We start from the raw sequence: 57671 nt of genomic DNA on the forward strand, positions 1-57671 counted from the left end.
AGGATTTTGAAGGGTCGAGCCACGAGGTTCGCGCCGGGGCCGACATCCTGGCCGACCTGGGTGTGGCCGAAAAAACGGCCGGGTGACTGGAGTCACCCGGCCGCAATCAATGCTGGCCGACGCCTACTCCGCCGGCGCGGCATGCATCTCCGGATGCGCGGCATAGTGCTCGCTGGTGCCGAGCTTGCTCGCTGCGAACAGGCCGGCGGCCATCACGGCATAGGCGAACGCCACCGCGGGCGTGACACCAAAGCCACCGCCGATGCCGACGGCTTCGCCGTGCATGAAGCCAAAGTAAGTCAGCACAGCGCCGACCAGCGCGAAGGCGGACGCCTTTTCAAAATCACGTTCAATGATGAATACGCCGATGGCACCGAGGATCAGGCCAGCTAGAATGGAGCCGCCACCCATCACCTCGAGCCCGTGATAGATCACGCCCTGCTGCGGCAGCGCCGCGATGGCAGCCGCCTTGACCGCGTCGGCCTTGTCGGCACCCATGCCGCCGACCGTTGCCGCCGCATTCATCGTCGAGCCCAGCATGGTATCGATCTGGAGCTTGGCCCAGGCAGCGAGATGCGGCGTGAAGGCCAACGCCACGGCGGGAGCGTGCTTCGCCGGCGTGGTCTGGAAGGCCTGAGCCGTCATCAGCATGCCGATGTAGAGCAGGATCGGCGAGATCGCGACGACGGGCACCAGCGCCAGCAGGACCGAGATAACGCCGAACCACGAGAGGACCACCACCATGATGCCGGTCGCGGCCGAGTAGCCGATGCGGCCGCCCATCGCCTTCCAGCCGGGATGACCGATGTAGACTGCGTTGATGAACGGATTGCCCATCAGGCAGCCGATCAGGCTGACGACACCGTCGGCGGTCAGCACCCCCGTGGTCGGATATTCGTCGCCGGCGGCTTCCGCGCTCTCGACGTTGTCCATGGCCTCGACCAGGTCATAGATGCCGAACGGAATGGCGGTGACCAGAATGACGCCGAGATATTCGAAGCCCGAGAAAACATAGTTCGCCGCCGGGATCGGCACCGAGAAGCCGAAATTGGCGAAGGCATCACCGACGCCCTTGATGCTCAATCCGCCGAGGCTGAGACCGAACAGGTTTGAGCCCCATGCGATGACCATGCCGGCCACGATCGCAACCAGACCGGCCGGAATGCTCTTCGGATATTTCACGCCGCCGAACCAGCTCACCAGGATGATGGCGAAGCAGACCAGACCGATCTGCGGCGTCACATACATCTCGAGCGCGGGACGCATCGCGATAAAGGTGAGCGAGACGCCTGCGAGCGTGCCAAGCAGCGCAGCGCGCGGGGTGATTTTTCGGATGAAGGGCGCGATGAAGCCGCCGATCATCAGGATGAAGCTCTGGAAGAACACCCAGACCAGGCCCGCCGACCAGCCCTTCAGGGGATCGCCGGTCTTGAGCGTCACCGGCAGCATGATCACGAAGGTGACGATGAACATGTGCGGCACGCTGACGCCAGACGGCAGCGCGCAGACATCGCTGCGGCCGGTCTTCTGCGCGAGCTTGTAGGCGAGGAAAGCATAGTAGAAAGTGGAGAGGCACATCATCAGCCCCAGCGCGGGCAGGATGCGGCCGAACACGAGACTGTCCGGCATCTTCAAAACGAAGCGCAGGAGGCCCGTGAGCACCAGCATGTTGACGAGGATGTTGGTGCCGAAGCCGAAAAACGCGTTCCAGTCGCCCGATGTCCAAAGTGCCGGCTTGAACTCGGACTTGCCGGCCGTCCCCGTCAATGTGCTCATGATCATACCCCTATGTGGTCGAAGTCTCCATCGCCTCCAGTACTGCGGCTGAGCTAGCGACCCAGCCGAAGATGCCGCCCTGGGCCTTGATCATCTTCAGGCCCATCTCGTGAAACTCGGGGAAGTAGGATGCGCAGCCGTCCGAAATGACGACGCAGCGATAGCCGCGATCATTGGCCTCGCGCACGGTGGTGTTGACGCACACTTCCGTCGTGACACCGCACACCAGGAGATTCTCGATGCCGTATTTCTCCAGCACGTCGGAGAGCTCGGTGGCGTAGAACGCGCCCTTGCCCGGCTTGTCGATCACGACCTCGCTATCAAGCGGGTAAAGCTCGGGGATGATGTCGTGGCCGGCTTCACCACGAATGAGGATGCGTCCCATCGGACCGGGATCGCCAATGCGCAGAGACGGCGCACCGCGCTCGACTTTTGCCGGCGGCGCGTCGGACAAATCGGGCAGATGCCCCTCGCGGGTGTGGACGACGAGCATGCCGGTGTCGCGCGCGGCCTTCAGCACCGCGCCGATCGGCTTCACCGCGCGGGCAAGCTGGCTGACGTCATTGCCGAGCGTCTCGCCGAAGCCCCCGGGCTCCATGAAGTCGCGCTGCATGTCGATGATGACGAGCGCGGTCGACGATAAGTCTAGCTTGATCGGCTCTGGCTCGGCGCTAATGACGCCCAGTGTCGGCTTGGTTGAGTTCAACATGACGCAGGCCCCCGCGAGAACTCTCTTTGCGAGGAGTTCTGCAAGCGCCGTGCCATTGTGTACAATAGCGGGGACGGACGGGGCGCGAAGGAATTCGCTGTGCAGTCAGAAGCTTACATCAGAAGCCGAGCGTTGCTTATTCCCTGTGCGACGGCTTTGCGACGTGCATTTGCTCAAAGGATGAGCGGCCTCCATCGTCATTCCGGAGCGACGCGCAAGCGTCGAACCCGGAATCCATCGAGCAGCAAAACATGAGGCGAAATGGATTCCGGGCTCGCGCTACGCGCGCCCCGGAATGACGAGGGTGATGTTACCGGCCCGCCCCGTACAGCTGCCGATACTCCCCCTCATACGACGCGTAAGAGTCCTTCAGCGTCGCCATGTTGAGCAGCATGGTCGCGACAATCGCACCCGCCTTGTCGAACACGCGCGTCTTCACCCAAGCGCTCTCGGTGCGGCGGCTGCCTGAGAGCATGACGACCTCGCGCTCGACTTCGTATTCCTCGTCAACGAAGAGCGGGCCCTTCACCAGACGGATCTCCTGATCGGCGAACAGGCCGACAGCGGGTCCCTTCGCCGGCAACGGATCGTCCTTGGCGCGGTACTGAAACAGCACGCTCAGCATCTCCATCGGGATGATCGGCTTGCCCCAAGGATTCTCGCCGCTCGAATAATAGGGCGAGTTCTCGGTGATGACTGCGAGCTTCTGCCGCAGAGAGAATGGATAGAGGTCACCCATATTCTGGTCGAACGCCATCCGGACTGTTTGCCGCTTGCTGGTCTGGGCAACCTTCACGTCGCGCAGGATCACAGGGTCAGTGAGCGGCTTGAGCTCGGTCAGGCGGGTCTCGAGCGCGGTCGCGACCCGCGCGTCGCCGACCGAGGCGGTGCCACGCAGCACCTCGGTGCCGTCACGCTTCACCATCTGGATCTGGCATTGGCTCGTGCCGGGCAACGGCTTCGACAGGATCGCCTGCACGTCTTCGCCTTCGAAACAGGCGTTGCGATAATGCGCGGAGAGACAGCCGCTCTCGAACCACGCCTGTCCCCACAGCCGGGCACCGAGCGGCGCGAACTGGCTGAAATGCGTGGGACCCTCGATGGTGCCGCCCTTGAAGCCGAGCTTCTGCGCGGTCGCATCGTCGTGGATGGACGCATGCGCATCGTAAACCTGCGCGTGCAGCATCTGGCGTGGCTGACGCCACGGGCCAATCAATGCCTCGGCGGTCTCGGCGATCTCGGTCTTGAACGCGCTTGCAGTCATGCTCGCAGTCATGGGCTCCTCCACAGGCAGCCATGACTAGCAGGCCCGCCACGGATGCGGCCAGCGATATTGACTTCGGTGCTCCATGCTTTTGACTGCCGACACCCGCTTCGCAAGTCGCCTCTCTTTCCGCGGCGCAAAATTCCCACCCAATGCGACGACAAGGACTTCTGAAATGACGCTGATGCAGGTCGAGCTGGACGACAAATACCGGCTCGAATCGAAGCGGATCTTCCTGTCCGGCACCCAGGCCCTGGTTCGCTTGCCCATGTTGCAGCGCGAACGCGACCGGCTGCAGGGGCTCAACACCGGCGGCTTCATCTCGGGCTATCGCGGTTCCCCGCTCGGCATGTACGACCACGCGTTGTGGCGCGCGAAGTCGCACCTCCAGCAGCACGACATCGCCTTCGTCCCCGGCCTGAACGAGGATCTCGCCGCAACCGCCGTCTGGGGCAGCCAGCAGGTCGGCCTGTTTCCGGGTGCCAAGGTCGATGGCGTGTTCGGCATCTGGTACGGCAAGGGCCCCGGCGTCGATCGTTCGGTCGATGCGCTCAAACATGCAAACGCAGCCGGCACCTCGCGCAATGGCGGCGTGCTGGCGCTCGCCGGCGACGACCATGGCTGCCAGTCCTCGACGCTGGCGCATCAGAGCGAGCAGGTGTTCGCGGCGGCGCTGATCCCGGTGATCAACCCCGCCACGCTGCAGGATTATCTGGACCTCGGCCTCTACGGTCTTGCGCTGTCGCGCTTCTCCGGCTGCTGGGTCGGCTTCAAGGCGATCAGCGAGACTGTGGAAAGCTCGGCCTCGATCTTCAGCGATCCTGAGCGAATCCAGATCAAGCTGCCCGATGATTTCGAGATGCCGCCCGGCGGCCTCAGCATCCGCTGGCCCGACCCACCGCTGGATGCCGAGCGGCGCTTGTTCGGCCCGAAGATGGCCGCGGTGCAGGCCTTCGCCCGCGCCAACCAGCTCGACCGCATCGTGCTCGATTCCAAGCCGGCCCGGCTCGGCATCGTCGCGACGGGCAAGGCCTATCTCGATTTGCGCCAGGCGCTCGCCGACTTGGGCATCACCGACAAGGACGCGCGGGATCTGGGCCTACGCATCTACAAGGTCGCGCTGACCTGGCCTCTCGAGGAAAGCGGCGCGAAGCGTTTTGCCGAAGGTCTTCAGGACGTGCTTGTCGTCGAGGAGAAGCGCGGCTTCATCGAAGACCAGCTGATGCGCATCCTCTACAATATCGATGCGTCCCGGCGCCCGACCGTCACCGGCAAGCGCGACGAAAGCGGCGCGCCGCTGCTGCCGAGCGAGGGTGAGCTGACGCCGACCATCGTCGCAGGCGCGCTGGTGGCGCGCCTGCGCAAGCTCGGGCATCACAGCCCGGTGCTGGAGCAGCGCCTCGCCCGCCTCGAGGCTTTCGACAATCCCGTCACCACAACGACGCAGATCAAGCTCGCGCGCACGCCGTTCTTTTGTTCAGGCTGCCCGCACAATTCCTCGACGCGCGTGCCGGAGGGAAGCCGCGCGATGGCCGGCATCGGCTGCCACGGCATGGCCCTGAGCATGCCGACCCGGCGCACCGACCTGATCTCGCATATGGGCGCCGAGGGCGTGAACTGGATCGGCCAGTCGCCCTTCACCACCGAGAAGCATATCTTCCAGAATCTCGGCGACGGCACCTATACACATTCGGGCTTGCTGGCGTTGCGCGCGGCCTCGGCCGCCGGTATCAACATCACCTACAAGATCCTCTACAACGACGCCGTGGCGATGACCGGTGGCCAGCCGGCCGAAGGCGCCTTCAACGTCGCGCAGATCGCGCACCAGGTCTGGGCCGAGGGCGTCAAGCGGCTCGCGATCGTCTCGGACGATCCGACCAAATATCCGCAAGGAAATTATTTCCCGCAGGGCGCGACCATCCATCACCGTCGCGAACTGGACGCCGTGCAGCGCGAGCTGCGCGACATCAACGGCCTGACGGTCGTGATCTACGACCAGACTTGCGCTGCCGAAAAGCGCCGCCGTCGCAAGCGCGGGCTCTATCCCGATCCCGCCAAGCGCGCCTTCATCAACGAGCTCGTCTGCGAAGGTTGCGGCGATTGCTCGCAGGCCTCCAACTGCGTCTCGGTGCAGCCGCTGGAGACCGAGTTCGGCCGCAAGCGCCAGATCGATCAGTCCAACTGCAACAAGGACTATTCCTGCGTCGAGGGATTCTGCCCGAGTTTTGTGACCGTGCATGGCGGTTCGCTGAAGCGGATGAAGACCTCGGCGGTGGATTCCGGCCAGCTTTTCGCCGATCTGCCGCTGCCGCCGGCGCGTGAGCTCGATAGCCCCTACAACATCCTCGTCACCGGCATCGGCGGCACCGGCGTCATCACCATCGGCGCGTTGCTCGGCATGGCCGCCCATGTCGACGGCCGCGGCTGCTCGGCGCTCGATTTCACCGGCCTGTCGCAGAAGAACGGCGCTGTGATGAGCCATGTCCGCATCGCACCGAAGCCGGAAGACATTTCGGCCGTTCGCATCACCACCGGCGGCGCAGACGTCATCCTCGGCTGCGACATGATCGTCTCGGCCGGCCCCACTGCGCTCAGCCGCGCCGAACGCGGCGTTACCAAGGCCTACATCAACGCCGACCTGCAGCCGACCGCGAGCTTCGTGCAAAATCCCGACATCGATTTCGAGATGGGTACGATGCAGACCGTGCTGCGCGACGCCATCGGCGAAAAGAATCTCGATATCATCGACGCCACAGGCATTGCCTCGGCGCTGATGGGCGACAGCATCGCGACCAATCCCTTCATGCTCGGCTTCGCCTTTCAGAAGGGTGCGATCCCGCTGTCGCTGGAGGCACTGCTCCGCGCCATCGAGATCAACGGCGCCGCGATCGAGATGAACAAGCTCGCCTTCACCTGGGGACGGCTGGCCGCGCACGATATGTCGCGGGTGCGCAGCGTGCTCCAGTTCAAGAGCCGCACATCCGCGCCGACCAAGTCGCTCGACGACATCATCGCGACGCGCGCGGAGTTTTTGACTGCATATCAGGACAAGGCCTATGCCGATCGCTACCTCACGGCGGTTGCCAAGGTGCGCAAAGCGGAAAGCGCTGCCTCGCCCGCGTCCACAGAGCTGACCGAGGCGATCGCCAAAAACCTGTTCAAGCTGATGTCCTACAAGGACGAGTACGAGGTCGCCCGTCTCTATACCGACGGCAGCTTTGCCAAGAAGGTGTCGGAGAAGTTCGACGGCGACTTCACGCTGAAATACCATCTGGCCCCGCCGATCTTTGCAAAGCGCGACAGGACGACGGGACGGCTCCAGAAGCAGGAGTTCGGCGGCTGGATGATCCACGCCTTCCGCGTGCTGGCCAAGCTGAAGTTTTTGCGCGGCGGCGCGTTCGATCTTTTCGGCCGCACCGAGGAGCGGCGGATGGAGCGAAAGCTGGTTGCGGATTATCTTGACATGATCGATCAGCGGATGACGGGGCTGAAGGCGGAGCAGATCCCGCTGCTGACGCGTCTGGCCCGTGTGCCGGAGAGCATCCGTGGCTTCGGACATGTGAAGGAAGCCAACATCAAGCTCGCGGCGGCCGAGAGGGCTCGGCTGGAGGCTGAGTTGGAGAACAGCCGATTTGCAGCGGCCGCGGAGTAAGTGGATGCGCCTTTCAGACGGCCGCCTTCGCGGCACTCGGAGCAACTGCCGCCCCCTCCGCCAGATGCCGCCCCGCGATATACCCGAACGTCAGCGCCGGCCCGAGCGCGATCCCCGGCCCCGGACAATTCCCGTTCATGATCGCGCCCATGTCGTTGCCGCAGGCATAAAGCCCCGCAATCGGTGTACCGTCCTGGCGGAGCACGCGCGCCTGCGCATCGACCTTCAAGCCGATCGCGGTGCCAAGGTCCGCCGCATAGATCCGCATCGCGAAGAACGGTGCTTCGACAATCGGTGCGACGCAAGGATTGGGCTTATGAGCTGCATCGCCGAGGTGGCGCTGGTAGATGGTGCTGCCGCGGCCGAATTCGGAATCGCGGCCCTCCTTCGCATCTGAATTATAGCCTGCGATCGTCGCCGTGAGCACGGACGGCTTGATACCGATCTTCGCCGCGAGCTGCACGATGTCGGACGCCTCGATCAGCTCGCCACTCGCCACGTAGCGGCGCACGTTGCGCGTGAACGGCTTGATCCGGCCCAACCCATAGCTCCACAGGAACGGGCGATCACAGACCAGATAAAACGGCCGGTCCGGCTCGTCCTTGCCGTCGCGCAGCATAGCCAGCACGAACTCATGGTACGACAGCGCCTCGTTGACGAAGCGGCGGCCCGTGGCGTTGACGGCGATGACACCGGGCTTGGCTCGGTCGGTCACAGTGTGCGCAAACACGCCGCGGCTACCATCGGCGCGGTGGAACAGCGAGGCCGGCACCCAGTAGGCAGGGCTCGTCGCGTCCGCATTGAGAGCAGCGCCGCCCGCGATCGCAAGGCGAAGCCCATCGCCCGTGCCGGCCGTGTTGGTCGCCGAGACCAATCCGGCCGCAGCCGGAAAGAAACGCTTGCGCAAGGTCGCATCGTGAGAAAAGCCACCGGTCGCGAGCACCACTCCGCGTCGCGCCGTAATCGAACGGTCGCGTGCGCCATGGCGAATGACCACGCCGGTGACGCGGTCCCCTTGCATCAATAAATCCTCGACATCGGCGCTGAGGAGGATCTCGACCTGCCGTACCAGAAGCGAAGCGTAGAGCCGTGCGGCGAGCGCATTGCCGAGATGCAGCGTCGTGCCGCGCGGGCTGCGCAACCGCTGCAGCGCATATTCGGAAACGAGCCGCGTCGCGCGTATTGTCGAACGCAGCGATTTTCCGATCCGGCGCAGATGCGGGATGTCGAGACGATTGACCATCATCCCGCCGAACAGCGTGAACTCCGGCAGCGGCGCGCGCAATCGCGCGAAATGCGCGCCCAGCCGGGTGCCGTCGAACGCAACCGGCTCCAGCACGCGCCCGCCTGATGTCGCACCGAGCCGCTCCGGATAATGATCTGGACAGGCTTTCACCGGCTGGAGACGAACTTCGGTGTTGGCTTCGAGATAGGCAACCGCTTCTGGCCCGCGCGTGAGAAAGGCCGCACGCAAGCCCGCATTGGCAGGCTCAGGCACCGTGCTCGACAGATATCGGACAGCATCCGTGATGCTGTCCGAAAGCCCCGCCTCTTTCATCTTGGCATTCGCGGGAATCCAGACCAGGCCGCCGGACCACGCCGTGGTGCCGCCGACAAAGGCGGTCTTCTCGATCACCAGCACGCGCAGGCCTTCGGCGGCGGCCACAGCGGCCGCCGCCATGCCGCCGGCACCGGCGCCGATGACAATGACGTCGTAGGTCTCATGCGCCGGCATCATGCGGCAGGGGTCCCGAGGCGAGGCATGACACCGTCATACCCCGCCTGCCGTCCCGCAGCTAGCGCTGCGGCTTCCGCTCGATCGGATCGATATCGAAGGCTCTCAGCTGGCCACGCCGCAGCACGTCCATGGCTAGCCTGCGGCCGATCCGGTCGCGGTCGAGCACGCGGATGAGATCATCGACGCCGTTGATGTCGACGCCGTCCAGCCTGATCACGACGTCGCCGGGCAGCAAGCCTGCCTTAGCCGCCGGACTGTCCTGCTCGATCTGCATCAGCAGCGCGCCCATCTTGTTCTCGACGCCGGCCAGCACCGCATGCCGCCGCGGGACCGGCGCGGTCTGTCCGGCGACGCCGATGAAGGCGCGGCGGACGTAGCCGTGGCGAATAATCTCCGACAGCACGAACTGCGCGGTGTTGCTGGCGACCGCGAAACATATCCCTTGCGCGCCGTTGATGATGGCGGTGTTGATGCCGATCACCTCCGCATTCGACGACAACAGCGGCCCACCGGAATTGCCGGGATTGAGCGCCGCATCGGTCTGGATCACGTCCTCGATGGTGCGGCCGCTGACCGAGCGGATCGAACGGCCAAGCGCCGAGACCACGCCGGCGGTCACCGTCGATTCAAAGCCGAGCGGATTGCCGATCGCGATCACGAGCTGGCCGCGCCGCAGCGTCTTGGAATTGCCGAGCGCGGCATAGGGCAGATCGCGCACACCATTTGCGCGCAACAACGCGAGGTCGGTGTCGGGATCGACACCGAGCACACGGGCATCGCCGACATGGCCTTCGACGTCCCGCAACCGGATCTCCTTGGAGGAGCCGACCACGTGGCTGTTGGTGAGGACGAGCCCATCCGGCGAGATCACGATGCCGGAGCCAAGCCCGCCGCGCTCGCGGCCGTTCGGCGCTTTCGGCCCAGTCTCGACGCGCACGACGGCAGGACCGACACGGTCCGTCACGTCGATCACGGCATTGGAATAGGCGTCCAGCAGAGCCCGGTCATCGACCGGGGCACATTCTGTCGTTCGCGATGACGAGGCGTCATCGACGACGTCCGAAGTGAAATCCAGCATGGTAAGAGTCCTTGAGGCTCACACAGATGGTGGCCTGTTTCGCAAGGCGCAAGGTGTCTGCCCGGGGCGCAAGGGCTGGACTGCCCAGATGGCTAGGGCGCGACTAGGGCGCCCGCCGCAGCCTGCCGCCCCTTGCCTTGACCGGGTCGAGCAGCGACCAGTCGCCGTCCGGGAGCATATAGCCCTTGGGGAATGGCGCGCGCAGCTCCAGTCCGAGCGAGCGCAGCACGCGGTCATCGCGGTAGTAGCATTGCAGCACGACCCGAACGAGCGTTGCCGCCGCCGCGCCGCCGTTCTTGCGAAACTCCTGCGCCACCGCATCGCGCCTGTCGGCATCGAGCTCAGCGAGCGGTGCTCCTGCCAGGTCTGCGAGATGGTCCAGCGCCGCCGCCACCAATTTGGCGTCGCGGCCGAGCGTCGCAAGGATATCGGCCTGGATCGCGGGATCGTCGGCGCCGGGAACTTTGTATTCGTCGCTGGCGGGTACGATCATCGCCGCAATGGTGCGGAGGTTGTTGCTTTGAGAGCGCGTGAGCGAATTGTCAGCGGACATGACGGCCTCAGTCGAACAAATTGGCGAGGCGCTGCTTCATCTGATCGGCGATGTAGAGCGCGAGGGCCTGGATGGTAGAGGTCGGATTCACACCGCCCGAGGTGACGAAGACGCTACCATCGACGATGAAGAGGTTCTTCACATCGTGCGTGCGGCCCCATTCATTGACGACGGAGCGCTTGGGATCAGTGCCCATGCGCGCGGTGCCGAGCAGATGCCAGCCGCCCCAGGGGATCGGCGAGTTGACACAGATGTCGGTCGCGCCCGCCATTTCCAGAACCTCGCGGCCGCGGGCGAGTGCATGGTCCATCATCTTCCGGCTGTTCTCGGAGATCGTGTAGTCGATCTTCGGCGCGGGAATGCCGTGGCTGTCCTTCAGCACGGGATCAAGCGTGACCTGGTTGTGCTCCTCCGGCAGATCCTCGCAGATCGCGGAGAAACCGAGCCGATGCCCGTTGAGCTTGCGGAACACGCGGTGATGATCGGCGCCCCATGGCAGAATACCCTTCTGCTCGCTGACCACAGCCTCGAACACCGGCCCTGCCCCGCGCACGAATTGAACGCCATAGCCGCGCACGAAGCCGCGTGAGAGGTCAGTATCGTACCACTCCTTGCTCCACAGGCAGGTCGGCGGCGCGCGGTTCGAGTCAGTTGGCTCTTTCACATAGCCGTAGATCTGCGCATAGGGATGGAACATCAAATTCTTGCCGACGAGGCCCGATGAGTTGGCAAGGCCGTTCGGGAAGCGGTCGGATTTCGAATTGAGCAGCAACCGCGGTGTGCCAACGCCGTTGCAGGCGATGATGACGACATGCGCGGGCTGGAACTGCTCGACGCCGTCCTTGTCGTAATAGACTACGCCCGAGGCCATGCCGTTATCGTCGGTGGTGATCTCGCGCACCCGGCAATGCGTCCGCAGCTCGACGCCGGCGCGGACCGCATGCGGCCAATAGGTGATATCGGTCGAGGACTTCGCGCCTTGGGCGCAGGCCGGCGTGCAATGGCCGAGATTGATGCAGCGTGCACGGCCCTCATAGTCCAAGGTCGCAACCGTCGTGTCCGACGGCCACCAGTGCCAGCCGAGCTTGTTCATGGCCTTGCCGATGATGGCGCCGGACAATCCCATCGGCTGTTGCGGCATCGGCGGATGCGTCAGCGGCGAGAGCGGATCGCCTGACAGGCCGGACGTGCCCATCATACGGTCATTCTCTTCGAAGAATGGCGTCAGTGCGTCATAGTCGATCGGCCAGTCATCGGCGACGCCGTCGAGCGTCTTCACCTTGAAATCGGAGGGATGCAGCCGCGGCCAATGCGCGGTGTACATCACCGTCGAGCCGCCGACCGCATTATAGTTCACGACCTTGATCGGCGAATTGTCGTCGTTAACAGGATAGTCCTCGGGCCGGCCGCGAACGTTGGGTCTCGATGACCACTCGCCGAAGAACTTGGCCTCCCAGTCGCGGCCCGTGCTCGGGTATTCCGCCGGGTTCATCCAGCCGCCCTGCTCGAGGCAGAGGATGTGCATCTTGGTCTCGGCCAGCGACCACGCCACCGCCGCGCCAGATGCGCCGGCGCCGATGATCAGGACGTCCACGGGGTCTTTCGTCAAAACGTTGTCCTCCTGCCCTCGCCGCTTCCCGGGCGATTCGGCCTTGCTGGCTCGATCTACATCCGGAACGATAGGGGCAGACCGACCGGCGAGTAAAGGCTGGCGGGCGAATGTCGCACTTCGCACAGCGCAGACCATTGGTCTCGCGACGTCCGGATGCTAGGAACGAGGGGCAAGAGCAATCGATAGCGAGACGTGATGTCCTCCAGGAATTTATTTGCCGCCGCCCGCGCTGTCGCGCTTGTTTTGTTTCTCGCTCTGTCCGGATTTGGGGGGACCTGCAGCCCCGCCGCCGCGCTGACCGCGGCTGCGACGGTCCGGGATGCCAATTCGATCCAGCTTGGCGACGTCACCTACCGGCTCGACGGCGTCGACGCGCCTGAGCTCGACCAGGTCTGCATCGACGACCACGCCGATCCCTGGACTTGCGGCATCGACGCCCGCGACCAGCTCACCAAGCTGATCGGCGGCAAGCAGGTGCGCTGCGAAGATGTCGGTCCCGAGAAGAACTTCGGCAAGCGGCATCGCGCGATCTGCACCGTCGAGGGCGATAAGGTCACGCTGAACGAGCAACTGGTGAGGCTCGGCTTTGCCATCGCGCGCGAGCCCCTCAAGGCCAACGTCAAGCCGGCGGCCGCCGAGGCCAAGACGGCGTCATCAGGCATCTGGAAGGGCTGCTTTGTTGCACCGCAAGAATTCCGTACCGGCAAGAAGGACGGCCAGCTTCTTGGCGCAGCCTGCCGCGCCGACCGCGACAAGGAGATTCGCGCCGTGCTGTTTCCGGAGGAGCTGACCGCGCCGCCGAGCTGCGCCATCAAGGGCAAGCTCGCGGTGCGCGCGCGCGTCACCGGCAATATCGGCATCTATCATCTGCGAGGCTGTCCGAGCTATGCCGCCACCACCAAGCCGGATCGGTGGTTCTGCTCGGAGGACGACGCGCAGGCCTCGGGCTTCCGCAAGGCCTATAATTGCCGTCGGCCAAAGTGAACATTTGGTTCACGCAGCCGTGAGTGGTAGCCCGAGACAGTAATGATCCGGAATTGAACTGAAACGGGAGTTGCTGCACCTATATGTGTACGCAAGCGCTTTGCGCGGGCGTTTCCGTGGCAGACGATCCTCATCGGATTGTCCCTGCTCGGGCGTTTCCTCCCTAGACTTGGGCCGCTTGTCACACACAAGCGGCTCTTCTTTTTTGTGCCGCGCTAGCTGTGCATGCGAATGAACTGATCCATCGGCGGCATGTTCTGGTTGAGATGCGCCATGATCCAGACGGTGCCACCGACCACCAGGAAAACCACCAGCAGGCCGAAGGCCAGCGCCAGCACATTGTTGGTGTTGTCAGGCCCCGTGGTGATGTGCAGGAAGAACACCAGATGCACGCCCATCTGCGCGATCGCCAGCACGATCAGCGCGACGGGGATCGACGGCTGCCAGACCAGATTGGTGCCGGCGATGAAGAACGAGGTGGCCGTAAGCAGCAGCGCGAGGCCAAGGCCGACCACGTAGCCGAGGATCCGTTCACCGACGGTATGTTGCTCTTCCTCACCCGGCGCGAGGTCGTGCGGGGTCGACACGTGCGTCTCGTCGCTCATACGCCACCTCCAAGCAGATAAACGACGGAAAAGACTCCAACCCAGATGATGTCGAGCGCGTGCCAGAACAGCGCAAAGCAGTACATCCGCCGCATGATGTCGGCGCGAAAGCCCTTGGCGAAGACCTGGGCCATCATGGTGAGGAGCCACAAGACGCCGGCCGAGACATGCAGGCCGTGGCATCCGACCAGCGAGAAGAACGACGTCAGGAACGCGCTGCGCGAGGGGCCGTAGCCGCGCGCAACGAGATCGGCGAATTCGCGGAACTCGATGGCGAGGAAGATCAGACCGAGCGCGCAGGTCACGGCCATGCCGAGGTAGAACCAGAACCGGTTGCGCTCGTCGGCCGCAATGCTCGCCATGCCGCAGGTGAAGCTGGACAGCAGCAGGCAGACCGTCTCGATCGCGACATTCCGCTGCTCGAAAATCTCGGAGCCCTTGGGGCCGCCTGCGGTCTGGTCGACCAGCACCGCATAGGCCGCGAAGAAGCAGGAGAACATCACGATGTCGGAGATCAGGAAAATCCAGAAACCGTAAGCGGTCACGATGCGTTTCGACGCGGGCCCGGTGTGCTCGACGACGAGCCCGATCTGATGAGGATCGGCATGGGCGCGGCCGGCTGTCGCGGTCATCGACATCAGGCCACCCCCGCCATGCTGACGAGGCTGCGCCGTTCCTCAAGATTGACACGGTCGATCGCCGCGACCTCCGCGGCCGGGATGACGTATTCGTCGTGGTCACGCCAGGCGAACACGACGAAGGTCGCGAACGCGCCAATGGCGCCCAGGATCACCATCCACCAGATATGCCAGATCAGCGCAAAGCCCATGACGGCGGCAAAGAAGGCACAGACAAAGCCGGTCGGCGAATTCCGGGGCATCTCGATGTCATGATATTCGGGCACCGCATGCTCGAGCGCCTGCTTCCGGGCATGGACCTTCATGTCCCAATAGGCATCCTCGCCACTTACGTCGGGATGGAAAGCAAAGTTGAACACCGGCGGCGGCGACGACGTCGCCCATTCCAGCGAACGGCCGTCCCAAGGATCGCCGGTGCGGTCTCGCAGAGCCTCGCGATTACGGATGCTCACCACGAGCTGCATGATCTGGCAGATGACGCCGATCGACAGCACGGCCATCCCGATCGCCGCCACGATCATCCACGGCCGCCACTCGGCAACATCATAGTGCTGCAGACGCCGCGTCATGCCGAGCATGCCGGCGACGTAGAGTGGCACGAAAGTGATGTAGAAGCCCGTGAAGGTGAACCAGAAGGCGAGCTTGCCCCAGCGCTCGTCGAGGCGGAAACCGAACGCCTTTGGGAACCAGTATTCGAAGCCGGCGAAAGCGCCGAACAGCACGCCGCCGATGATCACATTGTGGAAGTGCGCCACCAGGAACATGCTGTTGTGGAGCATGAAATCCGCGGGCGGCACCGCGACCAGCACGCCGGTCAAGCCGCCGATGATGAAGGTGACCATGAACCCGACCGCCCACAGCATCGGCGTCGCGAAGCGGATCCGGCCGCCATACATCGTGAACAGCCAATTGTAGATCTTCACCCCCGTCGGCACCGCGATGATCATGCTGGCGATGCCGAAGATGGCGTTGACATCGGGCCCCGCGCCCATCGTGAAGAAATGGTGCAGCCAGACCATGAAGGAGATGACGCAAATCGCCATGGTGGCCAGCACCATGGAACGGTAGCCGAACAACGCCTTGCCGGAGAAGGTCGAGACCACCTCCGAGAAGATGCCGAATGCCGGCAGCACCAGAATATAGACCTCGGGATGCCCCCAGGCCCAGATCAGGTTCATGAACATCATGACGTTGCCGCCGGCTTCATTGGTGAAGAAGTGGAAGCCGAGATAGCGATCGAGCAACAGCATCGCGAGGGTCGCGGTGAGGATCGGAAAGGCCGCGACGATCAGCAGGTTCGACGCCAGCGTGGTCCAGCAGAACATCGGCATGCGCAGATAGTTCATGCCCTTGGTGCGCAGCTTCAGCACGGTCGTAACAAGGTTGATGCCGGCGACCAGCGTGCCGACACCGGAGATTTGCAGGGACCACGCATAATAATCGACGCCGACCCCAGGCGAATAAGACAGCTCCGACAGCGGTGGAAAGGCGAGCCAGCCGGTGCGGGCGAACTCGCCGACCACCAGCGAGAGATTGACCAGCAGCGCGCCGGTCGCGGTGAGCCAGAAGCCGACCGAATTCAGCGTCGGAAAGGCGACGTCGCGCACGCCGAGCTGCAACGGCACGACCAAATTCATCAGCCCGATCACGAACGGCATCGCCACGAAGAAGATCATGATGGTGCCGTGGGCCGAAAAGATCTGGTTGTAATGTTCCGGCGGCAGATAGCCCTGCGACTGATAGGCGATCGCCTGCTGGATCCGCATCATGATGGCGTCGCTACCGCCGCGCAGCAGCATCACCGAGGCCAGCAGGATGTACATCACGCCAATGCGCTTGTGGTCGACGCTGGTGATCCATTCGTGCCAAAGATAGGGCAGATGCCCCTTCACGACGACCCAGGTCAGCACAGCGAGAATTCCGACCAGCACTACGCCGCCGGCGATCAAGGGAATCGGCTGGCCGAACGGGATCGCCGACCAATCGAGCTTACCGAGCATCATGGCCTCCACTGTGCGGCCGGCTGGCGTCGGACATCAGATCTGGGCCGGGACCCGGCGGAATGTGCCGGGTCGCGATCAGATCGAACAGGCGGGGATCATCGAGGCGGAAGGTCAATCTGCCCTTCTCGATGCCCTGTTGCATCAGCTTCTTGTAGCTCTCTTCGTTGAGCACGGCGCCAGTCTTCGCCGTGCTCGCCACCCAATCCGGAAATGAGAGCGGTGAGATCACAACGACGTCGAACAGCATGTCGGGAAATCCGTCGCCGGAGAAATGCGCCGACATGCCCTGAAGCTTGCCTTCGTTGTCGGCGCGCAGGTTCAGCTTCGTGACCATGCCGTTCATGGTGTAGATCATGCTGCCGAGTTGCGGGATGAAGAACGTGTTCATCACGCTCGACGATGTCAGCTGGAAGTTCAGCTCGGCTCCGGCCGGCACGGTCAGCGTGTTGACGGTCGCGATGCGCTGGTCCGGATAGATAAACAGCCATTTCCAGTCGAGCGACACGGCCTGAATCCTCACCGGGCTTCCGGTACCCGGCACGGGCGCTGCGGGATCGAGCTGGTGCGCGCCGATCCAGGCTACGCCGCCAAGCAGGATCACCGTCAGCGCGGGGATCGACCACACCACGATCTCGATCCGCCCGGAATGGACGAAGGTGGGCTGGAAGTGCGCCCTCGGATTGGAGGCGCGAAACCAGTAGGCAAACGCCAGGATCGCGACAATGGTCGGGACCACGATCGCGAGCATGATGAAGACGGAATCGACCAGGATGGTGCTGTTGGCAGCAGCCACCGGCCCTTGTGGATCGAGCAGGTTCATCGGCAAGCCACTAGCGATTGGGAGACCCCGCCGGAAAGCGTAACGCGAAAGATGCTCCTGCCGCAAACGCGGTTGCGTGAAGACGGTTCCGAACACTCGCCGCTCAACCGGCACCCCATCCCGCCCGGCGGCATGCAATTCCATGCGATGTCAATGACATCCACGCGCAACGGCCGGCCTTCTCACCTCCGCGCTCCATTGCTAGTTTGCACGAAAATATCGGGATGAAACGACATGCAGGGCCCTGAGGACGATGCCGGCCTCGCCGGCAAGGTTGCGCTGATCAGCGGCGGCGGCGCCGCGGGCGATGGCATCGGCAACGGCCGCGCTGCAGCAATTTTGCTCGCCCGCGCGGGAGCCAAAGTGCTGGTCGCCGATCGCGACCTCAAGCTCGCCGAACGCACCGTCGAGATGATCGCGGCCGAAGGCGGCACGGCTGCGGCACATGGCGGCGATGTCACCAGCGAGACCGATTGCAAGACGCTGGTCGAAGCCGCACTCGATCGCTGGGGCCGGCTCGACTTCCTCGACAACAATGTCGGCATCGGCAGCCGTGGTAGCGTGGTCGACGAGGCGCCCGAGCAATATCGCCGCGTCATGCAGGTCAATGTCGAGACCATGTTCCTGCTGTCGAAGCACGCGATCCCCGCCATGATCAAGACCGCGAGGGGCGGCGCGATCGTCAACATCTCCTCGATCTCGGCGCTGCGGCCGCGTGGGCTCACGAGCTACACGACCTCGAAGGCCGCGATCATCGGCCTGACGCGCGCGATGGCGGTCGATCACGGCCGCGACAATATCCGCGTCAACTGCATCTGCCCGGGACCGATGTACACGCCGATGGTCTATGCCCGCGGCATGAGCGAGCAGGCACGCGCCCAGCGCGCCAACGCGTCCGTGCTGAAGACCGAAGGCACCGGCTGGGACGTCGGCCATGCCGTCAAATTCCTGCTCAGCAACTTTGCCCGCTACATCACCGGCCAGGTGCTGGTGGTCGACGGCGGCGTGACACTGCAAGCTCCCGAACGCGAGTCGCAAGAACATTAGAGGAAACACGAAAAATGGCCCGCCTGCCCTATCTCGAGGCCGACCAGGTCGCGCCCGAATATCGCGACATGCTCAAGCGCAACACCAATCTGCACAAGCTGCTGGTCAACTCGCCCGAGATGGCGCGCGCCTTCAACGGCATCGGCAGCTATATCCGCTTCAAGAGCAAGCTCGATCCGCGCCTCCGCGAGCTCGCCATCCTCCAGGTCGGCTGGATGGAGCGGTCGGAATACGAATTCACCCATCACGTGAAGATCGGCAAGGAATTCGGCGTCACCGACGAAGACATTGCCGGCCTGATGGCGGAGACCGAGGGAAAACCGTCGAAGCTGGAGCCGCTCGCCAAGGCCATCCTGAAGGGCGCCCGTGAGATGGTGCGCGAGCTCGCGATGTCGGAGGTGACCTTCGCCGAGATCAAGACACATCTCTCCGACGAGCACATGGTCGACCTTGTGCTGACCATCGCCTTCTATTGCGGTGTCGTGCGTGTACTCGCCACCATGAAGATCGACAATGAGCCCACTTACAAAGAGGTACTCCAGCAGTACCCTATCCCGGGAGTGAAGTGACATGCGCCTCAAGGACAAGGTTGCGATCGTCGTCGGCGCCGGCCAGAGCCCCGGCGAAGGCATGGGTAATGGCCGCGCCACCGCGCTCACCTTTGCGCGGGAGGGCGCCAAGGTGCTCTGCGTCGATCATCATCTGGAATCGGCGCAGGAGACCGTCGATCTGATCACAGCGGCGCACGGCACGGCCGCAGCCTTCAAGGCCGATGTGACCAAATCCACCGACATCAAGGCGATGGTCGCAGACGGGATATCGCGCTGGGGTCGCATCGACGTGCTGCACAACAATGTCGGCGTCAGCCTCGCCGGCGGCGATGCCGAGCTGCTGGCGATCACCGAGGAAGCCTTCGATCGCGTTGTCGCCATCAACCTGAAGAGCTGCATCTTGGCGGCCAAGGAAGTGATCCCGATCATGCGCGCGCAGAAGAGCGGCGCCATCATCAACATCTCCTCGATGGCGGCGATCACGACCTATCCTTACGTCGCCTACAAGGCGACGAAGTCGGCCATGATCGCCTTCACCGAGCAGCTCGCCTACCAGAACGCCGAATACGGCATCCGCGCCAACGTCATCCTGCCCGGCCTGATGAACACGCCGATGGCCGTCGACACCCGCGCCCGCGAGTGGCACAAGACCCGCGCCGAAGTCGAGGCCGAACGCGACAGCAAGGTGCCGCTGCGCAAGAAGATGGGAACGGGATGGGACGTCGCCAACGCCGCGCTGTTCCTGGCATCGGACGAGGCGAATTTCATCACGGGTGTGACGCTGCCGGTGGATGGCGGGGCGAGCGTGCGGCGGGGGTAAGGTCTTTCCGCCTCTCCCCGCACGCGGGAAGAGACAAAGCTGCATCAGTGCGTCACCCGCCAGATCGTGCCGCCCGTATCCTCCGAGATCAGCAGCGCGCCATCCTTGGCGACCGCTATTCCCACCGGCCGCCCCCACACCTGAGAGTCGTTGACGACAAAGCCCGTGGCGAAATCCTCGTACTCGCCAGTCGGCTTGCCGTCTTTCATCCTGATACGGATCACCTTGTAGCCGGTGCGCTTCGAGCGGTTCCATGAGCCGTGCTCGGCGGCGAAGGCGTCGCCCTGATATTCCGATGGAAACAGCGCACCCTGATAGAAGGTCATGCCGAGCGAGGCAGAATGCGGCTGCAACAGCACATCGGGCACCGTGATCTTGTCCTTGAGGTCCGGACGCGCATCGGCGTGACGCGGATCTTCGTTTGCGCCGATGTAGAACCACGGCCAGCCATAGAAGCCACCCTCCTTCACGCTGGTCACATAGTCGGGCACGAGATCGTCGCCAAGGCCGTCGCGCTCATTGGTCGAGCACCAGGGCAGGCCGGTCTGCGGCTGGATCGCGAGGCCAACACAGTTGCGGATGCCGGTGGCATAGAGCTTGCGATCCTTGCCTTCAGGAGTGAAGGACAGCACCACGGCGCGCTCGGCCTCGTAGCCCCAGGACGCACCGAGCGCCTGCGTACGCGACCACGCCTCGAGCCCGCCCGGTGGGTTCCCCATGCCTTCGGCGACATTGCTGGCCGAGCCGACCGACACCAGCATGCGCTTGCCATCAGGCGTGAACACGACGTCGCGAGTGGAATGGCCCGATCCCTGCGCCAGGTTCGCCACCACGACATCGGGCTTGGCCGACGCCTTCAGGTCCCCAACGCGATACGGGAAACGAACGACGTTGTTGATGTTGGCGACATAGACCCATTGCGGATTGTCACCGTTCGGGAAGAACGCGATGCCGAAGGGCCGGTTGAGCCCGCTGGCAAACACCTCGTTTGAGACGACCTTGGCGTCCTCCCCAAGCCGCAGCACGCGGATGCGCCCGGGCCCGGTCTCGGCAACGAAAATATCGCCATTCGGCGCGACGCGCAGCACGCGTGGATCGGACAGGCCGTCGGCCAGCAGCTCGATCTTGAATCCCTGAGGCACGAGCGGCGTGGCGCTGCCGCGCGATGTGACGCGCGTGGGATTGGAGACCGACGGCGAGGCGCCAGGTTTGGCCAGATCCTGCGGGCGGATCAGCCTGACGGTGCCGGGCCTGTCGGCCTGCCAGCTGCCATAGGCATCCTTGCCCTGCAGCACAGATTCGGCCTGCACGCCGGCGCAGGCGACCATCAGCCACGCTGGCACCACCATCAGCGAAACATGGATCTTCACGTCGCCTTCCTCCCGGACTTTACCTGCCGCATCCCACGTCAGCTCATGCCCGCACGATGTGCATTTGATCTAACCCATCGTACTGGAAAATGGCGCGGATCGGTGCAACAGATTATGAGGGCACGGCCGCAGGTTGCGGTCATCAAAGCTGCGGCATCGGCGGCGCGATTGATGGGGTGATCATGTGGGGATCGATCATATCGGAATGGGCGAGCCTGCTGTTGCGCTGGCTGCACGTGGTCGCGGCGGTCGCCTGGATCGGGAGTTCGTTCTATTTCATCGCCCTCGACCTCGGCCTCAAGCCCAAGGGCGACCTGCCAGATGGCGTGCTAGGCGAAGCCTGGCAGGTGCATGGCGGCGGCTTCTACCGGATCATGAAGTATCTGGTGGCACCTGCCCAAATGCCGGACGAGCTGACCTGGTTCAAATGGGAGGCCTACACCACCTGGCTGTCCGGCTTCGCGCTGATGGTGGTGGTGTATTATCTCGATGCCGATCTGTTCCTGGTCGACAAGTCGATCCTCGACCTCACGCCATTCCAGGCCGGACTGTTCAGCTTCGGCAGCCTTGCGCTGGCGTGGCTGCTCTACGAGGCAGCCTGCCGCAGCGGGCTTGCACAGCGCGAGCTGCCTTTTGCCATCGGCGGCTATCTGTTCCTGGTCGTGTTGACCTTCGCGTTCACCCATGTGCTGAGCGGTCGCGGCGCCTTCAACCAGATCGGCGCCCTGATCGGCACCATCATGGTCGCCAATGTCTTCACGGTGATCATCCCGAACCAGAAGAAGATCGTGGCTAGCCTGATCGCGGGACAGGCGCCGGATCCGAAGCTCGGCAAGACCAGCAAGGAGCGCTCGGTCCACAACAACTATCTGACGCTCCCCGTGGTCGTGCTGATGATCAGCAACCACTACCCCCTGCTCTACGCGACGCGCTTCAACTGGATCATCGTCGCGATCGTGCTGGCGCTGGGGCCGGTGATCCGCCATTTCTTCAACGAGGGTCATGCCGGGCGCAAATCGCCGTGGTGGGTGTGGGGCGTCGCCGCAGCAGGCGCGATCGCGATCCTTTTCCTTTCCGCGGCCGGTCCGCGGGATGTGAAGACGGGCGCGCTGTCGGCACAGCCGACGATCGCCAATGTCGAGGAGATCGTGATGTCCCGCTGCAGCATGTGCCACGCGGCCGAGCCGGTGTGGGCGGGCATCGTGACCGCGCCCAAGGGCATCTTGCTCGACGCGCCCGAGCACATCCACCGCAATATCCGCCTGATCGGGCGCGTGGCTGCGTGGTCGACGGCGATGCCGCCGGGCAATATCACCGAAATGACCAGCGAGGAGCGCGCTGTCCTCGCCGCCTATATCAGCGAGCAGGATCGCTGATCACAACGCGCCGCCGCATTTCGCGGAATGAAATTCCTGATCTCCCGCCGATTTGAAAATGACTTGCGCGCCCATCCGGCGTAGACAGGGCGAGGGCCGCTTTTGCGGTCTCATGTCAGTTTGCAATCTTTGCCGGGGAAATCACAGTGGCCCTCAAGAACGTCATCGGTATCGACCACGCCGTGGTCATGGTGAAGGACCTCGACAGCGCCGCCGAAAACTATCGGAAGCTCGGCTTCACCCTGTCGCCGCGCGGCACCCACAGCGCGCATATGGGCACCGGCAACTACACCATCATGTTCGACCCCGATTATATGGAACTGCTCGGCGTGCTGGTGGCGACCGAGCACAATGCGCCGGCACGCGCCTTTGTCGAGCGTCACGGCGAAGGTATCGAACGTATCGCCTTCACGGCGATCGATTCAACTGAAGGCGCCGAGGAAATTCGCGCGCGCGGCTTCACGCCGATCGGCCCGACCGATTTCGAGCGGCCGGTGACGCTGCCTGATGGCACCGTCTCGGCGGCTAAATTCCGCACCTTCATGTGGCCGACCGCGGAAGCGCCCGGCGGCGTGCGCATCTTCGCCTGTCAGCACAAGACCCGCGAGACGGTGTGGATCCCCGAACTGATGAGGCACGCCAATGCGGCGAAGCGGATCAGGGAAGCCCTGATCGCGACGCCCGAGCCTGCGAAGGACGCCGCGCATCTTGCTCGCCTGATCGATCGTGAACCGAAGGCAGAAGCCGACGGCGCCGTGACAGTGACATCGGGCGGTGACCGCGCGGACTTCGTCTATCTGACGCTGGACCAGCTCGGCAAACGCTATCCAGGCGTGCCGCTCGCGGGTCTCTCCGAGCGCGGCGGCGCGGCACTGGTGCTCGTCAGCGGCGATCTCGCAGCAACCGAACAGGCCCTCGGCGCGGCGGCTGTCCGCAGTGGAGCTGCGATCGTCGTGCCGCCGGCCAAGGCCAACGGCACGCTGCTCGCCTTCATTGCCGGCTGACTTTGAACCACTTCTTTAACGCGCGTTTACCTGATGGCCCTAGGATTCCCGGCAGTCCAAGCCGCCCGAGGCCACGCGCATGTTCAAAGAAGGATCGCCGATCGCATATGACGCTCCGGCCGAGCTGAAGAAGTGGCCGTCGCTGAAGGGCGAGCGACAGAAGGATCGCGGTCCGCCGTATCTGGTTTACAACGGCACGCTCGCCGACTGCGTCCGCGAGCTGATGGGCAAGCCCATCAAAGGCATCTCGCTCTACGACATCATGACGAAGCCGCAAGCAGCCTTCGACCACGCCGTGCTGTCGCCCGGCGATGCCGCCGAGATCGCGATGCGCAAGGACTTTCCCAAAGCGTAAGCGCCGAGACCGTTCGCACGTCACATTTGCCCGTAGATCCGCGGGACTGACGGTGCTTGTTCTCTTATTGGACTCCCGTACTAACACCTGCCCTATCGCGGAATCGCAGCTTCGCCGCAATTGCGGTTAAGAAGTCCTTGTCACCGGCGCGCGCTGGTCGTTCCCCCACAGTTCGAGGACTCCAACCGAGATGCGATTTCTCGTCGCGGCTTGCGCTGCGTTCCTGATTCTGATGTGCGACGTCAGCTCGGAGCCGACATGGCAGACCTCTTCTGTCGACGAGGCCGCGCCCAAGACCGATCGCGGCCCCTCATTCGTCCCCCTCGTTGAATTGTTCCTCGCAAGCGTGCAGGCCATTGAGCTTGCCAATGCGCGCGCGTCCTACGAGGAGACGATCGAACCGGCGCGTGCGGTCGAAACGACCGTGCAGGGGCCGCCCTCACCGACTGAGCAATTCTGCCGTGCCCTCAAGGAAGCGGCCGAAGAGAGCGGCATTCCCGTGCCGTTCTTCGCCCGCCTGCTCTGGCAGGAGAGCCGCTTCAAATCCAACGAGGTCAGCCAGGCCGGCGCGCAAGGCGTCGCGCAGTTCATGCCGGAGACCGCCGCCGAAGTCGGTCTCGACGATCCCTTCGATCCCATCAAGGCGCTGCCGGCCTCTGCAAAGTTCCTGCGCAAGCTTCGCGATGATTTCGGCAATCTCGGCCTCGCCGCGGCCGCCTACAACGCGGGCCCCGGTCGGATCCAGAAATGGCTTGCCAGGGAGAGCGAGCTGCCGCGCGAGACGCGCGATTATGTCCGCATCATCACCGGCACCAAAGCCGAAGACTGGATCGAGCGCTCGGAAGCGCTCGCGATCCGCATCGACCTGCCGCGCGAAGCGCCCTGCGAAGGTGTCGGCAGCCTGTCCAAGACCAGGGACGTCGCCTGGGTGCCCGCGAACCTCACGCCGTCGACCGCCTCCATCATCCGCAAGGCCGAGCAGCTGGCGGCGCGGCTCGCAGCAAACCGCACCCGCAAGCGCCTCGTGGCCCTGCTCCACAAGAACAGCCATGGCAAGGCCCGCAGCATGATCGCAGCGCGCGCGAAGGGGGCGAAGGGGCGCGCCATCCACCTCGCATCGCGCGAGCGAACCTCCAGCTAACTCGGACGGGCTTCTCGTGGTCGGCCACCGGCTGATCCCATCGCCTGATATTTTGAACGAAAACAACCCCATGCACAGTAGCCGGCGCCAGCCGGATCAAGGACTTGCGCGGGGACGACTACGGAATGTCCGAAATTCCGTTTGACCCGTCGGGCAAAACAGCGGCATAATGGCATCATCGCAAAGGCCGTCGGCATCCCGCGCTTAAGGCGGGCGCCCTCGACCTGGCTCCGCGAAAACTCCTCATCGACATACTTCTCATCGACATCAAGACATCTCAACCACCGCACGGCAGGCGCGGAGCGAACTCGCGCGCCTTCGCCGGCAAAGGACACATCGCATGATGACATCCCTGACCAGCACCGAAACAATGCCCATCGCGGCCGGCGATCACGCCGCGATCATCGCAAGCCCAAAAGTAAAACTCCGCCGCAAGGGCGTCGTGATCGTCCATCCTGACAAGAAAGCCGGCGAGACCCTGCTCGCCGAAGCGCTCGGCGCCGCCGACAGCGACGCGCTGCATGGCCTGTTGAGCCAGCTGATGAAAGCGAGCGCGGTTGGGCGCAGGCCGGACCAGGGCAATTTCTCGTTCATGGTCTCGACGCTGAAAAGCATCGCGCCCAGGGACTCGCTCGAAGCCATGCTGGCGGCGCAGATGCTGAGCATCCACGTCGCCTCGATGCGCTGCGCCTGCCGCCTCGCCTGCACCGACGACGTGACGCAGCAGGAGAGCCTGACGCGCGCGCTGACCCGGCTGTCGCGCACCTTCTCGGCGCAGATGGAGGCCCTGAACCGTCACCGCAGCAATGGCGCCTGCGCGATCACGGTGCAAAATCTGTCGGTGCAGGACGGCGGCAAGGCCGTCGTGGGCCACTTCACGCAGCATGCGGGCCTGATCGCCGCCCAGCCGGGCCTGGTGGACGCCGTCACCGCATGAGCCACGTCCGCAACACCGGGGCGATGCAGGCGAGCCAGCGATGCGGCGCCACCACGCGCAGCGGCGCGCCCTGCCGGGCACCGGCCCTGCGCGGCAAGGTTCGCTGCCGCATGCATGGCGGGGCCCGGCGATCGGGCGCGCCGAAGGGAAACCGGAATGCGCGCAAGCACGGCCTGTTCACGCAAGCGGCCATCGCCGAACGGAGGCAGGTGGGACTTTTGCTCGAGCAGGCGCAAGAGCTGCTGGAGAAGATGACGTGATCAGCCACTGAGCCTTACTGCCCCTCCCCCGACTCCACCACAATTTGCGCGAGCGTGTGAACTATTTCACACGGCCGCCTCGGCTGGTCTCGCTAGCTTGGGCCGGTCTCGGTGAAACAGGCGGAGGGTGTCATGGAGGCATTGAACCTTTCACAGGTGCTTTGGGAGGAGCGACGCGCGCTCGCAGGCGCAGCTCTGGAGTTCGAGCGAAACGGCAACGGCTCGCCAAAGCAACCAGAGCCGCCGAAGCAGTCAGACCTGCCAAAGCCGACACCCACGACCTCGTCGAAAGCGGCTTATCTCATCACCAACCCACCGCCCAAAATCCCGCCGCCGACCGCCGCGGTCCCCGACGATCTCCTGAAAGTCTACCGGGCACTGAACGCCGACGATCGCTGGGCTCTGTGCCTGTCCGGCGGCGGGATCCGTAGCGCGTCGTTCGCGCTCGGCATCCTGCAGAGAATTGCGGCGCTGAGGCTCGCGTCAAAACGCCCAGGCGAGGAAGCCGGCTCGGCTCTGACACAGTTCGAGTATCTGTCGACCGTATCTGGAGGTGGTTATATCGGCAGCTGGCTGTCCGCCTGGCTCTGCCGGGAGCGCAAGGCAGGTGCCCCGAATCCCGTGGTTTCGGCACTCAACGAGCGGTGCACCGTCGGTCAAGTCAGGGATCACGAGGAAGCAGAGCCGGTTTCCAACCTCCGGCGCAACTCCCACTTCCTTGCTCCAAGCTTCTCGTCGATCTCTCCCGACCTATGGAGTGATGTTGCGGGCGTCCTGCGCAACCTGTTTCTGAACTGGGTCCTGCTCGTCCCGCCGATGATCCTTGCGGTGCTCGTCACCAAAGCACTCTCCTTTGCCGTCATCGACGCCCACAAGATCACAACCGATAATACGTCGGGCTGGTTTCTGGGTCTGATGATCGTACCGACCCTCTGCTTCCTGATGTCCCTGTCATTCTCCGCCGCGAACCGTCCCGCGCGCGGATGCATCAATGTGCCGCAGCCGCGGTTCCTCCTTTGCGATCTCGCCCCCTTCCTCATCGGGGCGGCCTTGCTGGTTTTCGTGCTGCAAAGCGAATACGGCCTGTCGACCCTTACGAGGGTGACCGATACCCTCGGATTCAAATTCGGCACGCAGGACAAAGGAGCTCAATTCTACGTCCACGTGGTCATGCGCGGGGCTATCCTTGGCGTTTTGTTCTTCTTCTTGTCCTGGGTGCTGGCGCGCGCGTGGCCGTTTGTTTTTGGAAGGTCGGCCCAGCAATCGCTCGCGAACCGTCCCAAACATCCATGGATCGATCTTTTCGCCTGGTGCGTCGCCGGCGCGGCTTTTGGCCTGCTGAGCGCGACAGGACTCGCCTTGCTCTGGTATTACAGCCCACCGGGCGCCGACGCCGCGGCAGCGCGCTTTGCCTGCGTGCTCGGGCTGCCCTGGATCGTGCTGGCGCGCATCGTCGCCGACGTCATCTATATCTCGTTTGCCGAATTCCTGTCCGAGGTCGACGTGGGCCTCGAATTCCAGGCGCGCTCGAGCGGCTTCTTCACCCTGGCCTATATCGGCTGGCTGCTGTGGTTCGGACTCGTGCTCGGCGCACCGCCTGCCGCAGAATTGATCAAGAGCCATCTTGGCGCCGCATCCGTCCCCTCGCTGGCGGCCGGCGGAGGACTTTCCGGACTGATTTCCGTCGTCCTGGGCGCGAGCTCAAAGACCAAGGCCGCCGCCGAACAGGTGTCGGGCCTTCGTCAATATCTCAGCCTCAACACGATCGCAGCGATCGCAGCCGCCATTTTCGCAGCCTCCCTGGTCGCTCTGCTGTCCATCGGCTGGGACACGGCTTTCAGCGCGTTCGAAGCCGGCGCCGATCATATGCCCTGGGACATCGTGCTCTGGGCCGGAGTCTTGCTCGTGCTGCTGATCACCGCAGCCTCCCTCGTGCTCAGCATCAACCGCTACTCGCTCCATAGCATTTACCGGAATCGCCTGGTGCGCGCCTTCCTGGGAGCTTCACGCCGCGAGAGAGACCGCGACAAGACCAAGAATGCCTTTACCGATTTCGACAGCAGCGACAGCCCGTATCTGCACGAGCTGTGGGAGCACGACGTTCAACCGCGAGGCGCGCATTGGAAGCCGTTCCACGTCATCAACGCGGCGCTCAACCTCGTGTCATCCAAGAACCTGGCATGGCAGGAACGGATGGCAGCGCCGTTCACGTTCTCGCCTCTGCATTGCGGCAGCGGCAGCGCGGTATTTTCCGATGGCGCGTATCGCACGACCTATGCCACGGCCACGCAGCCGCATCCTTACGGCGGACCGCCGCTTGGCCTGACGGTCGGGACCGCCATGGCGATCTCGGGCGCTGCCGTCAGCCCGAGCATGGGTTACAATTCATCGCCAGGCGTCGCCTTCCTGATGGCGCTGTTCAACGTGCGCCTCGGCTGGTGGCTGGCCAACCCGCGCGGCGACAATACCGACTACGCAAGGACCAAGCCGCGGTTCGCGCTCCGGCCGTTCTTCATGGAGATGTTCGGTCTGACCAGCGAGACCGAGCGCTGGGTCTACCTGACCGACGGCGGGCATTTTGAAAATCTCGGTCTCTACGAAATGGTTCGCCGGCGCTGCCGCGTGATCGTGGTCAGCGACGCCGGCTGCGATCCCGACTACTCCTTCGACGACCTCGGAAATGCGCTCCGCAAGATATGGATCGATCTCGGCGTGCGGATCGACCTGCACGGCCTCGACCTCCTGAAGAAGCGCTTCAAGGAACGCCCGACCCCGGCTGAGCAAGCGCCGTACTGGGCGGTCGGCGATATTCTCTATAGCGATGCCGATGGCGGCCAATCGCAGGACGGCCTGCTGCTGTATTTCAAGTCCGGCCTGCACGGCACCGAGCCCATGGGGGTCCTCAGCTATGCAATCGCCCACAAGACCTTCCCGCACGAATCGACGCTGAACCAGTTTTTCTCGGAATCGCAATTCGAGAGCTACCGCGCACTCGGTTACGAGATCGCTGACCGCGCGTTCAAATCCGTAGAGGGAGTTTCGGACGACGCGACGAGCGGACCGCTCCCCACGTTCCTTTCGATCGTGGAGAAGCTCAAGGAGAAGTTGAAGAAAGAACTGGAGCCAGACGAAGCCAAACGCACCTGTTGTCGTACTGCCGGGATAACAGAATCGTCCCTTCCACACTCAACAAGTGCTGGGAAGTGAAGTGCATTATGGGCCGAGCCCGTCGCTCTGGCGCAAGACGAAGCACCCGTCCCACCTGCAGGCACCTCCCGCCCCTACACCGGACCATGGGAGCCCGGCGGCACCATATACAGTGTCATCGCGAAAATGGCGTAGATGCACAGCAGGAGCGCACCGACGAACCAGGCTGAGCGTCCGCCATTGGTGACGAAGGATGCGACGACGGCGGCGATCATGACCATGGTCACCGCACCCGGCCAGAATTGCAGGTCCATCGGCTTTGGGCCAGCGACATAGCTGAGCAGCACCAGCACGGGGGCGACGAACAGGGCGATCTGGGACGCGCTGCCCAATGCGATGCTGACGCTCATGTCGAGCCTGTCGCGGCGAGCCGCGGAAAATGCAACCGCCATTTCGGCGGCGGCACCGACAAGGGCAACCACGATGAAGCCGACGAACGCCGGCGTCATGCCGAGGGTCTCGGCCGCCTTCTGCACCGACTCGACGAAGATCTCGCTGACGAGCGCGACCAGCACCGTCACCGCCAGCAGTGTCGGAACGGCCACCGCGATCGGCAGCGCCGGCCCGCCCGCCTCGCCGTGCTCGCCACTGGCGAACAGCTCCTTGTGCGTGCGCAGCGAGAACAGCAGGCTGAGACCGTAGGCAACGATGAGGAGAACGGCCAGCGCCGCACTCAGTCGATGAACCGCGGCCTCCATGCCGGGAAAGTTGAGGTCCGCCACCGCGGATGGCGACAGCAACGCGATCGTCGCCATCAGCAGCAACGCCGAATGCAGCCGTCCACCCGCACGATTATACTCCTGCACGTGATGCTTCAGTCCGCCCAGCAGCAGCGATGCCCCCAGCATGAACAGCGCATTGGTGACGATCGCGCCGGCGATCGACGCCTTGACCAGCATGTACTCACCGGCGCGCAGGGCCGCCACCGCGATGATCAGCTCGGTCAGATTGCCGAGCGTCGCATTCAACAGCCCACCGACGGCGTCTCCCGTCCTTTCGGCAACGGCTTCGGTGGCGTGGCTGAGCAGGCTAGCGAGCGGAACGATGGCGATCACGGCCAGCACGAACAGGAGTGTGTGCGCTTCCGGCACGACATGCGCGGCGACGATCACCACCGGAACGAAAACCAGCAACCACAGCAACGGGCTGTGCCTGACTTCCTCGATCAGTGCGTTCATGATGCATCTCCCCGACCCGAGCGTGGCGTCGGCGATCGGCCGGTTATTGATCTACCTCAACAGGCCGTGCCGGGCGGCGGCACCCTTCCGCGCCCCTCACCCGGTTCGAGCTGCTCGACCGCCATCCTGCAAATCTGCCCGGGGTCGCGAACGCCGGCATTGGCGATCTCGATGATCCGCCTTGCGACAATCTCGGAAACGGGATCATCGCGGTCGACAAGATTCAGCGCGCGAAGGGTCTTGCCGTAAGCGATGTTGAGTTGCGCGACCGTCTCTGGCGGCACCGAGGAGCCACGCAACAATCGACGAAGCGTCATTTTGCCATCCTCCCCCTCGGACGTGGACCGCGCCGCTCGCGCTGAGCGCGTCAGCCGTCCAGTTCGACCAGTCCGTCGCGGTCGAGCAACTCGATCGATCGCTGGGTCGTCCCTTCGAACCGCAGCAATTCCCTGTCCCGCAGGATCGAAAGGGTTCGCGAGACGGTCTCCAGGGTCAGTCCGAGATAGTCCGCGATGTCGCGGCGGCTCATCGGCAATGTCAGCCTGTCGGGATGACCCAGCCGCTCGTCCATCTCGACAAGGAACGCGGACACCTTTTCGAGCGACGTCTTGCGGCCCAGCAAAAGCATGTGGCTCTCGGCATGCCGGAGATTTTGAGTGACCATGCCGATCAGCGCCTTGGTGCTGATCTCATGGCCCGAAAGCGCCTCCAGCAAGCTGCTACGCTTGATGATACGAACGTCCGTCTGGACGACAGCATCCGCAGTGAACCGGTGAGTTGGGCCATTTTCGAAGCCGAACATGTCACCCGGCACGTGAAACGCGTTGATCTGCCGGCGTCCATCCATCAGCAGCTTGTAAGTCCGCACGGTACCGGAGGTAATTTGGTAGACGTATTCCGCCTCTTCGCCCTCGCCGAAAATCTCGGCCCCCCTCCGATACCGGAACTCGCTCGCGAAGACGCGCTCGCCCGCGAGCTCTGCCAGATGTCCGTCAATCGGACGGTCGCTCGCCCTGTTGGTTCTCACCAGCATTTTTGTTCCTCCCGACGTTGTCGCATCCTAGCTCCGGGAAAAACAGGCAGGTTGATCCAGCGCAATTTGAACATAGGGTCGCGGCGAGACTGGAGAGAGCGAACACCGTGCGGCGTGCACGCGAGCCGTGCAGCCCCAAGTACACTCCACCGGGAACAGAACAGCCCCCCTCGCACTTAACAAATGCTGGGAAGTGAGGTGCATCATGGGCCAATCAAAGCCGATCAGGCCGACCGCGATCGTCGTCGAAGATGATGACATCCAACGCGAGATGCTGACGCTGCTGCTCGAAGAGAGCGATTTCGAGGTGCTACAGTGCGAGGATGCCGAGACCGCGGCCCTGGCGCTGAAGATGAAGCACCCGACATTGATGGTCACCGACATCAATCTGGTCGGGGAGATGGACGGCGTGGATCTCGCGCACTATGCTAAGCAGCACAACGCCGACATGCGGATTATCGTCATCTCGGGCCGTCCGCTGCCGCGGCCGTTGCCACCTGGCGCAAAGTTCTTCAACAAACCCGTCTACCCGACTGCGCTTCTGGCCGAAGCCCTCCAATAAACTGTCTTCCGGCTGTCGTCTCGCCCGTTGATGAGCGTGCGATCGTCCGCTCCGCGCCCATCTCGTTGTTCAATGCGGGCTCGCGATGGAACAGTCGAGCGCATTTAGCGCAGCAATTCCAGCGCGAGGAACTTCCAATAGAACGGCGGCTTACGGCTTATGTTTGCGGCAGCGCCGGACGCGCGGGCATCCCATTTGCGACTGCGCATGTCACTTATCGGAAGCTTTAGGCTTTGGCGCCATCCTTAAAAAAGGCCCCGCTGTGCGGGGCCTTTGTCTTCGACACTGACGGCGGCTTAACGTCGCACACCCGTCCCGTAAAGCTCGCGCTCGCGGCCGATATCCTCCGGAGACAACGGCGGGCTTGCCGCATCGAAGTCGTTCCAGCCGGTCTTCTGCCAAGCTGAGCTGCGCTCCTGAAGGTTGACGGAGCTCTCCTGGAGAAGGGCATCGAGACGTGCGCGATCGCTTTCGGGCACCTTCGCAGTCACGAGCGTACCACCGCGACGAACGCCTTCCGCATAGCGCGAAGCATCTTCCTTCGAGACGCCGGCTTCGGTGAGCGCGCCGACGATGCCGCCCGTGGCCGCGCCGGCGGCCGCACCAACCGCCGTAGCGGCAAGCCATCCCGCAGCCACGACCGGCCCGAGGCCCGGAATGGCAAGGAGACCCAGACCAGCGAGGAGGCCCGCCGCGCCGCCGAGTCCGGCGCCGATACCGGCACCCTTACCGGCCCCTTCGGCCCGGTCGTCCACGCCGTCGCGGTCGCGGTCAACCTTGCCGCTCTTTGAACCGTACCAATTGTCGGAATTGTTGGCGACGATGCTGATATCGCTATGCGGCACGCCAGCGCTCTCGAGCCGGCCGACGGCCCGCTCCGCGTCGGAGTAATTATCGTAGAGGCGAGAAATGGTGGTTGTCATGCTATCTGCTCCTTATTTCGTGGAATTGACGTTGCCTTGGAAATCGACGCTGACGTCGGTCTTCGTGCCGGCCTTGTCGGCCTTGCCGCGCCAGACGCCTTCGTTGTCCTTCTGCAGGCCGGAGACGTTGGAATATCCCGCCCCCTCGATCCGCGATTTCGCCTGGCCCTCGGTGAAGCTGTTGCGGCCCGAAACCGGAGCGTTCGAATTGTTCTGATCCGAGCTGTTGACGGCATTGTTGCCCGGCCCGCTTTGTGCGGGCTGCGACTGGGCGCCCGCGGGCGCCGACGCGAGCAGCAACAAGGTTGCGGCCAGCAAAGCTATACGTGACATGTCGTGGTCTCCTGCAAATGATTGTGCCGGCGACAACAATCGGGGATCGGATTGGTTGCTAGCGCCATTTCCCTTCTCCAACTATTGGCACAAACGTTCCGATCGTGTAACGGCACGAAAAACCTTGCCGGGGACGGAACGCCGATGACAGCGGCTGCCGATGATGAAGCGGGACGCGATGTGGAACATGGCCCAAGCGCGCTGATTTTTGCGCTGGTGGCGCTCGCCTGCGGGCACATGCTGTCGACCTTGCTGCGCACCATCCCGGCGCTCAGCCTCGACCTGATGGCGGCGGATTTCCACGTGCAGCCGCAGGCGTTGGGGAGCCTCACCTCGGTCTATCATTTTGCCTTTGCAGCCTCGCAGATCCCGGTCGGCGCGGCGATGGATCGCTTCGGCGTGCGGCCGGTGTCGCTGAGCCTGCTTGCGGGAACCGTGGTCGGCGCGATCGCGTCGGGCTTTGCGACGGGGCCTGAGAGTTTTGCGTTCGGGCAGTTGCTGCTGGGCATCGCCACATCGGGCATGCTGATGTGCCCGATGACACTGGCGGCCAAGCAATTGTCGGCGGCGCGCTTCGGCCTGTGGTCGGGCGCGATCCTGTCGATCGGAAATATCGGCATGCTGTTGTCGTCGAGCCCGCTCGCCTTCGTCGTCGACCAATATGGCTGGCGCGCCGGATTCTGGATCGCGGCAGCAGGCGGCCTTGTGGTCGCGCTCGCGGTGGTCGTGCTGGTGCCGAACCAGCCGGCCGAGCACAAGGACGATTCTTCGCCGCTGTCGCAGATGAGCGAAGTGCTGCGGCTTGGCTTCTCGCGCCCGTTGCGCGGGCTGATCGCGCTGGCGCTGGTGTCGCTGGCGACCTCGCTGGTGCTGCGCGGCTTGTGGGGCGGACCGTGGCTGATGCAGGTCAAGGGCCTGTCGCGGGTCGAGGCCGGCAACCAGCTCGGCGCCTACACGCTGGCGATGATCGCGGGTCCGCTCTTGATGGGCATGGTCGATCGCAAGGTCGGCCGCCGCCGGGAGCTGGTGGCCGCCACGCACACGGTCGCGGCGACGCTGGTCGTGCTGATGGCGCTGGGCGCGCCGCATTATGCGGTTGCATGGCTGTTCGGCGTAACGGTCATGCCGCCGCAATATGACCTCGTGCTGTTCGTGCTGATTGGCCTTGCCACCTCCGCCCAGCCGCTGCTGTTCGGCATGTGCCGGCAACTGGTGGACGCGCAGACCGCAGGCAAGGCGCTGGCGGCGGTGAACCTAGCCTTCTTCCTCGGCACCGCGCTGATGCAGTCGGTCACCGGCGCGGTGGCGGCTTTCGCGGGGCTGCCGGCGGTGCTGCTGTTCATGGCGGCGATGCTGCTGGTGGGGGTGATGATCTTTTTGACTTACACGTCGGCGACTTCGTAGGGTGGGCCCACCCTACGAGTCCGCGCATCAAAGGAATGCCTCATGCCCGTCGACACCAAAGCCGCCACCGACCGCCTCATGCGCTTCCTCGCCGTGGAAGGCGTCACCGGACAGGAGGCGGCGATCGGGCGCGAGCTCACCGCCGCGCTGAAGGAAAGCGGCGTGCCTGAAAAGGCGATCCGGCTCGACGATGCCAACACCCGCATTCCCGTGCCGACCGAAACCGGCAACCTCATCGTCGACCTGCCCGGCCGCGGCGCGCTGCACAACCAGCCGCGCATCATGTTCATGACCCATATGGACACCGTGCCGCTCTGCGCCGGCGCGAGGCCAAAGAAATCCGGCCGCAAGATCGTCAACGAGGCCAGGACCGCGCTCGGCGGCGATAACAGATGCGGCTGCGGCGTGCTGGTGACGCTTGCCGCCGAGCTCGAGAAGCAGAAGCTCGATCATCCGCCGATCACGCTCTTGTTCTGCGTGCGCGAGGAGAGCGGGCTCTACGGCGCGCGCCACGTCAAGCTCGCCGAGCTCGGCTCGCCGGTGATGGCGTTCAACTATGACGGCGGTCCCGCCTCCAACGTCACCATCGGCGCGGTTGGCGCCGACCGCTGGTCGGTGGAGATCTTCGGCCGCGCCTCGCATGCCGGCGTCGCGCCCGAGCGCGGCATCTCCTCCACGATGATCATGGCGCTGGCGCTTGCCGACGTGAAGGCCGGCGGCTGGTTCGGCAAGGTGGTGAAGGGCAAGGGCGCGAGCGCGCGGATGGGCACCAGCAATGTCGGCCCCGTCACCGGCGGCGACGGCCGCCCCGCGGGCGACGCCACCAATGTCGTCACCGACTACGTGCATGTGCGCGGCGAAAGCCGCAGCCATGACGGAAAATTCTTCAAGGAGATCACCAAGGCCTACAAGACCGCGTTCGAGAAGGCGGCGAAGAAAGTGACGAATACGCAAGGCAAGTCCGGCAAGGTCAAGTTCAAGGCCGAGACCGACTATTATCCGTTCCGGATGAAGGAGAACCTGCCGGTGGTGAAGCGCGCGATCGAGGCCGTCTCCGCGGTCGGCGGCACGCCGAATGTCCGCGCCGCCAATGGCGGGTTGGACGCCAACTGGATGGTTCGCCACGGCATTCCGACCGTGACCTTCGGCGCGGGGCAGAACGAGGCGCACACGATCGACGAGTGGATCAATCTCGACGAATATGACCGGGCGTGTGCGCTGGCCGTGCAGCTCGCGACGATGCGTAACTGAAACGAGAGACGCCGCGCCTTGACCCCCGAATTGCATCAAAAACTCACCGCGTGGCGCCAGCATCTGCATGCGCATCCCGAACTGTCGCTGCAGGAGAAGGCGACCGCCGCCTTCGTGCAGGAGCGGCTCACCGAGCTCGGCATTCCCTTTGAAGCGGGAATCGGCGGCCACGGCGTGGTCGCGACGCTGACGCGCGGATCGGCCGAGGGGCGCGTCGGCTTGCGGGCCGACATGGACGCGCTGCCGATCACGGAAGATACCGCGCTCAACTATGCCTCGAAGACCCCTGGCGTGATGCACGCCTGCGGACATGACGGGCACACCGCCTCGCTGCTCGGTGCGGCGGCGCTGCTGGCGGCCGATACCAGCTGGAGCGGCACCGTCGATTTCATCTTCCAGCCGGCCGAGGAAGGCTTTGGCGGCTCGCGCGCGATGGTCGCGGCCGGGCTGTTCGAGCGCTTCCCGATGGATCGCGTGTTTGGCTTTCACAACTGGCCGGGCCTGGAAGCCGGCACCATCGCGGTCCATGACGGCGCGGTGATGGCCTCGGGCGGACGCGTCACCATCACCATCGAGGGCCATGCGGGCCACGCCGGCATGCCGCATCTGACACGCGATCCCGTGATGGCGGCCGGCCATCTGATCGTGGCGATGCAATCGATCGTGTCGCGCAGTGTCGATCCGCTCGACACCGCCGTGCTCTCGCTGTCGGCGATCGAGGGCGGCACCGCGGCCAACCAGATCGCGGGCAAGGTCGTGATCCGCGGCACGCTGCGGCATCACCGCAATCACGTGAAGGACATCATCCTCGCGCGCATCGGCGAGATCTGCGCCGGCATTGCCACGAGCTTCGACGTCAAGGTGACGCCCGATATCGTGATGGGCGTCGGCGTGACCGCCAACTCGCCCGAGGAAGCCGGCCTCGCACGCATCGCCGCGGACAAGGTGAAGGCAAAACTCAGAAGCGATCTCGCACCGAGCATGGCCGGCGAAGACTTCGCGTTCTACCTCCAGCAGCGCCCCGGCGCGTTCGTGTGGATCGGCAACGGACCCTTGCGCGACGGCGCCGAGCTGCACGGCCCCCGCTACGATTTCAACGACGCGATTCTTCCCGTGGCATCGAGCTGGATGGCGGAAGTCGCCAAGACGGCGCTGTCGGCGAACTAGCCGGAACCTCCTGACCTTTGCTGCGGCAATGGCCGCCGGCGCGACGGGTTGCGCTGCGGATTGGTGCGCGTGCGCTTGACGCACGGCGTCGGAGCAGGTTTAATCAATATCAACAACAATTGTTCGCATTCCGAACATTTCGCCATTGGCAACTGCGGGCTGACAACACCGCGTCCACGGCCACCAGAGGAAACGTCACCGATGCAAGCCATCCTCACCGGCGACAGCACGCTCGTCATCGCGATGATCGTCGCCTACATCGCCTTCACCTCCTGGCTCACGCTGAAGCTGCGCAGCCGGACCAGCGATCAGTTCATGACCGCCTCGCGCGCGATGCCGGCCGTGGTCGTCGGCGTGCTGATGATGAGCGAATTCGTCGGCGCCAAATCGACCGTCGGCACGGCGCAGGAAGCGTTCCAGTCGGGCATGGCCGCCGGATGGGCCGTGCTCGGCGCCTCGATCGGCTTCCTGCTGTTCGGAATGCTGATGGTGAAGAAGCTCTACGCCTCCGGCGAATACACCATCTCGGCGGCGATCGCGCAGAAATACGGCAAGTCGACCATGCTCACGGTGTCCGTGATCATGATCTACGCGCTGCTGCTGGTGAATGTCGGCAATTACGTCAGCGGCGCGGCTGCGATCGCCGCCTCGCTGCATGTCAGCCTGCCGGTTGCGATGTGCATCATCGCCGTCGTCTCGACCTTCTACTACGTGTTCGGCGGATTGAAGGGTGTCGCCTGGGTGACGATCCTGCACAGCGCCTTCAAGGTCGTCGGCATCATCATCATCTTCACGGTCGCGATGTCGCTGACCGGCGGCATCGCGCCGATCCAGGCCAAGCTGCCGGCCTATTATTTCTCGTGGGACGGCAAGATCGGCTTCGCGACCATCTTCGCCTGGACTTTCGGCACCGTCGGCGCGATCTTCTCGACGCAGTTCATCGTGCAGGCGATCTCCTCGACGCCAAGCGCCGACGACGCCCGCAAAGCGACCTATTATGCGGCCGCGTTCTGCCTGCCGCTCGGTCTGCTGCTCGCGCTGATCGGCGTCGCCGCGAGATATCTCTATCCTGATATGAACAGCCTCTACGCGCTGCCGGTGTTCCTTGAAAAAATGCCGCCGCTGGCCTCCGCCTTCGTGACGACCTCGCTGGTCGCCTCGATCTTCGTCAGCGTCTGCACCGTGGCGCTCGCGATCGCTTCGCTGGTCGTGCGCGACTTCTACGTCCCCTATTGGAAGCCGACGCCGGAGCGCGAGCTGAAGATGACGCGCGTGTTCTCGGTTCTGATCGCGATCGTGCCGCTGATCTTCGTGTTCTTCATCCCGGAGATCCTGAAACTGTCGTTCTTCACGCGCGCGCTGCGGCTATCGATCACGATGGTGGCGATGCTGGGCTTCTATCTACCACTGTTCGCCAGCAACCGCGGCGCCACCGCCGGCCTGATCGGCGCGGCCGTCTCGACCACGGTCTGGTACGTGCTCGGCAATCCCTTCGGCATCGACAACATGTACATCGCCGCGGTGACGCCGCTCGTGGTGATGGCGATCGAGCGCCTGGTGATGGGCCACGCACCTGCCGCCCCGCAGGCCGCGCAACCCAATGCGTTCGTTGAGAGGACGTCGACATGACCATCGGTACCGAGGTCGCGATTGTCGACATCGAGATCACGGCCGACGGCACTGTTCGCGAAGTGCCCGGCGATCCTGATAGGTTCGATGCCTTCATTCCCTCGCCTTGCGTGCAGAACCACGCAGCCAATCTGATGCCGCTCGCGGGTGGCGATCTCGCCTGCGTCTGGTTCGGCGGCACGCAGGAAGGCATGTCCGACATCTCGGTGTATTTCTCACGGCTGCCGCGCGGCGCGACGCAGTGGACGCGCGCCGAAAAGCTGTCCGACGATCCCGGCCGTTCCGAGCAGAACCCGGTGCTGTTTCCTGCCCCCGACGGCACACTGTGGCTGATGTGGACGGCGCAGCTCGCGGGCAACCAGGACACCGCCATCATCCGCCGCCGCCTCTCCCGCGACAACGGCAAGAGCTGGGGTCCGATCGAGACGTTGTTCCCCGAGCATCGCGGCCGTGGCACCTTCATCCGCCAGCCGATCCTCGTGCTCGACAATGGCGATTGGCTGCTCCCGGTGTTCTATTGCCACAGCACGCCGGGCAAGAAATGGAACGGCGACGAAGACACCAGCGCGGTGAAGCTCTCGTCCGACGCCGGCAAGACCTGGCGCGATATCGAGGTATCAGGCAGCCGCGGCTGCGTGCATATGAGCATCGCGCGCCTCGACGACGGCTCGCTGATCGCGATGTACCGCAGCCGCTGGGCCGACAACATCTACCAGAGCCGCTCGACCGATCACGGCCGCAGCTGGTCGGCGCCGACGCCGACTGCGCTCCCCAACAACAATTCCTCGATCCAGCTGACGCGGCTCGACAATGGCCACCTCGCGCTGGTCTTCAACGATTCCAGCGCAAAGAATGCGACCGGGCGCCGCCTCTCGCTCTATGACGAAATCGAGGACGACCTTCCGCCCGTACTCGCCGGCGACGGCGGCAAGTCGGACGGACGCACCGCGTTCTGGGGCGCGCCGCGGGCGCCGATGACCTTGTCGATCTCGACCGACGGTGGAAAGAGCTGGCGCAAACGCAACGTCGAGATCGGCGACGGCTATTGCATGACCAACAATTCGCGGGACCAGACTAATCGCGAGCTGTCCTATCCGTCCGTCAAGCAGACCGCCGACGGCGCGATCCATATGGCCTTTACCTTCCATCGCCGCGCGATCAAATATGTCCGCGTCAGCGAACCATGGGTGATGCGGGGCTGAGGTGATGGACAAGAGGCCGCACGCGCTCGTCACCGGCGCCAGTTCGGGTATCGGCGCTGCGATCGTCGAGCGCCTGCTGCGCGACGGCTGGCGGGTGACCGGGATCAGCCGGCGACCTGTCACGTTCGATCATCCGGCGTTCGCGCATGTGTCGCTCGATCTCGCTAATGTCGATGCGATTGCTGCTGCCGTCGCTGATCTCACGCCGACCGCGCTGGTTCACGCGGCCGGCATGCTCAAAGTCGCCCCGCTCGGATCGCTGGACCACGACGACGGTGCTGCGATGTGGCGGCTGCATGTCGACGCCGCCGGGCGTCTCGCCGACGCGCTGGCACCGATTCTGCCGCAAGGCGGGCGCATCGTCTTCATCGGCAGCCGCACCGCATCGGGCGCAGCTGGCCGCGGTCAATACGCCGCGACGAAGGCGGCGCTGGTCGCAATGGCGCGGTCCTGGGCGAGCGAGCTCGCGCCACGCGGTATCACTGTCAACGTGGTTGCGCCGGCCGCGACCGAGACGCCGATGCTAAAGGACCCGACGCGCGCCAACGTCACACCAAAACTGCCGCCGCTCGGCCGCTTCATTCGGCCGGAGGAAGTCGCTGCCGCCGTGGCGTTCCTGCTCTCGGCGGATGCTGCCGCCATCACCGGACAGCAGCTCGTCATCTGCGGCGGCAGCTCCCTCTGAGCCAGGGCGCGTCCTCGTCAAGCGGCAAGTTGTGCAGCCGTTGCTGCATCTCTCCGATCACATCACCTCGCTGGGTACGGTCATCAAACTAGCAAGGAGACGTCATCGTTGCGTCAAGTGGCGACGAATAGGATTGCCGCCGTTCGGTGGGCCAATTCTGACCTCACTGAGTTCCTATCTCACTAAATAACAGGGAGGGCGAAGTGGCACGAAACCTTCGTAACTATTTTCTGTCGACCGGCGCGATCGCGAGTGTGCTCGCTTCTCAGATCCTTTTCCCACAGGCAAGCCGCGCGGACGACGATCACCACCGCGTCAGGCACGTGCTTCTCCTGAGCATCGATGGCTTGCACCAGCACGATCTCGCGACCTGCCTGCAAAGCGGCGCCTGCCCGACCCTCGCGAAGCTCGCGGGCCACGGCCTCACCTATACCAACGCGCGGACGACAACGCCCTCCGATTCGTTCCCCGGCTTGCTCGCGCAACTGACGGGTGGAACACCGAAAACGACCGGCGTCTATTATGACGACAGCTACGATCGCACCCTGTTCTCGCCGGACGGAAAATTCCCCGCTGTCGCGACCGGTTGCAGCGGCAATGCGGGAACCGAAGTCGTGCTGGACGAGTCGCTCGATTTCGACTCGACCAAATTGTTCAGCGGGGGCATCGACCCGGCCTTCCTGCCTCAGCAGCGCCATGCCGACGGCAGCTGCACCAAGGTGTTCCCGCACGATTTCCTCAAGGTCAACACGATCTTCGGTGTCGCTCACAAAGCCGGCCTGCAGACGGCATGGTCCGACAAGCATCCGGCCTACGACATCGCGAACGGCCCGTTCGTCGGCACGCCCAATATCGACGAGCTCTACACACCCGAGATCAACTCGAACATCACCACCGCAACCCCGCCGGGACCTTCCTCGGCAAACGGCGTTGATCTCGCCGGCCCCGCCGGCAAATGCGACGCGACGAACTCGACGCTGGCGTTCGGCAACAAAGCACCGGTGCAATATGTCGACTGCGCACCGACCCAAGAGGCCTATGACGACATCAAGGTCAACGCGGTCATCAACTGGATCAACGGAAAACGCGCCGAAGGCCAGCCCTGGACCGGCCGGGCGCCGGCGATTTTCGGCATGAACTTCCAGGCGGTCAGCGTCGGCGAGAAGCTGGTGGCCGGCGGTTACGACGCACAACTCGCGCAGAAGCCGATCCTCGCCCATGCCATCGCGCACACCGACGCCTCGATCAAGCGCATGGTCGATGCGTTGAAGGCACGGGACCTGCTCGAGGACACGCTGATCATCGTGTCGGCAAAGCACGCCCAGTCGCCGATCGATCCCACCAAGCTGCAGATGGAAGCCAAGGCGACCCAGGCCCCGGACCACACGGTGGTGGATCCGGGCAGCGTCATCAACGCGCCTGTCGACCAGACCTTCTCCGCGTTCACCAACCCGAACAGTGGCAGCCAATATGCGCAAGGCGGCCACCTGCAGACGGACGACGTTGGTATCGTCTGGCTTCAACCCAACACGCCGGCAGATGTGAAGCAGGCCGTGATCAGCCTGCACAACAATGCCATTCCGATCCACGCCGGCACGCTGCCGCCAGGAACGATCTTCGGCTCCAACATCGTCTCGGGTGACGCGCTTGCCGATATCTTCGGCGACCCCCGCGTGCCCGGCTCGATCGCCGCCGCCAGAGCGCCCGACATCTTCATCCAGCCCGACCACGGTGTGATCTATTCGGGCAGCAAGAAGAAGATTGCCGAGCACGGTGGCGGGACGCTCGACGACACCCATGTGGCCCTGCTTGTCGCGGGACCTTCCGTCGAAGGCGGGAAGGTCAACGAGCTCGTGCATACGACCCAGATCGCGCCGACCATCCTGCGCGCCCTTGGGCTTCCCACCCGCGCGCTGGACTCCGTCCGGCAAGAAGGCACCCGCGTTCTTCCCGAACTCTTCGAGCACGGTGACAGGGACGACGACTAGGCAACGCTCATCAGGTCAGAGTTTTGCGTCTGCTGAAAGCGTGGCCGGCGGCTGTATCTCAGCCGCCGGTCATCAGCGTCTGTTCGAACCCAGAGTAGGCAAGCCCCAGTTCACGACTCGTCGAGAAGCTCCAGCAATTCCTCGACCCGCTCGAACGGGGCATCGCGCATCGGGCTGTGATAGACGACGCGATCGCCGTCGCGTTGCAGCGTCTTTCCCTTGGACTTCCGCAGCCGTCCCGGCAGGAACGTCGCAGCCACCGCACTTTGCCCGACGTCGAGCCGGATGATGCCCCGGCGCTTGCAATCCAGTCTCAGCCGCGCCGCCGCAAAGAAGTCACGGGCGGCCTGCGGCAAGGGCCCGAAGCGGCGAGAGGTCTCTTCCTCGAGATCTTCGAGATCGTCCTCGCTGGCGCAGCGCGCGGCACGGGCGTAGAGCTCCAGCCGCACGGGCGCGGATTGCACGTAGCTCGCGGGCAGCATGTCCGCGACCGGCAGGTTGAGATCGGGCACCCACACCACGGACATGCCGTCATCGACCTTCTCCGAGGCCATCTTGAGGAGATGGCTGTAGAGGATGGGTCCGAAGACGTGGACGTGGCCGGATTGCTGCTCGGTGAACAGATCGCCCGCGCCGCGGAGATCGAGGTCGCGCTCGCTGATGGCAAAGCCCGCGCCGGGCCGGCTGAACTCTTCCAGCACGGCAAGCCGCTTCGAGGATTGCACCGAGGCCGACTCGGTCAGGAGATGGGCAAAGGCGCGGATGCCGCCACGGCCGACGCGTCCGCGCAGCTGGTGCAGCTGGGCGAGGCCGAAATTTTCCGGCCAGCACACCACGATGGTGTTGGCGCGCGGGATGTCGAGGCCGCTCTCGACGATGTTGGTGGCCAGCAGCACGTCCGCCTTGCCCTCGACGAAGGTCATCATGCGCTCGTCGATCTCGTCGGCCGGCAATTTGCCGTGCAGGCAGACGATCTTGAGATCGGGCGCCACCGCCTGCACCCGCGCCAGCATTGGCTCCAGATCCTGGATGCGCGGACAGATCAGAAAGCTCTGCCCATGCCGCCGCTGCTCGCGCAGCAAGGCCGAGGCGATCGCGGCATCCGACAGCGGCGCGATCCTGGTCGCGACCGGGAGCCGATGTACCGGCGGCGAGGCAATGACGCTGAGATCCCTGAAGCCGGCAAGGCCCGCGGCCAGCGTGCGTGGGATCGGCGTGGCGCTCATCCAGAGCGTATGGGCATTTTTCGCAAGCCCGGACAGCTTGGCCTTCTCGGCCGCACCGAAATGCTGCTCCTCGTCGATGATGACGAGACCGAGATCATCGAACTTCACGTCCTTCGAAGTGAGCGCCTGGGTGCCGACCACCACCTTGATCCGGCCGCTGCGCAAGCCTTCCCTGGTGTCGCGCACTTCCGCGCCAGAGGCCGCACGCGACAGGCTGCCTACCTCGATATCGAGGGGCGCAAAGCGCTTGCGGAAGGTCGCGAGGTGCTGCCGGGCCAATACGGTCGTCGGCACCGCGATCGCCACCTGCTTGCCCGAGAGCACCGCGGCTGCCGCAGCGCGCAGCGCCACCTCGGTCTTGCCGAAGCCGACGTCGCCGCAGATCACGCGGTCCATGGGATGGCCGGATGCGAGATCGTCCAGCACGTCGTTGATGGCCTTGGCCTGATCGATGGTCGTGAAATAGGGAAAGCGCGCGACGAATTTTTCGTAAGGCGCTCCCGGCGGCACCAGCTTGGCCGCCTTGCGCCGCTTGCGCTGGCTGATGTGCCTGGCGAGCACCTTGCCGGCGGACTGGATCTCCTGCTCCGCCTCGCCGCGGCGGGCCCACCAGGTGCTGCCATCCGCCTTGTCGAGTGCGAGCTTGCCTTGCTCTGTCGCGTAGGGCCACATCAGTGCCAGATCAGGCGGCGGCACCAGGACCGCGTTGTCGCCGGCGAAGGACAGGCGGACCAGCTCGCGCATGGCGCCGCCGCCCGTATTGACGGTCTGCAGGCCGTCGAGCACGCCGATGCCGCGCTGGAGATGCACGACCACCGTGCCCTGCTCCGGCACGTCGGCGTGATCGAACGCCGCGCTCCAGCTGCGCGCCATCGGCTGCGGATGATGCGCGCGGCTGCCAAGCACGTCGGTTGCCGTCAGGACGACGGCAGGCTTCTTGCCTGGAATGACGAAGCCGGCGTCGAGATCGGCGAGCAGCGCCACGTCGCGTTGGCTCGCGGCCTCGGCCTCCGCCCAATCCGCGACGCGCTCCGCGCGCACGCCGCTCATCCGCTCGATTGCGCGCAAATCTTCCTCGATCGCGGCGACGAGGATGAAGCGCGAACCGTCGTGCCTGACGTCCTCGACGAAGGCGCGCAGGGCTTTCCTCGCGGATGACAGCTTGGAGAATTCCGGCATCGGCTGGAACGGCGAGGTGCGCGCCAGCACCTTGATGCCACGCGTGGCCTGCTTCCAGTCGGATCGACCGAGATATTCCCGCTCCCTGTCCGCGCGGCCCCCGGCCTCCTCGATCGTGCTCAGCCAGGCATCGGCATGCACGGGAACGCCGGCATCCGCGATCCACTTGGCCTTGCCGCAATAGTCGAACAACGTCGCGCGCTTGGCGCGCGCGCCCGACAGGGCTGTTCGTTCCGACATGGGATCGACGAGAAGCTCTTTGGTCTCGAAGATGATCTCGTGCGCGTGCGGGTCGAACGCCACGATCCGCTTGATCGCGCGCCCGGAATGTTCGACCCGGAACGGACCCAGCGCACCTGCGGGAAAGATTTCAAAAGTCTGGCCGTGAAAAAGGGCGCCACCCGGATAATCCGGCTCATCATCGAGATCGTAGCCCAGCTCTTCCAAGCGAACGCGAAGCTCGCTTTCGGAGAAGGCACCACCGACCTTCAGGCTGGTATTCAGACGCAACAGGCTCGCAGGCGCGGGCAAGCGCTCCATCACGGCTTCGGCCGTGGTGACCAGAAAGATCGGCTGCTTCGATTTGGCGAGGCGCCGCAGCACCGAGGCGCGGCGGCCAGCGATCTCGCGCGACGGTTCCAGCTGATCGAACGGCAGCGTGTTCAGCCGCGGAAATACCAGGACTTCGCAGGACGGATCGAGCGCATGAATGACGCTGCCGAGCCGCTCCGCCCGGTTCTCGCTCTCGGCGAGGAACACGAGGCCGCTGCGGCCGGAGTCCTTCCACTGCGCCAGCAGATGCAGCGCCATCATGCCCAGCGGCGACGACGAGGAGATCACGGCGCGCGGCTTGCCCTTGCCCGGCTTTGGCGAAGACGTGTTCGGCGAACGCCTGCTTGTCGGGCTCTTCGCCGGCAAGCGTTTCTTGGGCGAACTCTTGACTGGCGCGCTCTTCTTGAGCGAGCTTTTGGCTGCTGGCCGCAATATCTTGGAATGACGCACGTGAATCCGTTTCTCGTCGCAGGCAATCGTCAATGCCACGCGCCGCCGAACTCATGTCGATTCGGTTGCGAATGGTCATGCATATGGGACGAGGCGCGCGATCGCACGCCCACCCCGAAATCCTCGTGCGACTCAGACATCGCCGGCTAACGCAAAAGGCGCGAGGAAAGCCGCCAGTCGTCTAGCAGACGCGCTGGATCATTTCCACTGCTGTCATCAGGTCGCGACTAAATGATCCCGCCCTGCCGCAGCGCTGCAATTTCAGCCTTGTCGTAGCCGAGTTCCGCCAGCACGGAATCAGTGTGCTCACCGAGCGTCGGCGGACGCGCAGCGATCTCGCCGGGCGTTTCCGACAGCCGGACGGCAGCACGCGCAACGGGGGCCTGCTTCGGCAGACCGGGATAGTCGACATCCTGCAAAAAGCCGGCGGCGCGAATGTGCGGATGATCGAGGGCCTGCTGCGGACTCAAGACAGGCCCGGCCGGAATCATCGCCTTGCCGAGCGTGTCGACCGCCTCCTGCGTGGTACGCTCGGCGCACCAGCGCGCCATGCGCTCGCTGATGATGGGGCCGTTGTTGCCGCGGCTGATGTCGTCGGCGAAACGCGGATCGTTCAGCCAAAGCTCTTCCTCGCCCATGAGCCTCGCCCAGCGCTTGAACAGCGGATGGCCGGTGACCTGACACAGCACCCAGCCGTCCCTGGTGCGATAGATGTCCACCGGCGCGGCGGTCTGCCCGAGATTTCCCGTCGGAACGCGATTGGCTGAGATCACGGCCTGCTCGATCAGCGTCGCATTGGTGAAGGACAAAGCGGTCGCCAGCAGCGCGCCCTCGACGATCTGCCCGCGCCCGGATTTGCCGCGCTCGATCAGGGCTGCGAGCGTCCCGAACGCGCAGTGCAGCGCGGTGCCGAAATCGACCCAGTTCACCGCCGCGCGATAAGGCGGATTGCCGGCGCCGGTCATGTAGACCGCGCCGGACATCACCTGCCCGACGCCGTCGAAGCCAACGCGGTCGGACCACGGTCCCGGTCCGCCGAACGCGGTTGCCGTCGTCAGGATGATGTCCGGCTTGATGACCTTCAGCGAATCATAGTCGAGCTTCATCGCGAGAAGCGTCTGCGGCGGCAGATTGGCGACGACGACATCCGCCGTCTTGATCAGCCGGCGCATCACCTCCTGGCCCTCGGGCTTCATCGGATCGAGCGTGATGCACTTCTTGTTGCGGTTGACCTGGAGGAACAGCGCGCCCTCGCCGCCTGCGCCGACCGGTGCAACGAAGCGATCCTCGCTGCCGTCGCGCTTTTCGACCCTGATGACCTCGGCACCGAACTCGGCCAGCAATGTCGCGCAATAGGGCCCCGCGATATAGCGCCCGAAATCGAGGACGCGCACGCCTTCCAGAACTCCCCCCATCGACCTCATTCCTTATCTGTTTCCGGCCAGATTACAGGGAATGACCGTCACGGCAAGGTGTGCAGCGCACACGATCCTTTGCCTTCAAGATGTGATTGGCGAAGTGTTTCGGCTCGCGGAAATTCTGCTCTAGTATGCGGGCTCTCCGTCCCTCCAGCGAGAAGCGCACATCAATGCCGCAACAATTCGACAGGTCCGCAGAAGATCTCGGCAACGCCATCCATTTCGAGCACGTCAACATCCAGGTTCCTGACCAGCGCCTCGCGACGCTATTCTACGTCACCGGCCTCGGGCTGACGCGCGATCCCTATCTGATGGTGTCCGACACCAACATGTGGATCAACGTCGGACGAAGCCAGTTTCATCTGCCCAGCGGCAAGCCGCAGGTGCTGCGCGGCCATACCGGGCTCGTCATCGAAGGACGCGAGGCGCTGCTGGCGCGATTGGCTTCGGTCAAAGGCAAGCTCGAAGGCACGGCCTTCAAATATGCCGAGCACAACGACTATGTCGAGGCGACCTGCCCTTGGGGCAACCGCATTCGCGTCCACGAACCCGACGCCGCGCGCTTCGGACGCATCACGCTCGGCATTCCCTATGTCGAGTTCGACGTCCCGGCCGGATCGGCAGAGGCGATCTGCGCGTTCTATCCTGACATCATGGGCATGCCGGCGGCGTTGCGCAACGGCGACGGCAAGGTTGTCGCGGTGAAGACCGGCCGCAACCAGCATCTCCTGTTCCGCGAGACCGATCGGCCGCAGCCCGCTTACGACGGCCACCATGTGCAGATGTACATCACCGATTTTTCCGGTCCCTACCGCAAGCTGCTGGCGCGCGATTTGATCTCGCGCGAGGACAATCAGTATCAATACCGCTTCTGCGACATCGTCGAGCTCGACAGCGGCAAGCCTCTCTTCACGGTGGAGCATGAGGTGCGCAGCGCAACGCATCCGATGTTCATGCGGCCGATGGTCAATCGCAACCCCGTGGTCAACAACCGCAACTACGCCTACGGCCACGACCAGGCATCGTGGGCCATGGGGCCGGATCAATACGAGGGGTAGGGAGCACCTGGCTGGGGGCGGGAGGGATCGAACCTCCGAATGGCGAAATCAAGACCAGTTTGATGATTCAACGATTTCAGGGCGCGTTTGGAAGAAAGGCGAAAAGTCTCCTCTCCTGAGCCCAAAATCCGATCATTACAGATCAACCGCTGACAGCGAAAAATCCAACCGCGAGCGCGTCAGGGGCGGTGGGCAAATCTTGGCCAAATCTTGGGCAAATCATTGCCAAGTTGACCGCAAGGCCAGCCAAGAACTGCCTCATTGAGCTAACTCAAGCTGCTCCGACGATCCTAGGCTATTCAAAGCATTCGTAGGACCGTTGATCAAAAAGACATGGCGCTCAATATGCGTGGCCCCGCAATGTTTGCTATCGCCGCCCTGTTTACGCTCGCTGCAGGCGGATATCTCTACTGGACGCAAGTGATGGCGGTGCAAACCCCTGTCGGGCTTGCGACCGCCAATGGCCGCATCGAAGTGACGCGCGTCGACATCGCCTCCAAATTGCCCGGACGGGTGGCGCAAGTGCTCGTCAAGGAAGGTGATGCCGTCCAGAAGGGCGAGCTGATCGCCGCGCTCGATACCATGGAGCTGCGCGCGCAACTTGCCGGCGCCAAGGCCGCGGTTCAGCGCGCCGCAGCCTCCACTACCCATGCCGAGGCCGACATCAACATCCGGAAGGCGGAGTACGACCTCGCCGAGATCGAGACGCAGCGCGCGACGCGTCTTGAGCAGACGTCCGCCGGAACCAGGGCCGATCTCGAACGGCGCCGCGCACAAAGCCTCGTCGCTGCCGCACAAATCGAGGGTGCGCGCGCGGCGATGGTCGAAGCCAATGCGGCCAGGGAGGCCGCCGACGCCCAGGTCGCGCAGATCGAGGCGACGCTCAGCGATTCGGAATTGCACACGCCGGTGTCCGGCCGCGTCGAGTACAAGCTGGTGCAGGCCGGCGAGGTGGTCGCTGCGGGCGGCCGCGTGGTCACCATCCTCGACCTTTCCGACGTCTACATGACCGTCTTCCTGCCGACCGGCGAGAGCGGCCGGATCGCGCTCGGCTCGCAGGCGCGTATCGTGCTCGACTCGGTTCCGAACGCCGTGTTCCCCGCCACTGTCTCCTTCGTCGCTGCCGAGGCGCAGTTCACGCCGAAGACGGTCGAGACGCAGAACGAGCGGCAGAAGCTCATGTACCGCGTCAAGCTCACCATCGACCCGAAGCTGCTGGACAGCTACCGGGACTACGTCAAAGCCGGCCTCAGCGGCAACGCCTATGTCCAGGTGACTCCGAACGCGACTTGGCCCGCCTGGCTGGCCATCCGGCTGCCCAATGTCGCCGGCTGAGCCTTTCGCGGTTGAAGTCAGCGAGGTTACCTACCGCTATGGCAAGGTAACGGCGCTGGCCGACATCGGCCTGTCCGTCCGCGCCGGCAACGCCACGGCGCTGGTCGGGCCCGACGGCGTCGGCAAATCGACCCTGCTCGCGCTGATCGCCGGCGTACGCCGCTTGCAGGCCGGCAGCATCCGGACACTTGGCGGCGACATCGCCTCGCGCACGCACCGCGACGACATCATGGCGCGCATCGCCTATATGCCGCAGGGCCTCGGGCGCAATCTCTATCCGAGCCTATCGGTCGCCGAGAACATCGATTATTTCGGCCGCCTGTTCGGCCAGTCGGCGACCGAGCGCGCGGCGCGCATCAAGCAATTGTTGAGAGCGACCGGCCTTACTCCGTTTCCCGACCGGCCGGCCGGCAATCTTTCGGGCGGCATGAAGCAGAAGCTGTCGCTGTGCTGCACGCTGATCCACGATCCCGACCTGCTCATCCTCGACGAACCGACCACCGGCGTCGACCCCTTGTCGCGGCGGCAGTTCTGGCGGCTGATCGACGACATTCGCGCCCAGCGTCCGCAGCTCACGGTGTTGGTCTCCACCGCCTATATGGAAGAAGCCGAGCGCTTCGATCACGTCGTCGCGATCGACGCCGGCCGCGTGCTGGCGCAGGGCGCACCCGCCGAGCTCCTGAGGCTGACCGGAACTCAGCATTTCGAGCAGACCTATGTCGCGCTGCACGGCGGCAGCGTCGCGGCCGAGACGGTGCCCATCGCGCCTTTGCCACCGAGCGCTGACGGCAAGCCGGCCATCGTGGCTGAGGGGCTGACGCGCCGGTTCGGCGATTTCGTCGCCGTCGATCATGTCAGCTTCAGCATCCGGCGTGGCGAGATCTTCGGGTTTCTCGGCTCGAACGGCTGCGGCAAGACCACGACGATGAAGATGCTCACCGGCCTGTTGGACATCAGCGACGGACGCGCCGAGCTGCTCGGACGTCCCGTCGAGGCGGGCGACCTTTCCACCCGCCTGCGCGTCGGCTACATGTCACAGGGCTTCTCGCTCTACGAGGAGCTGACGGTCCGCAAGAATCTCGAGCTGCATGCGCGCCTCTATCGTATTGCGGAAGCGGAGGTGAAGCAGGTTGCCGACCGCGCTCTGGAACATTTCGGCCTGGTCGAGGCGGCGAACAGCAAGCCGCCGAGCCTGCCGCTTGGGATGCGGCAGCGGCTGCAGCTTGCCGCCGCATGCCTGCATCGCCCCGAGGTGATGATCCTCGACGAGCCGACCTCCGGGGTCGATCCCGCCGCGCGCGACATGTTCTGGCGCCTGCTTGGCGAGTTGTCCCGGCGCGACGGCGTGACCATCTTCGTGTCGACGCATTTCATGAACGAGGCCGAGCGCTGCGACCGCGTTTCCCTCATGCACGCCGGCAAGGTGCTTGCAATCGGCACGCCGGAAGAGCTGCGGCAGGCCAAGCACACTGCCAGCCTGGAGGACGCTTTTATCGCCTATCTCGAAGAGGCCGATCCCGACGGGACGGTCGATGAAGGGGCGCACGCGGTCTGGATGAATTCGGCGGCAGCCCGTCCGCTGCCGACTGCCAGCCTGCGGGCATCGCTGCGCCGCATGTGGGCATTCAGCTACCGCGAGATGCGCGAACTGCTGCGCGATTGGGTGCGACTGGGCTTTGCGCTGCTCGGTCCGCTGCTGCTGCTTCTGACCTTTGGATACGGCATCACCTTCGACGTGGAGAACCTGTCTTTCGCAGTGCTCGATCGCGACCATAGCGCCGACAGCCGGCAATTGGTCGAGAGCTTCGCCGCCTCGCGCTATTTCAGACAGATGACGCCCCTGCACAGCGAGACGGAGGTCGATCGCCGTCTGCGCACCGGCGATCTGCGCCTGGTGATCGACATCCCGCCCGGCTACGGCCGCGATCTCGTCGCCGGCCACCAGCCCGAGGTCGCCTTCTTCCTCGACGGTGCCACGCCCTTCCGCGCCGAGACGACGCGCAATTACGTGGACGGCATCGTGCTTTCCTATGTCGAGGACCTCGCGCGGCGCACCCGCGGCGCGGTGCCGGACCTGGTGGCGGCCTCGCTCGAGCCGCGTTTTCGCTACAACCAGGATTTCCGCAGCGTGTTCGCGCTCACCCCCGGACTGGTCATGATCTTCATGGTGCTGTTCCCGTCAATGCTCGCTGCCCTCGGCGTGGTGCGCGAGCGCGAGCTCGGATCGATCACCAATCTCTACGCCTCGCCGGCGACGGTCGCGGAATTCCTGCTCGGCAAGCAGCTACCCTACATTCTCTTCAGCTGCGCAAGCTTCGTCAGCCTGCTGGTGCTGGCGAGCCTTGCTTTCGGCGTGATCGTCAAGGGCTCGGTTGCCGCGCTCGCGCTCGGCGGCCTGCTCTATGTCTTCGCCTCTACTGCCTTCGGCATTCTCGTGTCCGTCTTCGTGCGCAGTCAGGTCGCCGCGATCATCGTCACCGCCATCGTCAGCACCGTCCCGGCGATCAATTTCTCCGGCTACCTCTACCCGGCCGCCGCCCTGCAGGGCAGCGGTCGCTTCATCGGCATGAGCTTTCCGTCGCTCTGGTTCCAGAACATTTCGCTGGGCACCATCACCAAGGCGCGCGGCTTCGTCGAGCTCTATCCGAACCATCTCATCCTGCTCGCCTTCGGTCTTGCCTATCTCGTGGCGGCGAGCCTCTTGTTACGCAAACAGGACGGCTGAAATGACCCGCTGGCTCTCCAACGTGTTCCGCCTCGGCGTCAAGGAGCTCGCGAGTCTCGCAAGTGACATGGTACTGGCGTTCTTCGTGGTCTATTCCTTCTCGTTCAGCGTCTATAGCGAGTCGACGGGGATCACGACCGACGTCAACAACGCGCCGATCGCCATCGTCGATTCCGATCGTTCGGTGCTGTCCACCCGCATCGCCGACGCGCTGCTACAGCCCTATTTCCGCCGTCCCGTCCCGGTCGACCGTTCTGCCGTCGACCACCTCATGGATGAAGGTCAGTATGCCTTCGTGCTCGACATCCCGCCACGGTTCCAGGCCGATGTGCTGAACGGACGTGATCCGGCGGTGCAACTCAACATCGACGCTACGGCCATGACACAGGCCGCAGTCGGCGCCGGCTACGTGTCCTCGATCCTGCAGCAGGAGACGACGAACTACCTGCATTCCCGCGGCATCGCGCGCGAACTGCCGGTGCGCAGCGTCGAACGCGCCTTCTTCAATCCGAACCTGGAAGGCTTCTGGCATTTGGCGATCAATGCGCTGGTGGAGAACCTGACCATGCTGACCATCCTGCTGGTCGGCGCGGCGGTCATTCGCGAGCGCGAGCGGGGCACCATCGAACATCTCCTGGTCATGCCTGTCCGCGCGCACGAGATCGCCGCCGGAAAGATCTGGGCCAATGCGCTGGTGGTGGCGTTCTTCGGCACGTTGTCGCTGCTCATCGTGATCAAGGGCGTATTGCACGTGCCGATCGTGGGCTCGATCCCGCTATTCGTTGCCGGCATGGTGCTCTATCTTTTCGCCATCGCTTCGCTCGGCATCCTCCTTGCGACCATTGCCAACACCATGCCGCAGTTCGCGCTGCTCGCAATCCCGGTGTTCCTCATCCTCAACATGCTGTCGGGCGGGGCCTCTCCGCTCGAAGCCATGCCGGAGCCGCTCCGGGTCGCGATTCAGGTTTCGCCGGCCGTGCATTTCGTGCAATTCACGCAGTCGGTGTTGTGTCGGGGCGCCGGCATCGACCAGATCTGGCCGCATCTCGTCGCGATTGTCGTGCTTGGCGCAATCTTCCTGGCGGTCGCGCTTGCCCGTTTCCGCCGGATGCTGGCACGGGTGCAGTAGTTCGGCGACATCAAGGGCTTTGCGCGCATCGGTCAATCGCGATGCCAACTCGCCGGTAGACTGAGCGAGCTGACCGGCGTTAAGCTCCCCGCAGAGACCTCGTGCACGAAAGCTGCAGCCCATGAAAACCGGAGCGAACCGATTCCCCAGCTGATATTCGGCCTGGCCTATCTGCTGATCGTGACCCGCTTCATCTGGCCGCTGCAATTGCCGCTCTCGATCAAGATCCTGATGGCTGCGCTCGCGCTGGTCGCGTTGCAGTTTCACCGGTGGAGCAAGCTGTCGTCGGGCTCGGTGTTCTCGCCGGAGTTTCCCCGCCCGGTGGTTGCCCTCTTCAACTGGGCGTTCGGCACAATCGTCCTGCTCGCGCTGCTGCAGCTGGCGCTCGATGTCGGGCTTCTCATGGGAATGCTGATCCATGGTGGCATCGTGGGCGCCCCCGATGGCGTGCGCTATGGATTGGCTCTGCTGGCTGCCGTCGTGGCCGCGATCGGCGTCCAGCAGGCGATGCGGATTCCGCCGCTGAAAGACATCGAAATCGGTATCCGCGGGCTCCCGCCGCAATTTGACGGATACACCGTTCTGCAACTGACCGATCTGCACATCAGCCGCCTATTCCCTGCATCCTGGGCGCGTGCCGTCGTCGAACGATCGAACAAGCTCGGCGTCGACCTGATTGCGATCACCGGGGACCTGATCGACGGCACCGTCGATGCGCGGCGCCCCGACATCGAGCCATTGCGGGACTTGAGAGCGATCGATGGCGTCTACGTGATCTCCGGCAATCACGAATACATTTTCGGCTACGACAAATGGATGGCGCAGTTCTTCGAACTTGGCCTGTTGTCGCTCGAAAACAAGTGCATCGTTCTTGATCGCGACGGCGGCAAACTGGTTTTCGCCGGCATCACGGACCGGGCGTCACGTCACAGGGAGTATCCGGCGCGAGACCTCGCCGCGGTCCTTGCAGGCATCCCCGAAGGCGCCCCTGTCATCCTGCTCGATCACCAGCCGAGCGATGCGCGGCACGCCGCGAAGCTCGGCGTGACCCTGCAACTGTCCGGGCATACACATGGCGGACTGATTGTCGGGATCGACCGATTGGCGGCACCCGCCAATGCCGGTTACGTGTCGGGCCGCTACGATGTCGAGGGAATGACGCTCTACGTGAACAACGGCACCGCGCTCTGGCCGGGCTTCGCGCTGCGGCTCGGTCGCCCTTCCGAACTGACCCGGATCACCCTACGCCCGGTGGACGCCAGCTGATCCTGACCGTTCCGTTTCGGTGGACGGAGTTGGTGGCGAATGGGTGTGGCCTGGCTGGGGCGGGAGGGATCGAACCTCTCAAGAAAGGCCCATAGCACAGGGGTTTCTTTAACCGGAATCCCGGCTTTGATTCCATCTTTGATTCATTTTTGTTTGCCCCGACCCACTGGATAATAGTTGGTCGGCCGCGTTCAGGCGGCGACACTCTGACACATTCTGACACCCCGGACTCAGCAAACCTTACATGCGCAGCCCTCTGGTGCCCCGCCGCAACCACCGTCAGCCCCGAGTTCAAAACAAGCACTGCGGTCATAGCTGATGATCTAAAGCCCGCTCCAGTTCGAATCACACCGGGCGAAGCGAGCCGGCTACTACGTCGTCACCTGCGCAACCGTCGCCATCGCGGGCGTTCGTTCATTTCCAGGTAACGTCGGATCAGGCGTTCAAGCTATCTCGCGCCCTGGCTGTGGCTGCGGAGAATGCGGCTAAAATCCTTGCATCAACCGAGACGTAGTGGCGCTGCTTCGCCAGTCCCCTTTCCAGGGCAGGCGTGCCCTGACGTGATCGATGCCGGAGATGACGACGGCGGTTGGTCCTGACACCAATTGCGGTGGGTTCAAAACTGCAAATCCACAGGAAATCGGATATTCAACTCTAGATTCTGCTTGTTTACACGCCACTCGCTTGGCTTGCAGACACGAATCGCCTTATGATGTTCGGCTGGCTCGCGGCATGGCCATCTAGGAGATGCCCTCTTGCGCGGCCGAACTTACTTAAAAACATAGTGTAGGGCCTGACCGGCCAAGGAGGTGTGATGTTCGCGGATGTAAAGGGACCTTCCTTCATTTTCTGGCCTGTCGGCTGCGGCGACAGCACGACCGTCGTCGTCAGCGAAACCGAAGTCATGCAGATCGATCTGAACGACAAGGTTATGGCCGAGGAGGACGACAACGAGCACATTCCGCTTGTGGATGAACTCGTGGCGAAGCTGCCGCAACGCGACGGCAAGCCCTACTTGTCCTGCTTTGTGCTGACGCATCCCGACCAAGACCACTGCCGCGGCTTCGAGGATCTTCTCAAGCGGGTCGTGATCGGTGAGCTTTGGCACAGCCCGCACATCTTCCGGGAGTACGAGGACGAAAAGGTCCTGTGCAAGGATGCCGAGGTGTTTCGCGAGGAAGCCCGTCGCCGCGCCACGAAAACCATCAAGGCCGGCGGCGATCCCGGCGCCGGCAATCGCGTGCGGGTTATCGGCTACAGCTCGCTGTTCGAGCCCGGCGAACGCTATCACAACCTTCCTGAGGAATTCCGCACCCGCCCCGGTTCGGAGATCACCATTCTCGATGGCGCCGCCGTCGGCGACCGCTTCCATGCCTTCATTCACGGGCCGTTCAAGGAGGGTGAAGCTGATGCCCGAAACGAGACCAGCGTGGCGATGCGCGTGATCATCGGCTCCCAGGATCATCCGATGTATGGGCTCTTCCTTGGCGACGTCTCCTACCCGACCCTGATGCAAATCTTCGAGCAGACGCACGCTCACAACAATGACGCCATGTTGAACTGGAACGTGCTGCTTTCTCCGCATCACTGCTCGAAAAAAGTCATGTACGAAGACGATGTCCTCCAGCAGGACGCCATGGACGAATTGGCGGCACCTCAGCTCGACATCGGTTATATCGTTGCGAGTTCGCCGGAATTCCCTGCCTCAAATTCCTCTGGTGACAACCCGCCCCACGTCAAGGCGAGGAATCGCTATGAGGAGATCGTCAATACCGCGTTCCTGTGCACCGGTGAGTACAGCACGCCCGAGAATCTGCGGCCGATTATCTTCAGCGTGAATGAAAACGGCGTCTTCCTTGACGATGACGACTATGAAGTGTCGGATGATGCGCGCAAAACGTTGGCAGCCGCTGTCGCGGCGGCTCGCGGCCGCACGGCGCCCCCGACCGTCAAAGTGGGTTTCGGGCGCGAATGAAATCCGAGGGGCAGGCTTGGGCACTCCAGCAACTTGCCGACGTCGTCCAGGCTTCCTCCGGTTCTCTCGAGGTGATCGACTCCGTCGAGCCGACCGAAGACGGAGAAGCCGTACTCGTTACCCTTTCGGTGGATTGTTCCGGATACCCGCGTAAGCCAGGCGGGATTCCTTTCAGGGCTCGTGAACGCCTGCTTCTCAAGATTCCAGCAAATTTTCCTCTGGAGGTGCCGCGCCTGGACTTCGCGCACAAGCGCTACGGCGACTTCTCGCACGTGCAATGGGGCAGTTATATCTGCCTTTATCAGGCGACCGACAGTGAGTGGCAGCCGGAAGACGGCCTCTTCGGCTACATGCAGCGCGTCGACGACTGGCTTCGTGCTGCCGCCGCGAATGAGCTCGATCCGGCGGGGATGCCGCTGCATCCACCCGTCACTTACGCGGTCAGCAGCCTGAAGATTGTCCCCACGCAGAACACGCCGGTCGTCGAACCGCCGTTTTGGGCG

The 57671-nt window shown here is 64.0% G+C and carries 48 protein-coding genes (2 of these 48 running past the window's edge); 29 read left to right on the forward strand and 19 right to left on the reverse strand.

Translation table 11 applies throughout. From position 1 onward, the window contains the following. Positions 1 to 86, forward strand: the end of a protein-coding gene (locus M2427_RS06690; protein WP_280705417.1) for a S9 family peptidase. It extends 1861 nt beyond the left edge of the window; 86 of the gene's 1947 nt are visible here — the last part of the coding sequence; its start codon lies off the left edge, out of view; it ends in the stop codon at positions 84 to 86. A 37-nt stretch (positions 87 to 123) separates the two neighbouring features. Here M2427_RS06690 and M2427_RS06695 read toward each other — a convergent pair whose 3' ends face one another. The 3 genes from M2427_RS06695 to M2427_RS06705 all read right to left on the reverse strand — a co-directional run bounded on the left by M2427_RS06695 (position 124) and on the right by M2427_RS06705 (position 3749). After that, positions 124 to 1776 (reverse strand): regulator, encoded by a 1653-nt coding sequence (locus tag M2427_RS06695; RefSeq protein ID WP_280705418.1) that lies wholly within the window; start codon positions 1774 to 1776, stop codon positions 124 to 126. 10 nt (positions 1777 to 1786) lie between these two features. Then, positions 1787 to 2485, reverse strand: a complete 699-nt coding sequence (locus M2427_RS06700; protein WP_280705419.1) for an isochorismatase family cysteine hydrolase — start codon at positions 2483 to 2485, stop codon at positions 1787 to 1789. Positions 2486 to 2795: 310 nt separating this feature from the next. Continuing rightward, entirely contained in the window at positions 2796 to 3749 is a 954-nt protein-coding gene (locus tag M2427_RS06705) for a hypothetical protein (RefSeq protein WP_280705607.1), read from the reverse strand. Positions 3750 to 3924: 175 nt separating this feature from the next. On the opposite strand from M2427_RS06705, the gene M2427_RS06710 reads away from it, so the two are divergent. Then, on the forward strand, positions 3925 to 7401 hold the full coding sequence (locus M2427_RS06710) for an indolepyruvate ferredoxin oxidoreductase family protein (RefSeq protein WP_280705420.1): 3477 nt from the start codon (positions 3925 to 3927) through the stop codon (positions 7399 to 7401). Between the two features lie 13 nt (positions 7402 to 7414). Here the strand turns inward: M2427_RS06710 and M2427_RS06715 are convergent, their stop codons facing one another. The 4 genes from M2427_RS06715 to M2427_RS06730 form a co-directional block, all read right to left on the reverse strand. Further along, positions 7415 to 9139, reverse strand: coding sequence for an FAD-dependent oxidoreductase (locus M2427_RS06715; protein ID WP_280705421.1), 1725 nt, complete (start codon positions 9137 to 9139; stop codon positions 7415 to 7417). Positions 9140 to 9197: 58 nt separating this feature from the next. Then, complete coding sequence (locus tag M2427_RS06720) at positions 9198 to 10217, reverse strand: trypsin-like peptidase domain-containing protein (RefSeq protein WP_280705422.1); 1020 nt, start codon at positions 10215 to 10217, stop codon at positions 9198 to 9200. Positions 10218 to 10320: 103 nt separating this feature from the next. After that, positions 10321 to 10770, reverse strand: coding sequence for a hypothetical protein (locus tag M2427_RS06725; RefSeq protein ID WP_280705423.1), 450 nt, complete (start codon positions 10768 to 10770; stop codon positions 10321 to 10323). Between the two features lie 7 nt (positions 10771 to 10777). Further along, complete coding sequence (locus tag M2427_RS06730) at positions 10778 to 12379, reverse strand: GMC family oxidoreductase (protein WP_280705424.1); 1602 nt, start codon at positions 12377 to 12379, stop codon at positions 10778 to 10780. 198 nt (positions 12380 to 12577) lie between these two features. Here M2427_RS06730 and M2427_RS06735 point away from each other — a divergent pair, with 198 nt between their 5' ends. Further along, positions 12578 to 13366, forward strand: coding sequence for a thermonuclease family protein (locus M2427_RS06735; RefSeq protein ID WP_280705426.1), 789 nt, complete (start codon positions 12578 to 12580; stop codon positions 13364 to 13366). A 215-nt stretch (positions 13367 to 13581) separates the two neighbouring features. On the opposite strand, the gene cyoD is transcribed toward M2427_RS06735, so the two are convergent. From cyoD to M2427_RS06755, 4 genes are read right to left on the reverse strand one after another with little or no spacing between them, the layout of a single operon-like run. Beyond that, entirely contained in the window at positions 13582 to 13971 is a 390-nt protein-coding gene (gene cyoD / locus M2427_RS06740) for a cytochrome o ubiquinol oxidase subunit IV (RefSeq protein WP_280705428.1), read from the reverse strand. Continuing rightward, positions 13968 to 14609: a cytochrome (ubi)quinol oxidase subunit III gene (locus M2427_RS06745; protein WP_280705430.1), complete on the reverse strand. Its 642-nt coding sequence runs from the start codon at positions 14607 to 14609 to the stop codon at positions 13968 to 13970. Before M2427_RS06745 ends, cyoD begins: the two co-directional genes overlap by 4 nt. Further along, positions 14609 to 16609, reverse strand: coding sequence for a cytochrome o ubiquinol oxidase subunit I (gene cyoB / locus M2427_RS06750; RefSeq protein ID WP_280705431.1), 2001 nt, complete (start codon positions 16607 to 16609; stop codon positions 14609 to 14611). Before cyoB ends, M2427_RS06745 begins: the two co-directional genes overlap by 1 nt. Then, complete coding sequence (locus tag M2427_RS06755; RefSeq protein ID WP_280705432.1) at positions 16599 to 17432, reverse strand: cytochrome ubiquinol oxidase subunit II; 834 nt, start codon at positions 17430 to 17432, stop codon at positions 16599 to 16601. The genes cyoB and M2427_RS06755 overlap by 11 nt, the downstream gene beginning before the upstream one ends. A gap of 234 nt (positions 17433 to 17666) precedes the next feature. Here M2427_RS06755 and M2427_RS06760 point away from each other — a divergent pair, with 234 nt between their 5' ends. Genes M2427_RS06760 through M2427_RS06770 form a run of 3 tightly spaced genes read left to right on the forward strand, consistent with a single transcriptional unit; the run spans position 17667 to position 19850 of the window. Next, positions 17667 to 18479, forward strand: a complete 813-nt coding sequence (locus tag M2427_RS06760; protein ID WP_280705433.1) for an SDR family oxidoreductase — start codon at positions 17667 to 17669, stop codon at positions 18477 to 18479. 14 nt (positions 18480 to 18493) lie between these two features. Then, positions 18494 to 19048, forward strand: a complete 555-nt coding sequence (locus M2427_RS06765; RefSeq protein ID WP_280705434.1) for a carboxymuconolactone decarboxylase family protein — start codon at positions 18494 to 18496, stop codon at positions 19046 to 19048. Position 19049: 1 nt separating this feature from the next. Further along, positions 19050 to 19850, forward strand: coding sequence for an SDR family NAD(P)-dependent oxidoreductase (locus M2427_RS06770; protein ID WP_280705435.1), 801 nt, complete (start codon positions 19050 to 19052; stop codon positions 19848 to 19850). A 44-nt stretch (positions 19851 to 19894) separates the two neighbouring features. Here M2427_RS06770 and M2427_RS06775 read toward each other — a convergent pair whose 3' ends face one another. Then, complete coding sequence (locus tag M2427_RS06775) at positions 19895 to 21199, reverse strand: sorbosone dehydrogenase family protein (RefSeq protein ID WP_280705608.1); 1305 nt, start codon at positions 21197 to 21199, stop codon at positions 19895 to 19897. A 203-nt stretch (positions 21200 to 21402) separates the two neighbouring features. Between M2427_RS06775 and M2427_RS06780 the strand changes: the two genes are divergently transcribed. From M2427_RS06780 to M2427_RS06810, 7 genes are all read left to right on the forward strand, one after another. After that, positions 21403 to 22596 carry a urate hydroxylase PuuD gene (locus M2427_RS06780; protein ID WP_280705436.1) on the forward strand — a complete coding sequence of 398 codons (1194 nt, stop codon included), beginning with the start codon at positions 21403 to 21405 and terminating at the stop codon, positions 22594 to 22596. A 146-nt stretch (positions 22597 to 22742) separates the two neighbouring features. Then, positions 22743 to 23600 (forward strand): VOC family protein, encoded by an 858-nt coding sequence (locus M2427_RS06785; protein ID WP_280705437.1) that lies wholly within the window; start codon positions 22743 to 22745, stop codon positions 23598 to 23600. Between the two features lie 79 nt (positions 23601 to 23679). Beyond that, positions 23680 to 23955: a hypothetical protein gene (locus M2427_RS06790; RefSeq protein ID WP_280705438.1), complete on the forward strand. Its 276-nt coding sequence runs from the start codon at positions 23680 to 23682 to the stop codon at positions 23953 to 23955. A gap of 190 nt (positions 23956 to 24145) precedes the next feature. After that, on the forward strand, positions 24146 to 25096 hold the full coding sequence (locus M2427_RS06795) for a lytic transglycosylase domain-containing protein (protein WP_280705439.1): 951 nt from the start codon (positions 24146 to 24148) through the stop codon (positions 25094 to 25096). A gap of 340 nt (positions 25097 to 25436) precedes the next feature. Then, positions 25437 to 26033, forward strand: a complete 597-nt coding sequence (locus M2427_RS06800) for a hypothetical protein (RefSeq protein ID WP_280705440.1) — start codon at positions 25437 to 25439, stop codon at positions 26031 to 26033. Then, a complete protein-coding gene (locus tag M2427_RS06805; protein WP_280705441.1) occupies positions 26030 to 26293 on the forward strand; it encodes an HGGxSTG domain-containing protein in 264 nt (87 codons plus the stop codon). The genes M2427_RS06800 and M2427_RS06805 overlap by 4 nt, the downstream gene beginning before the upstream one ends. A 132-nt stretch (positions 26294 to 26425) precedes the next feature. Continuing rightward, positions 26426 to 29500 carry a patatin-like phospholipase family protein gene (locus M2427_RS06810; protein WP_280705442.1) on the forward strand — a complete coding sequence of 1025 codons (3075 nt, stop codon included), beginning with the start codon at positions 26426 to 26428 and terminating at the stop codon, positions 29498 to 29500. A 74-nt stretch (positions 29501 to 29574) separates the two neighbouring features. Here the strand turns inward: M2427_RS06810 and cax are convergent, their stop codons facing one another. The 3 genes from cax to M2427_RS06825 are packed head-to-tail and all read right to left on the reverse strand — an operon-like array spanning position 29575 to position 31711. Beyond that, the gene (cax, locus tag M2427_RS06815; RefSeq protein WP_280705443.1) at positions 29575 to 30678 is read right to left on the reverse strand and encodes a calcium/proton exchanger; all 1104 of its coding nucleotides are present in this window, start codon (positions 30676 to 30678) and stop codon (positions 29575 to 29577) included. A 56-nt stretch (positions 30679 to 30734) separates the two neighbouring features. Next, a complete protein-coding gene (locus M2427_RS06820) occupies positions 30735 to 30995 on the reverse strand; it encodes a hypothetical protein (RefSeq protein WP_280705444.1) in 261 nt (86 codons plus the stop codon). Between the two features lie 50 nt (positions 30996 to 31045). After that, on the reverse strand, positions 31046 to 31711 hold the full coding sequence (locus tag M2427_RS06825; protein ID WP_280705445.1) for a helix-turn-helix domain-containing protein: 666 nt from the start codon (positions 31709 to 31711) through the stop codon (positions 31046 to 31048). Positions 31712 to 31916: 205 nt separating this feature from the next. Here M2427_RS06825 and M2427_RS06830 point away from each other — a divergent pair, with 205 nt between their 5' ends. Further along, a complete protein-coding gene (locus tag M2427_RS06830; RefSeq protein ID WP_280705446.1) occupies positions 31917 to 32273 on the forward strand; it encodes a response regulator in 357 nt (118 codons plus the stop codon). A 296-nt stretch (positions 32274 to 32569) separates the two neighbouring features. On the opposite strand, the gene M2427_RS06835 is transcribed toward M2427_RS06830, so the two are convergent. After that, positions 32570 to 33196, reverse strand: coding sequence for a hypothetical protein (locus M2427_RS06835; RefSeq protein ID WP_280705447.1), 627 nt, complete (start codon positions 33194 to 33196; stop codon positions 32570 to 32572). Between the two features lie 12 nt (positions 33197 to 33208). Next, the gene (locus M2427_RS06840) at positions 33209 to 33529 is read right to left on the reverse strand and encodes a hypothetical protein (protein WP_280705448.1); all 321 of its coding nucleotides are present in this window, start codon (positions 33527 to 33529) and stop codon (positions 33209 to 33211) included. A gap of 144 nt (positions 33530 to 33673) precedes the next feature. Between M2427_RS06840 and M2427_RS06845 the strand changes: the two genes are divergently transcribed. The 7 genes from M2427_RS06845 (at position 33674) to M2427_RS06875 (ending at position 42855) form a co-directional block, all read left to right on the forward strand. After that, positions 33674 to 34933, forward strand: coding sequence for an MFS transporter (locus M2427_RS06845; RefSeq protein ID WP_280705449.1), 1260 nt, complete (start codon positions 33674 to 33676; stop codon positions 34931 to 34933). Positions 34934 to 34975: 42 nt separating this feature from the next. After that, positions 34976 to 36184, forward strand: coding sequence for a M20/M25/M40 family metallo-hydrolase (locus tag M2427_RS06850; protein WP_280705450.1), 1209 nt, complete (start codon positions 34976 to 34978; stop codon positions 36182 to 36184). An 18-nt stretch (positions 36185 to 36202) separates the two neighbouring features. Continuing rightward, the gene (locus tag M2427_RS06855) at positions 36203 to 37351 is read left to right on the forward strand and encodes an amidohydrolase (RefSeq protein WP_280705451.1); all 1149 of its coding nucleotides are present in this window, start codon (positions 36203 to 36205) and stop codon (positions 37349 to 37351) included. 201 nt (positions 37352 to 37552) lie between these two features. Beyond that, a complete protein-coding gene (locus M2427_RS06860) occupies positions 37553 to 38980 on the forward strand; it encodes a sodium:solute symporter family protein (protein WP_280705452.1) in 1428 nt (475 codons plus the stop codon). Continuing rightward, positions 38977 to 40182 carry an exo-alpha-sialidase gene (locus M2427_RS06865; protein WP_280705453.1) on the forward strand — a complete coding sequence of 402 codons (1206 nt, stop codon included), beginning with the start codon at positions 38977 to 38979 and terminating at the stop codon, positions 40180 to 40182. The genes M2427_RS06860 and M2427_RS06865 overlap by 4 nt, the downstream gene beginning before the upstream one ends. Before the next feature lie 4 nt (positions 40183 to 40186). Continuing rightward, positions 40187 to 40867, forward strand: coding sequence for an SDR family oxidoreductase (locus tag M2427_RS06870; protein ID WP_280705454.1), 681 nt, complete (start codon positions 40187 to 40189; stop codon positions 40865 to 40867). 203 nt (positions 40868 to 41070) lie between these two features. After that, a complete protein-coding gene (locus M2427_RS06875) occupies positions 41071 to 42855 on the forward strand; it encodes an alkaline phosphatase family protein (RefSeq protein WP_280705455.1) in 1785 nt (594 codons plus the stop codon). A gap of 110 nt (positions 42856 to 42965) precedes the next feature. Here M2427_RS06875 and M2427_RS06880 read toward each other — a convergent pair whose 3' ends face one another. Beyond that, entirely contained in the window at positions 42966 to 46073 is a 3108-nt protein-coding gene (locus tag M2427_RS06880; RefSeq protein WP_280705456.1) for a DEAD/DEAH box helicase, read from the reverse strand. On the opposite strand from M2427_RS06880, the gene M2427_RS06885 reads away from it, so the two are divergent. Continuing rightward, entirely contained in the window at positions 46072 to 46257 is a 186-nt protein-coding gene (locus tag M2427_RS06885) for a hypothetical protein (RefSeq protein ID WP_280705457.1), read from the forward strand. The two genes, M2427_RS06880 and M2427_RS06885, sit on opposite strands and share 2 nt — an antisense overlap. 232 nt (positions 46258 to 46489) lie before the next feature. Here M2427_RS06885 and M2427_RS06890 read toward each other — a convergent pair whose 3' ends face one another. Next, positions 46490 to 47677 (reverse strand): CoA transferase, encoded by a 1188-nt coding sequence (locus M2427_RS06890; protein WP_280705458.1) that lies wholly within the window; start codon positions 47675 to 47677, stop codon positions 46490 to 46492. 173 nt (positions 47678 to 47850) lie between these two features. Here M2427_RS06890 and M2427_RS06895 point away from each other — a divergent pair, with 173 nt between their 5' ends. The 7 genes from M2427_RS06895 to M2427_RS06925 form a co-directional block, all read left to right on the forward strand. Next, positions 47851 to 48738, forward strand: a complete 888-nt coding sequence (locus tag M2427_RS06895; protein ID WP_280705459.1) for a hypothetical protein — start codon at positions 47851 to 47853, stop codon at positions 48736 to 48738. A 360-nt stretch (positions 48739 to 49098) separates the two neighbouring features. After that, positions 49099 to 50073 (forward strand): efflux RND transporter periplasmic adaptor subunit, encoded by a 975-nt coding sequence (locus M2427_RS06900; protein ID WP_280705460.1) that lies wholly within the window; start codon positions 49099 to 49101, stop codon positions 50071 to 50073. Then, positions 50060 to 52798 carry a ribosome-associated ATPase/putative transporter RbbA gene (gene rbbA, locus M2427_RS06905; protein ID WP_280705461.1) on the forward strand — a complete coding sequence of 913 codons (2739 nt, stop codon included), beginning with the start codon at positions 50060 to 50062 and terminating at the stop codon, positions 52796 to 52798. Before M2427_RS06900 ends, rbbA begins: the two co-directional genes overlap by 14 nt. A gap of 1 nt (position 52799) precedes the next feature. Continuing rightward, entirely contained in the window at positions 52800 to 53927 is a 1128-nt protein-coding gene (locus M2427_RS06910; protein ID WP_280705462.1) for an ABC transporter permease, read from the forward strand. Positions 53928 to 54068: 141 nt separating this feature from the next. After that, the gene (locus M2427_RS06915; protein WP_280705609.1) at positions 54069 to 55193 is read left to right on the forward strand and encodes a metallophosphoesterase; all 1125 of its coding nucleotides are present in this window, start codon (positions 54069 to 54071) and stop codon (positions 55191 to 55193) included. Positions 55194 to 56007: 814 nt separating this feature from the next. Then, the gene (locus M2427_RS06920; RefSeq protein ID WP_280705463.1) at positions 56008 to 57168 is read left to right on the forward strand and encodes a hypothetical protein; all 1161 of its coding nucleotides are present in this window, start codon (positions 56008 to 56010) and stop codon (positions 57166 to 57168) included. After that, positions 57165 to 57671, forward strand: the 5' end (the start) of a protein-coding gene (locus M2427_RS06925) for a ThiF family adenylyltransferase (RefSeq protein WP_280705464.1). Its footprint extends 1737 nt past the window's final position; the window shows 507 of its 2244 coding nt (coding positions 1–507); it begins with the start codon at positions 57165 to 57167; the stop codon falls past the right edge of the window. The genes M2427_RS06920 and M2427_RS06925 overlap by 4 nt, the downstream gene beginning before the upstream one ends.

It is taken from the genome of Bradyrhizobium sp. BR13661 (genome assembly GCF_029892425.1).
GTDB lineage: Bacteria > Pseudomonadota > Alphaproteobacteria > Rhizobiales > Xanthobacteraceae > Bradyrhizobium.

What these genes read in the sequence shown, in the direction of transcription:
- M2427_RS06695 (WP_280705418.1), bottom strand. Translation starts at nt 1,776, where the DNA reads ATGAGCACATTGACGGGGACGGCCGGCAAGTCCGAGTTCAAGCCGGCA.
- M2427_RS06735 (WP_280705426.1), top strand. Translation starts at nt 12,578, where the DNA reads ATGTCCTCCAGGAATTTATTTGCCGCCGCCCGCGCTGTCGCGCTTGTT.
- M2427_RS06885 (WP_280705457.1), top strand. Translation starts at nt 46,072, where the DNA reads ATGCCCAGCGGCGACGACGAGGAGATCACGGCGCGCGGCTTGCCCTTG.
- cax (WP_280705443.1), bottom strand. Translation starts at nt 30,678, where the DNA reads ATGAACGCACTGATCGAGGAAGTCAGGCACAGCCCGTTGCTGTGGTTG.
- M2427_RS06840 (WP_280705448.1), bottom strand. Translation starts at nt 33,529, where the DNA reads ATGTCACGTATAGCTTTGCTGGCCGCAACCTTGTTGCTGCTCGCGTCG.
- M2427_RS06720 (WP_280705422.1), bottom strand. Translation starts at nt 10,217, where the DNA reads ATGCTGGATTTCACTTCGGACGTCGTCGATGACGCCTCGTCATCGCGA.
- cyoD (WP_280705428.1), bottom strand. Translation starts at nt 13,971, where the DNA reads ATGAGCGACGAGACGCACGTGTCGACCCCGCACGACCTCGCGCCGGGT.
- M2427_RS06890 (WP_280705458.1), bottom strand. Translation starts at nt 47,677, where the DNA reads ATGGGGGGAGTTCTGGAAGGCGTGCGCGTCCTCGATTTCGGGCGCTAT.
- M2427_RS06920 (WP_280705463.1), top strand. Translation starts at nt 56,008, where the DNA reads ATGTTCGCGGATGTAAAGGGACCTTCCTTCATTTTCTGGCCTGTCGGC.
- M2427_RS06805 (WP_280705441.1), top strand. Translation starts at nt 26,030, where the DNA reads ATGAGCCACGTCCGCAACACCGGGGCGATGCAGGCGAGCCAGCGATGC.
- M2427_RS06760 (WP_280705433.1), top strand. Translation starts at nt 17,667, where the DNA reads ATGCAGGGCCCTGAGGACGATGCCGGCCTCGCCGGCAAGGTTGCGCTG.
- M2427_RS06830 (WP_280705446.1), top strand. Translation starts at nt 31,917, where the DNA reads ATGGGCCAATCAAAGCCGATCAGGCCGACCGCGATCGTCGTCGAAGAT.
- M2427_RS06780 (WP_280705436.1), top strand. Translation starts at nt 21,403, where the DNA reads ATGTGGGGATCGATCATATCGGAATGGGCGAGCCTGCTGTTGCGCTGG.
- M2427_RS06715 (WP_280705421.1), bottom strand. Translation starts at nt 9,139, where the DNA reads ATGATGCCGGCGCATGAGACCTACGACGTCATTGTCATCGGCGCCGGT.
- cyoB (WP_280705431.1), bottom strand. Translation starts at nt 16,609, where the DNA reads ATGCTCGGTAAGCTCGATTGGTCGGCGATCCCGTTCGGCCAGCCGATT.
- M2427_RS06765 (WP_280705434.1), top strand. Translation starts at nt 18,494, where the DNA reads ATGGCCCGCCTGCCCTATCTCGAGGCCGACCAGGTCGCGCCCGAATAT.
- M2427_RS06860 (WP_280705452.1), top strand. Translation starts at nt 37,553, where the DNA reads ATGCAAGCCATCCTCACCGGCGACAGCACGCTCGTCATCGCGATGATC.
- M2427_RS06800 (WP_280705440.1), top strand. Translation starts at nt 25,437, where the DNA reads ATGATGACATCCCTGACCAGCACCGAAACAATGCCCATCGCGGCCGGC.
- M2427_RS06700 (WP_280705419.1), bottom strand. Translation starts at nt 2,485, where the DNA reads ATGTTGAACTCAACCAAGCCGACACTGGGCGTCATTAGCGCCGAGCCA.
- M2427_RS06850 (WP_280705450.1), top strand. Translation starts at nt 34,976, where the DNA reads ATGCCCGTCGACACCAAAGCCGCCACCGACCGCCTCATGCGCTTCCTC.
- M2427_RS06775 (WP_280705608.1), bottom strand. Translation starts at nt 21,199, where the DNA reads ATGGTGGTGCCAGCGTGGCTGATGGTCGCCTGCGCCGGCGTGCAGGCC.
- M2427_RS06865 (WP_280705453.1), top strand. Translation starts at nt 38,977, where the DNA reads ATGACCATCGGTACCGAGGTCGCGATTGTCGACATCGAGATCACGGCC.
- M2427_RS06810 (WP_280705442.1), top strand. Translation starts at nt 26,426, where the DNA reads ATGGAGGCATTGAACCTTTCACAGGTGCTTTGGGAGGAGCGACGCGCG.
- M2427_RS06835 (WP_280705447.1), bottom strand. Translation starts at nt 33,196, where the DNA reads ATGACAACCACCATTTCTCGCCTCTACGATAATTACTCCGACGCGGAG.
- M2427_RS06895 (WP_280705459.1), top strand. Translation starts at nt 47,851, where the DNA reads ATGCCGCAACAATTCGACAGGTCCGCAGAAGATCTCGGCAACGCCATC.
- M2427_RS06770 (WP_280705435.1), top strand. Translation starts at nt 19,050, where the DNA reads ATGCGCCTCAAGGACAAGGTTGCGATCGTCGTCGGCGCCGGCCAGAGC.
- M2427_RS06880 (WP_280705456.1), bottom strand. Translation starts at nt 46,073, where the DNA reads ATGATGGCGCTGCATCTGCTGGCGCAGTGGAAGGACTCCGGCCGCAGC.
- M2427_RS06710 (WP_280705420.1), top strand. Translation starts at nt 3,925, where the DNA reads ATGACGCTGATGCAGGTCGAGCTGGACGACAAATACCGGCTCGAATCG.
- M2427_RS06910 (WP_280705462.1), top strand. Translation starts at nt 52,800, where the DNA reads ATGACCCGCTGGCTCTCCAACGTGTTCCGCCTCGGCGTCAAGGAGCTC.
- M2427_RS06870 (WP_280705454.1), top strand. Translation starts at nt 40,187, where the DNA reads ATGGACAAGAGGCCGCACGCGCTCGTCACCGGCGCCAGTTCGGGTATC.
- M2427_RS06900 (WP_280705460.1), top strand. Translation starts at nt 49,099, where the DNA reads ATGTTTGCTATCGCCGCCCTGTTTACGCTCGCTGCAGGCGGATATCTC.
- M2427_RS06795 (WP_280705439.1), top strand. Translation starts at nt 24,146, where the DNA reads ATGCGATTTCTCGTCGCGGCTTGCGCTGCGTTCCTGATTCTGATGTGC.
- M2427_RS06705 (WP_280705607.1), bottom strand. Translation starts at nt 3,749, where the DNA reads ATGACTGCAAGCGCGTTCAAGACCGAGATCGCCGAGACCGCCGAGGCA.
- M2427_RS06845 (WP_280705449.1), top strand. Translation starts at nt 33,674, where the DNA reads ATGACAGCGGCTGCCGATGATGAAGCGGGACGCGATGTGGAACATGGC.
- M2427_RS06745 (WP_280705430.1), bottom strand. Translation starts at nt 14,609, where the DNA reads ATGTCGATGACCGCGACAGCCGGCCGCGCCCATGCCGATCCTCATCAG.
- M2427_RS06790 (WP_280705438.1), top strand. Translation starts at nt 23,680, where the DNA reads ATGTTCAAAGAAGGATCGCCGATCGCATATGACGCTCCGGCCGAGCTG.
- M2427_RS06755 (WP_280705432.1), bottom strand. Translation starts at nt 17,432, where the DNA reads ATGAACCTGCTCGATCCACAAGGGCCGGTGGCTGCTGCCAACAGCACC.
- rbbA (WP_280705461.1), top strand. Translation starts at nt 50,060, where the DNA reads ATGTCGCCGGCTGAGCCTTTCGCGGTTGAAGTCAGCGAGGTTACCTAC.
- M2427_RS06820 (WP_280705444.1), bottom strand. Translation starts at nt 30,995, where the DNA reads ATGACGCTTCGTCGATTGTTGCGTGGCTCCTCGGTGCCGCCAGAGACG.
- M2427_RS06725 (WP_280705423.1), bottom strand. Translation starts at nt 10,770, where the DNA reads ATGTCCGCTGACAATTCGCTCACGCGCTCTCAAAGCAACAACCTCCGC.
- M2427_RS06825 (WP_280705445.1), bottom strand. Translation starts at nt 31,711, where the DNA reads ATGCTGGTGAGAACCAACAGGGCGAGCGACCGTCCGATTGACGGACAT.